Below are 56,304 nucleotides of genomic sequence, written 5' to 3'. Positions count from 1 at the left end.
GCTCCCCCATCGAAACTGTCGAAACGTGCTGCGCCACGCGCGCGTTCGCGGGCCGCCTTGGCCACCGGCGAATAGTTCAGGTAATCGATCGCCATCTGGCTGTCGGCTTCGGCGCCGGGGTGATGGCTGGGCCGCATGTACCGGGCGGGTGAGGTCACCAGCAGTTTCCAGGGTCCGGGCAGCCGGTACTGACGCGCCGCCCGCATCCAGTCGCGCCACCGCCATTTGTCGTCGATGGTCGGGTCGCTGTTCATCAGGTATCTGGCGCCGGCGATCCACCAGCCGATGAACAGCGGGGCGGTCATCAGCATGGAGAAAGCCCGGATGGCGTAGTTCCCGCACACGTGCTGGTAGACGTCGAAAACCAGCGAGCGGTGCTCGACCTCTTCGGCCCCGTGCCAACGCAACAGATCCAGCATCATGGGGTCGGCTTTCGCGTAGTCCAGACCGCGGTTGGTCAGCACCCACTCGCCCAGCATCGCGGTGAAATGTTCCAGCGCGGCCACATCCGCCAGGCGTCGATACAGCCACCAGCGTTTGAGCGCCGGCGGAAAGAACTTGGGCGGATCACCGAGGCTGACCGACAACGTCTTGCCGAGCCGGTCGGTGTACGGCTTGGTGTCGATGCCCTGTTCGGCCAGATGGTCCAGCACGATCTGATGCGCCCAGGCATGCCAGGACTCCTGCTGGATGAAAGGTTTGATCGCCGCTTCCAGTTCCGGATCGTCGACCAGCGACGACGCCTCGAGGACGGCCTTGATGAAATGCCGCTCTCCCTCCGGCAGCAGCAGGTGCAACACATTGATCATGTGTGTCGAGAACGGGTCATCCGGCACCCAGTGCAGGGGCGTGTCCGACCAATCGAAGCGCACCATCCGGCGATACTTCGGGTATCCGTCGTGATGAAGTGCGACTTCAGGCATGAATACTCCTCCGCGAATTGAGCCTCCAAGGCGCTGCGGGCCGCGCCCCGTTTTAGCTCTGCGAACAACCGTTCACTCAAACATGTACCCACCTGGCGCCATGGCCTAACGCCGCAGCGAAGGACACTTCCCTGGCAATTTGCTGCGAGCGCTCGCGCAATCCCGCCAGCTGATCTGCTTCGGCCGACCGTCAGTGTCGAGCCGCGCACTCCAAAGTTCTTGCCTCGCGGCATGATAGGCCGGTGAACACCGAAATCCGCGTGCTCGACACCGAGGAACAGCTCATCGCGGCGTCCAACGTGTTCCGCACGGCGATGGTCGGATTCCCGCCGCTCAGCCTGCAGCCCGGCCAGATCGGCACCCTGCTGGAACCGGGGCGCACTATCGGGGCGTTCGTCGACGGCCGACTGGTCGGCACCGCAGATGCCGTGACCAGCCGGCTGACGCTGCCCGGCGGAGCGATCGTCGGCCATGCCGCTGTCACGCACATCGGGGTGCTGCCGTCGTCCACCCGGCAGGGCATCGCCACCGAGTTGGTGCACCACCAACTACGCGACTTCGCCGCCCGCGGCGAAGTGGTCGCGACGTTGCGGGCGTCGGAGGCGACGATCTACGAGCGCTACGGCTACGGCGTGGCGAGTTCGGTGCAGAGCGTGGAGGTCACGACGGCGCGGGCGGCGTTACGTCCCGGCGCCGGCTCGGGGGGTCCGGTTCGGTTGTTGGATGCGGCCGAAGCGTGGGAGCTGCTGCCGCGCATCTACTCCGCGCATCGGCCGTCCCGACCCGGCAGCCTCGACCGATCCCAGGTGTGGTGGCAGAGCGTGCGGCTGCGCAACGAATCATCTCCGGGGCCTTCGTATTTCGCGGTGCACGGTGAACCGGGTGCCGAGTCGGGCTTCGTGCGCTACCGTCCCATCGACACCGAGAAGTGGTTCGTCAGCGATCAGCGCACCATTGTGGTGGAAGACCTCTTCGCACCAAGCCCCGACGCCTACCTCGGGTTGCTGCGGTTCCTCTTCGGACTGGATCTCATTGACCGCGTGGTGTTCTGGATGCTGCCCCTCGACGATCCGCTGCCGGTGCTGCTGCGCGATCGGCGGGCCGCGAAGGTCACCGCGGTGTACGACGAGACCTGGCTGCGCATCGTCGACGTCGCAAAGGCCCTGGCGGCCCGCCGTTATGCCGGTGCGGACTCGGTCACCATCGCCGTCGATGACCCGCTCTTGCAACAGAATTCGGCCACCTACGCTGTCACCGGCGACGGTGCCGAGCCGACCGGGGAGCGTCCGCAACTGCGGGTCGGAATCGCCGGGCTCGGCAGCGTACTGCTGGGCGGCGCGACCTGGGCCGGCCTCGCGGTGGCCGGACTGGTGCAGGCGGAAGATCCTGCCGTGCTGGCGGCGGCCGATCGGTTGTTCGCCGTGCCGCAGGCGCCCTACGCCGGGTTCTACTTCTGACGAGGATCGTCGTTCGGTGCGGGAAGCTGCGGCTTGGTGGTCCTCGCCTGACGGCCCGGTGATGCTTGCCACAGATTTTGCCGGTCACGTCGGTGAGTGAGTACTCTCTCACCTTATGGGAACCGCTGGACGCGACCGGCTACTCGCCGAAGCGCTGAAGCTGTTCGCGGCCAAGGGGTACGCGGCCACGTCGGTGGCCGACATCCAACGGGCGTCGGGTCTGGCACCCGGATCCGGGGCGCTCTACAAGCACTTCGGCTCCAAACGCGAGTTGCTGGAAGCCGCCGTCGCACACCGCATCGACGGGGTCGTCGCCGCCCGCGAGCAGTACGACGCCGAAGAGCCCGAGGGCGTCGAACACGCCGTGCGCACCGCAGGCCGGCTGATCTGGCACCACATGAAGGAAAGCGAGGATCTGCTGAAGGTCATGCTCCGGGAGCCCGACGAACTCGGCGACCTCGACGACAAGACCTGGCAGGTGATCACCGACAACGCCTACCAGCGATTCGCCGACGAACTCGCCGCGTCCAACCGCACCGGCCGCACCGACATTCCGGATCCCGAGGCGGCCGCGGCAGTGGCCATCGGATCGCTGTCGTACGCCGCGACGCTGCAGGCGCTGACCGGTCGGCTGCCCGGCAACATCGACGAAGACCGCTACTTCGAGGCGTGGGTGAATCAGACGCTCAGCGTCCTCGCGCAGTACCGAACACCGAAATCGACACCATCAGGAGCACAGCCGTGACTTTCAACATGCAACTCAGCGACGACGTGATCGAGGTGCGCGACTGGGTGCACAAGTTCGCCGCCGACGTGATCCGCCCGGCCGCCGCCGAATGGGACGAGCGCGAGGAAACCCCGTGGCCGGTGATCCAGGAGGCGGCGAAGGTCGGTCTGTACTCCCCGGACTTCTTCGCACAGCAGGCCGCCGAGGAGACCGGACTGGGCATGCTGACCGCGTTCGAGGAGATGTTCTGGGGTGACGCCGGCATCGCGTTGTCCATCATGGGCACCGGGCTGGCCGCAGCGGCGTTGGCGGGCAACGGAACTCCCGAGCAGCTCGGACAATGGCTGCCCGAGATGTTCGGCACCGCCGACGAGCCCAAACTGGGTGCGTTCTGCTCCTCGGAGCCCGACGCCGGTTCCGACGTCGGCGGTATCCGCACCAGGGCGCGCTACGACGAGGCGACCGGCGAGTGGGTGCTCAACGGCACCAAGACCTGGGCCACCAACGGTGGTATCGCCAACGTGCACATCGTGGTGGCCTCGGTCTATCCCGAACTCGGCACCCGGGGCCAGGCCAGCTTCGTCATCGGGCCCGACACCAAAGGCCTTGCGCAGGGCCAGAAGTTCAAAAAGCACGGCATCCGCGCGTCGCACACCGCCGAGGTGGTGCTCGACAACGTCCGGTTGCCCGAGGACGCGATCCTGGGTGGCCGGGAGAAGTTCGAGGCCCGGATCGCCCGGGTCAAGTCCGGCGCGTCCGCCGGCGGACAGGCGGCGATGAAGACGTTCGAGCGAACCCGGCCCACCGTCGGCGCGATGGCCGTCGGCGTGGCCCGCGCCGCCTACGAGTACGCACTCGACTACGCCTGCCAGCGTGAGCAATTCGGCCGCAGGATCGGCGAGTTCCAGGCGGTGGCGTTCAAGTTGGCCGACATGAAGAGCCGGATCGACTCTGCCCGGCTGCTGGTATGGCGGGCCGGCTGGATGGCGCGCAACAACCAGAACTTCGAATCCGCCGAGGGCTCGATGGCCAAGCTGGTCGCCAGCGAGACCGCCGTCTACGTCACCGACGAGGCGATCCAGATCCTGGGCGGCAACGGTTACACGCGCGACTACCCGGTGGAGCGGATGCACCGGGACGCCAAGATCTTCACGATCTTCGAGGGCACCAGCGAAATCCAGCGCCTGGTGATCTCTCGCGCGCTGACCGGGTTGGCTATCCGCTAGGCCGCGCCGAGGTTCCGTCGGGCGGCTGCCATGATGGCAGCCATGGCGATTGCGTTGGATTCGGCGGTTGCCGCCGACAGTGAATCGGTGGTGGGCTCGATCGTCGTACAGGACAGCGTCGCGGTGGCGGGTTCAGTCGCGATTGCCGGCAGCGTCGCGGTGGCCGGGTCGGCGACGACCGCAGGAAGCGTCGCGGTCGCGGGATCGGTTGCGACCGCGGGCAGCGTGGCGGTCGCGGCATCGGCGGCCACTGCCGGCAGCGTCGCGGTGGTCGCAAGCCTGCTGACGGTGGTGTGCGTCGCCGTGCGGGAATGCGTGGCGTGCCTGGCCTGCGTGGCCTGCACCCGCTGCGTTGCCTGCTTCGCGTGCGTGCGCTGCACCGATTGCGTCGGTTGCATCGGCTGCGTGAACTGCTCGGGTTTGCGAAACGTCAAGGGCGCCAGGAACATTCATCTGGTTCCCGCGGCGTGAGTAGGCACGGAAGAGGTTAGCTGGCTTGGCAGCGCGACTCGGGGCCGTCCTGTGGATCCTGGGACCAGTCGGATACCTGCTCCTGGAGGCGATCGCGGCAACCGCCCTCGGATCCGATTACAGCTACGCGCACAACTACATCAGTGACCTCGGCCTGTTCGGTCCTCGGACGCGCCTGATGCATTTCGCGTTCTGCTGGCAAGGCGTGCTGTTCCTGCTCGGAGCGGGCTTGATCATCGGTCGGCCGCCCATGGGCGGCGCCCGTGTCCTGCTCGGCCTGGCCGCCGCGAATGCCGTCGGCAACTGCATAGTCGGCACCGTGCACCGCGGCACGTTGCACGCCATCGGGGCCGTGCTGGCGATCGTGGGCGGAAACGCCGCCATCGTGGCCGGTTCGGGCCTGCTCAGTCAGCGCGCCTGGTACCGCAGGGTCTCCAAAGCGATTGCAGCGCTGGGTTTCCTATGCTTTGTGGGATTCGCCAGCGGGTTGCCGGTGTTGCAGTCGATTCCCAAGGGCACATGGGAACGCGGCAGTGTGTACTCGATCCTGTTGTGGCAGTTGCTCACCGCGCTGTGTCTGCTGAGTGATCGGGATCATTGACCGTCCGGTGGCTTCGCCGAGGTGGGACGGAATCCGGATTGCGCGATGGCGACCGCGACACCATTGCCTATCGGCCCGTTCTGGTCGACGAGGACGGCCGCGCCGGTGGCGACCCCGTCGTTGCTGTAGTGCGTCAGTGACGCAAGACCGATATGAGGTCCGTCGGGCAGTCGGCTCAGGGTGAGCGTGTAGTCGACGTTGATGAACTGCAACCCTTTGGTGCCCCAGTTGGCGATCGACGCCGTGATGTCGCCTGCCATTGCGGCACGGGTGAAGGGCGTGAACGGTTCGTCGTCGATCAGAGGCCGGGTCTCCTGTAGCCAGGTGTACTTGGGACCCTGCTGTTGCGTCCATTCCGGATCGGGATTCTGCACCTCGGTGCCCCAACCGTAGGTCCGGATGAACAGTGACTGGACGCCGTCCGGATCGGTTGGCAGCGGCGGCAGTTGCACCGGTGTCGACCACACCTGTCCGTCGGGCTGTTCACCGCGCCGCAAGAACAGCGCGCTGGCGTTCGCGACGATCGCCCCGTCCTGGATCATGGTGGCTTCGACGGTTCGCAGCCGTCGCCGGTCCTGCTGCACGCGGGTGTGCACCTCGAGCGGTTTCAGCGCGGTCGGCCGGGGCAGGTCGACAGTGAGCCGTGCCGGTTGGAACTGCGGGTCGTCGACCGCGCGTTCTGCCGCCCAGCCGAGCAGGCCGCCGACGACGTGGCCGCTCAGCGAAGGCCCCCAGCCCCCTCGGGCGATAACGGTTGGGACGTAATGGTTTTCGTCACGCACGAAGTACGGCAACGAAGCCGCGTCGGTGGCGTCGGGAAAATCGCCTGGCACATGATTTTTGTACAGCACACCCGGATCGGTTCTGCGGCGGGTCACGTCAACCCCGTCAGACGAGCCGCGCGGCCGCGGTCCGGATCTCGGTGACCCGGGCCGCCGGGATGCCCCAGGGATGTTCGACTCCGACCTGCTCGTCGAGGTCCCACAGCACGCATTGCTCACCGGGTTGAGCCACCAAGTGCCAGGCGATCACGGTGCGGCGCAGTTGCTCGTCGGCCGAATCGCTCGCCGCGCGGCTCCCCTCCGGCGCAGCACCATCGGGGTGGTGGTGCAGAAACCGGCCGTACGCCTGATCACAGAACGTCGCATATCTGGCGGTACACAGGATCAGACCGTGCCAGGCCTCGTCTACCGCGTGGGACGGCATGCCGATCACCTGTTTGTCCCGCAACGCCGGTGCGCAGCACCGAAGCCATTGGCGCAACCCGGTCTCGACGAGCGCGCGCGGCTGCCAGGGGCACGTCTTGAAGACGGCCTCCGGCAACTGGAGATCAGCGACCGCACGGCTTGCTCGTTCGTATCGATCGTGTCGTCGATACCGCACCGCATCACTGTAGAGCGGCGCATCGAGATACTGGCAGATACGCGTGATATCCGGCGTAACCTTGGCACATGTCGAGCGTCGTACTGGGCATCATCGGCGGGGCCGGTGGCCTGCTGCTCTGGGGCGTCGTCCAAGGTTTGCGCAACTCGCCAGACGCCCGACGCAACGGGGGCCGTGGGATCTGGTCGTCCGGATCGGGTTCGGACGGGTCGGGTGGTTGCGGCGGCGGCGATGCCAGCGGTTGCAGTGGCGGCGATGGCGGGGGCTGCGGCGGCGGGTGTGGCGGCGGCGACTAGGTCTCGCCTCAGCGCGGATCGACGTAGGTTGGACGAATTGGCCGCTGCCGCAGACGTTTTGTGGTCGATGGACGCGACTCAACGAATGTAGTTGCCCACTAACGCATCTCGAGCTCAGCACGCAACCTGCGCCTGGTGACCACGCAGGAGGTGGGCGCACCGGCACCTCCTATCACCTCGGTGGACAACACCAGGCGCTATTGCGGGATGTCGACCGGTCGGGCTCCGCATCCGCACTTATCCACAGTTGAATGTTTGTGCACAGCTTCGTCTTTGGCTTCGCGTGCTTGTCGGTGCCCCTTCGTAGAATCATGGCATGCCGGCCAGCACGTACGCGGAGATCGAGGAGGTCCTCGTCGCGTATGGTGATGCTTTGGATCGGTTGTGCGAGTTGAGTTTTGATGCGCAGGACAATTCGCGGCGGCTGGAGATCATGGACCGCATCGAGCGGGGGATCCGTCGGGCGCGGGTGCCTCAGCACGCGTTGATCAATCAACTCGGTGCCGAAGCCACCGCCGGCGAGCTGGGTGGTTCGTTGCGCGAGGCGTTGGCGAATCGGTTGCGGATCACCAAGGCCGAGGCCGCTCAGCGCATCGCCCACGCCGCGGATCTGGGTCCGCGCCGCGCGCTCACGGGGGAGCCGCTGGAGCCGGTGTTGCCGGCGGTGGCCGCCGCCGAGCGCGAGGGGCTGCTCGGCGGCGAGCAGGTGGGGATCGTCCAGAAGTTCTTCAAGAAGCTGCCCGAGGCGGTGGACGCACCCACCCGTGCTGATGCCGAAGCCAAGCTGGTGTTGGTGGGCACCGGGTTTCGCCCCGACGAGCTGGCCGAATACGCCCGGGTCCTCAAGGACTGCCTCAAACCCGACGGCGACTTCGTGCCCGACGAGGCCGAGCGGGCCCGCAGCAGACGCGGCATCACCATCGGGCGCCAGCAGTCTGACGGCATGTCCAAGATCAGCGGGCTGATCTCCCCGCAGTTTCGGGCCACCCTGGAGCCGGTGCTGGCCAAACTGGGCGCCCCGGGAATGTGTAACCCCGCCGATGAAAACCCGACCGTCGACGGGCGCGCCCCGCAGGAGGCGGTGCAGCGTGATGCCCGCAGTGCTGAGCAACGCAACCACGACGGGCTGCTGGCCGCGCTGCGCGCGCTGCTGATGTCGAAAAAGTTAGGCCGCCATCACGGGTTGCCGACCTGCATCGTGATCACCACCACCCTGGCCGAACTCGAAGCCGGCGCCGGACACGGGCTGACCGCCGGAGGCACCCTGTTGCCGATGGCCGATGTGATCGCCCAAGCCAGCCACGCTTACCAATATTTGGCGGTGTTCGACAAGGACAAAACCAAAGCCCTCTACCACGGCAAGCGCATCGCTTCCCCCGAGCAGCGGCTGGTGCTGCTGTCTAAAGAGCGGGGTTGCACCTGCCCGGGTTGCACGGTCAAGGGCTACTGGACCCAGGTCCACCATCTGGAGGGCTGGTTCGCCAAGCGCCGCACCCACATCGACGAACTGACCCTGGCCTGCGGACCGCACAACCGCATGGTCGAACTACGCAAATACACCACCTGCCGAAACGCCCACGGCCAAACCGAATGGATCCCGCCCAAACACCTCGACCACGGCCGCCCCTACATCAACTGCATGCACCACGCCGAAAAACCACTCAAACCCGACGACGACGAAGACGACGACGACGACGACGAACCGTAGGGTCAGAACGCGTCCGTCCGGGACACTAGTGTCCGTACCGCCTACTTCCAGGCGAACAGCGGTTGCTCGAGTTCGTCGACCGGGTCGTGCTTGCCTTCCAAACACCACCATCGAAGTTGCAACAGCACGGCGCCAGTCGGTGCGTGAATCAAGTCGTTACCCAACGGTATCTGGACTACCGGACGCGGGCTCTCCGGGATCGTGATGAAGCGCGGGGAATCCTCACGCAGTAGTTGATGCAACCCCACTCGGTATACGGCGACCACCTCCGCCGGCGCCGGCCGCAGATCGAGCCGGCCACCGCCCCAGATGACCACCGGGGTGATCACGTATCCCGACCGGGTCGGGTAGTCGTCGAGCAGGCCCAGCACGGCCGAGCCGGGCAGCGTGACGCCGACCTCCTCGTCCAGTTCACGGAGCGCGGCGTCGACGGCGGTTTCCCCCGGGTCCAGCCGGCCACCCGGCAGCGCCCACTGCGCGGCATGCGACGAGAGACGAGATGTCCTGCGGCACAGGAGGAAAGCCGCACCGCCGGCTACGTCGACCATGTGTCCGTCCAGGCCGCCCGGCATTGGCCGGTCGGCGATCCAGTCGTCCACCGGCGCGGGGTCCACCCTGTCCTCGCCGGCCTCGGAATCGACGAGAACCACCGCTACCGCGGCATGCCGCTTCGTGGGGTCGGTCACCGCACGCCGCTCGTGCTGCGCCAGCCGGCCCCGAATCTGTTCACGCAGCGCGTCGTCGTAGCCGATGGTCACAGCTCGACCATAGGCCGTGCGACGACCAGCACGCACCCCGATGTGACTCGCCCAACATAGTTAGGGCGCTAACTATTGGCGTACTATGGGATACAAAGCAATTCCGAAACTCAGGAGCGATGATGGCTTCCGCGCGCCCGAACCTCTGGCAGTACCTCACGTACTCGTACGGACGGCGTCTGCCCGACTCGATGCGCGAGTGGGTTGCCAACGACCTCGCCGGCCCGGGCGCCATCCGCCGGCACATGATCCGGGTCTCGATACCGCCCCTATTCGTCCTTGCGCCGTTGTGGCTGCTGCCGGCGTCGTTGTACGTGCACCTGGAGATGACGGCGCCGATCTACATCTGGAGCCTGCTGATCGCGTTCGCACTGAACAAGGTGTGGCGACGACACCGCCTGGCGCAGCACGGTCTGGATCCCAATCTCGTCGACGTACTCAAGCGCCAACGCGACGCGCACATCCACGAGGACTACGCACGCCGCTTCGGGCCGCGCCCGGAATCAGCAGAGTGGCAGGCGAACAGTAGCCCGTTCTAGTGCGAGGAGCCGCGACGATGCGCCGACAAACGGCCACGGCAATTGCCCCGGACATCGACCCCTTGTCGTTGGAGCGTCAGGTCTGCTTCGCGCTGGCCGTGACCAACCGCGCGGTGCTGGCGGTGTACCGTCCGTTGCTCGAGCCACTCGGACTGACCCATCCGCAATACCTGGTGATGCTGGCCCTGTGGGACAACGCCAAATCCGGCGGAGCGCCACTTTCGGTCAAAGACGTTGCCGCGCTGCTGCAAATGGATCCGGCGACCCTTTCACCGATGCTCAAACGGCTGCAGGCGCAGGGCTTGATCACCCGTACCCGCAACGCCGCCGACGAGCGGACCACCCACATCGAGTTGACCCCGCAGGGGCGCAAGCTGCGTCGCCAGGCGCTGAAGGTTCCGCCGGCGGTGGTCGAACGGCTCGGTGTCGATCTTGCCGAACTCGAGCAGCTGCGTGAGGCGCTGACCAAGGTCAACGCCGCGGCCCTGGGGGTCGGCGCGCTCGACCTGTAGGGCGCTCCGGCGGCCGACCACGGGAAATACCGTAAGCCGTACAGTACGATCTTTTGGATGGCTGGCCATGTCGTCCACAAACCCACGTTCTGCCGGATCTGCGAGCCGTTGTGCGGCATGGTGGCCACCGTCGAGGACGGCAAGCTGGTGGCGTTGCGTCCCGACAAAGACCATCCGCTGTCCGCCGGGTTCGCCTGCCAGAAGGGTATTGCGTTCGCCGAGGTCGTCAACGATCCCGACCGGGTGCAGACACCGTTGCGCCGCACCGAGACCGGGTTCGAACCGGTGTCGTGGGACGACGCGCTCGACGACATCGCCACCCGCGTCGCGGCGATCCACCGCGCGCACGGCTCCGGCGCATTCGGCTGGTATTTGGGCAATCCGGCGGCGTTCAGCTACTCGCACCTGTTCGCCGCGATGTCGTTCATCAAGGGCATCGGCCGGCACAGCCACTTCTTCACGTCGTCGTCGCAGGACACCAGCAGTCGGCTCATCGCCAGTCAACTGCTTTACGGATCGCCGATGTCGGTGCCGATCCCGGACCTGTCGCGTACCGACCTGCTGGTCATGATGGGAGCCAATCCCGTTGTCTCGCACGGTAGTTTCCTGACCGCCCCACGCATCAAAGACCGCATGCACGACATCGTCAAGCGTGGCGGCCGCGTGATCGTGGTCGACCCGCGCCGCTCGGAGACAGCCGCCCAGTTCGAGTGGCTGGGCATTGTGCCGGACACCGACGCGTATCTGCTGCTCTCGCTGTTGGAAGTGATGTTCAGCGAGTCGCTCGTCGATCGCGCTGCGGTGGCGGACTGCGCCGACGACGTGGCATGGCTGGAACAGCAGTGCGCGCCGTTCACTCCGGAGCGCACCGAACGGCACACCGGGATCGCGCCGGCGACGGTGCGCACGCTGGCCAGGACGCTGGCCTCCACGCCGCGGGCCGCGGTGTACGGGCGCCTCGGCACCTGCGTGGGCAGACAGGGCACCCTGACCACCTATCTGATCGATGCGGTGAACCTGGTCGCGGGCAACCTCGACCGTCCGGGCGGCAGCGTCTTCAGCACCCTCGGGATGCCGGGACAGAAGTGGACGCTGAAGTTGGCGGGCTGGTCGCTGCGCCGCACCTACCGCCGCAAACGCACCCGCGTCGGGGGTTTCGGCGCGGCCATCGGGGCAGAACCCGCCGCGCTGATGGCGAAGGAGATCACCACGCCCGGCAATCGGCAGATCAAGGCGCTGTTCGTCGGGGCCGGCAATCCGGTGCTGTCGGTCCCCAATGGCGACGAATTGGAGCGGGCCGTTGCCGGTCTGGACCTGATGGTCGGGCTCGACCTGTATGTCAACGAGACGACGGCGCACTGCGACTACGTGCTGCCCGTCACCACGATGTACGAGCGCGACGACTTCGCCGTGACTTTCCAGACGTTCCAGGCCACGCCATTCCGTCAGGTCACCGAGGCGGTCGTGGAGCCGGTGGGCCAGGCGCGCACCGAGTGGGACATCATCACCGATCTGATCGCCCGAATAGCCACCCGCACACCGGTGTTCGCGGCGCTGTCCGGGTTGCGGCGCGTGCTGGCCGCGACGGGCAGAAGCATGCAGCCCAGGCCGGTGGTCGACCTGATGATCCGGATGTCCGAAGGGGGCGACCGATTCGGTATCCGGCGCGGCGGGTTGACCTTCCGCCGGCTGTCCGGCCGTCATCCGCACGGGGTCGTCGTCGCACCGCACCTCCGAACCGGTCTGCTGGACGAGGTGGTTGCATACTTCGGCGGACGAATCAAGCTGCGGCACAACGCTATCGCGCAGGAGATCACTGCGCTGTCGAATCGGGTTGCCCCGGTGGAGTACCCGTTGCGGATGATCGGCATGCGCGAATCCCGGTCGGAGAACTCATGGCTGCACAATTCTCCACTGTTGATGCGCGGCAACCGTTCTCACACCGCATTAATGCATGCCGACGACGCCGCGCAGCGCGACGTCGTCGAAGGGGATACGGTCACGGTGCGCTCGCCGTATGGGCAGATCACCATCGCAGTGGCGTTGAGCACCGATCTTGTCCGCGGAACCGTCGCCATTCCCCACGGTTGGGGCCACAAGGGCACCGGCAGATGGCAATTGGCCAACCGGGCCGGCGGTGCGAACGTGAATCAGCTGACATCCAGCGCTCCCGAGGACCTGGAGGCGCTGGCCGGCATGTCCTGGCTGACCGGGGTGCCCGTCGAGGTGGACGGGGCCGGCTTCGCCAACGGATCTCGGTAGCAGCGGCTCAGCCGGCGGGCGCCGAAACCGCCTCTCCCGTCCCGGGGAAACCCGCCGCGTCGCGCAACTCGGCAAAGGCGGCGACGAACGCCTCGGTCACCTCGTGGGTGTCGTCCAGCGTCGTGTCGTCGCTGAGAACCGCGACGCTGAGTTGGTCGACATAGCTCCAGACGGTGATGTTCAGCGCGGCGCCCGCGGCCAGCGGTCCCACCGAATAGAACTCGGTCACCACGGCACCGGCGACGTGGCCCCGTTCGCGGGGCCCGGGGACATTGGAGACGATCAGGTTGAACAGTTGGTTGGGCGCCTCCCGCCGCGACATCCACCCGAACGTCGCGCGGGTGAGTGTCGGCGGCACGAACTCCAGCCACCGACCGACCAGGGTCGGGCCGAGCAGTTGGTGGTCCTCCTTCGCGATGCGCGTCGAGGTCCGGATCAGCCGCAACCGCTCCATCGGGTCCTCGACCTGCACTGGCAGCGACACCAGCATCGTCGCCAACGCGTTGCCGGTGATCCGGTCCGGCGAGGTGTCGGTGGCCGTGGGAATCGAGGCGACCAGCGGCCGCTGACCGGATTCGCCGTGGTTCAGCAGCACCCGCCGCATCGCACCTGCCGTGACGGTCAGCACCAGATCGTTGATGGTCACTTCGAGCTTCTTGCTGACCGCCTTGATGTCGGCCAACGGCAGCGCGGCGCTGGCGAAAGTCCGTCCCGGCGAGAGCTTGTGGTTGAGGAAGCTGGGTGCCGGATCGAACCGGTCGGCCAGTTCCGGCTCCCGCAGACGCTGACGCGCCCGGCGCTGCAATCGGTAGGCGCCGATCACGCCGTCGCGGACCGCCGACGGCAACGTCCGGATCCGGCTCGCGTGGTCGCGGGCCGCGAAACGCGCGACATCCCCAGTGGTCGGGTGCGGCACCCCCGGTTGCGCCCGTCGCGCCGGGTCGGCGCCGGGGTCCTCCATCGTCCGGGCCATCAGATTGGCCGAGGCGACACCATCGGCCAGCACGTGATGGACCTTGCCGATCACCGCGACGCGACGGTCGGCCAGACCTTCGGCGTAGTAGAACTGCCACAGCGGGCGGCTGCGGTCCAGCGGTGAACTGGCGATCGCGCCGATCACCGCGTCGAGTTCGCGGCGGCCGCCCGGGGCGGGCACCTGCACGTGTTGCAGGTGGTAGTCCAGGTCCAGTGGGGCGTCTTCGTGCCAGATCGGGCGATGGAACCGCAACGGCGTGGCCACCATCTGGTAGCGCATCGGCTCGAGCACCGGCAGCCGGTCCCGGAACACCTCGCGGAACGCCTCGAACGTCGCCTTGCCCTCGAACTCGGAGGTGTCGACGACCGCCACCTTCAGCGTGTGCTGGTGGACGTTCGGCGTCTCGCTGGCCAGCATGAACACGTCCCAACCACTGAGTCGCTTCACCGCCGCTCCTCTCAGCGAACGCGTCGGGCTACGGGACTGCCCGCCTGCCATCGTGGCACGCGGGCAAGCGGCGGTGTACCGATTCGACCGCTTGGCTGACCCCGGCGACGAATGCCGTCGGCGCGAAGGTGCACCCGGCGTGCCCGGCGTCGATCTCGATCGCTTCCGCGTCCGGGATCTGGTCGGCCAGCCACTGCTGCCGGCGGACGCCGAAGGCACGATCCTTCATGGTCACGACCACCGCGGTCGGCACGTCGATGTCGGCCACCCAGGACGTCGAGTCGAACCGGACCACTTCGGCGACGGCGCGCGTGATGCCGCCCGGCGACGTGGCGCGGAACTGACCCAGCACCCACTGGTGGTCCGGCAGCAGACCGCGGGTCACCGCTGCGGCGGGCTCGCAGCGCCGCGGCGCCGGGGTGAGTGACTCGATGAGGGCTGCGAACAGGCCGGTGGCCACCCGTTCGTAGGCGGCGCGACTGACGGCGGCCGCGGCGGCGCACAGCACCAGCCCGTCGACCCGCTCGCGGTGGCGCCGCCAGACCAGTTGGGCCACCAGGGATCCCATCGAGTACCCGACCGGCACGAAGGTGTCGATCCCCAGGACGTCGGCCAGCGCGGCGACGTCGTCGGCGCAGTCTTCCAGCAGCATCCGTGGCGGCGAGATTCCTTGTCCGTGGCAGCGCTGGTCGAATACCACCACGCGACCGAATTCGCGGATCACGTCCAGCGCGGGATACCACGTCATCATCCCGGTGCAGGCGAGCGAGTGCAGCAGCACGAAGGTCGGGCCGTCGGAGGGACCCGAATCGAAGACATACGTGCTGCCCCGGCCAGGGAGGTCCACGACCGCGCCGGCCGGGAGCTGACCGACGGGAGCCACCGCGGGCACCTTCGGAAACCGCATCATGGGGGACTCCACCGCAAGCTGTCGATGGGTAATTAGAACACGTTTCAGTTTCCGCCCGGCGCGGTGGCCGGTCAGCGGCGGTTGTGATCGCTACCCGATCGATACCTCGGGTGCCTCGTCCATCGGATAGGCGTCGGTCAGCTGCGCCACCACGTAGTCGGTCAGAGTGCCGCGTTCCCCGTCGGCCACTTCGAACAGCAGGTCGTCACCGAGCGGCGCCAGCATGCGTGACTTCAACCCGGCCGCCGTTATCAGCTGGTCGACGTTGATCATCGCCAGCTTGACCAAGTCGGCGACGCTGCCCTCGACGGACATCTGCACGGCGTCGCGCTCGGCGGCCAGCCGCAACCGGTGGACGCTGCTGGACAGGTCGGGCAGATACCGCCGGCGGCCCAGCAGTGTGGACGCGTACCCCGTCCGGCGCGCGTCCTCGACGAGTTCGCGGTGACCAGCCCCGGCGGTCATGTGGTCGATGATCCGCCTCTCGATGTCGCGGTAGCCCACCGTCATCAGCTGGTAGCCGTCCGCCGCGACCAGCGCGGCGCGCAGCTCGAGTCCCAGAGCCGGCCGCGACCACGCCAGCCGACCAGTCACGGCGCCGGTCGGGACCAGGATGGGATGGATGCGCCCGTCCGGGCCAATCGATTGCGGCAATTCATCACCGGCCACCCTTGCCTGATCCACCGCAATGCCCGTGGTCTCCAGCCGTGCCAGCACCCCGGCGGCCGGCAGCTCCACCCGTCCCAGCAGGGATGAGGCGTCGATTCGCGCCAATTCTTCGTCGAGCACATCGGCCAGGTCCAGGACTGCGCAGGTCCGCAGGATCAGCGCCTGCATTGCCGGCTCGCTGGCCGAAAAGTGTTGTTCTGCAACGGCTTCGGCGGGCAACGCGCAACGCATATGACGCACCAGGAGGTCGTTGAGCGACCACCGCCGCTGCTCGGGCCGCAACAAGTGCGCCGCCAGCAGCGTGTCGGAGGTGACCCCGCGCAGCGTCCAGCCGCGACCCGCCAGCGCATGCATGGTCGCCTTCACGTCGTGCACCGCCTTGGGTGGGCCCGGATCGGCCAGCCACGACGCCAATGCTGCTTCGTCGTCGGCGATCAGCGCCGCGATGTCGATAGAGCGGCCGTCGCCGTCTGCGGCAACAATCGCCAGCGCCTGGTCGCCGACGACGGCGAGGCCGAACCGATTGCCCAGACTGTGCTCGGCCAACCACGCGGCGAGCTCACCGGCGCGCAACGCCCGCCCGCGTACGTCGAAACCACCCGGCACGGTGAACAATTTTGGTGGCTGACCCGGCGCGGTCGCGACCCGGGTGTGTACGCGTGAACGCGGCGAACCTGAGCCGCTGCAGTACGGTTTGGGATCCCCAACCGTCGGCCCTAGCTACAGCAACCGCGATCGCCACCGCCCGCGTCGGCTCCCCGGTGATCGTCCGTGATGTCAGGCCCAGCGCATCGGCGTCACAGCGCTGGTCGCCCGCGCCGCCAACTGCTCGTACTGGTGCACCAGCACGCTCTTGCCCTGCACCGTGATCCAGCCGTAGTCGCCGAATTCCAGCAGCACCTTGTTCGCCGTCTCGCGGGAGGTGCCGGCCAGCTGGGCGATCTCTTCCTGCGACAGTCCGTGGTCCAGCCGCCAGGAGGTACCCACTCGCACCCCGAATCGCTTGGTGAGCAGCACCAGTTGTTGGGCGACCCGTCCGGGCACGTCGTTGAAGACGAGATCCGAAACGGTGTTGTTGGTACGGCGGATCCGGCGGGCCAACAGCCGCAGCAGCTGGTCGGCGACCTCCGGGCGCCCGTCGAGCCAGGCACGCATCGTGTCGCCCTCCATCACCGCCGCGCGGACCCGGGTCAGCGCCACAGCGGTGGAGGAACGCGGTGCGGGATCGAAGACCGAGAGTTCGCCCAGCATGTCGGACGGGCCGAGCAAGGTGATCAGCGTCTGCCGGCCGTCGCGGCCCTTGCAGCCGATCTTCACCTTGCCCTCGGCGATGATGTAGAGGCAGTCGCCGGCCTGACCTTCGACGAAGATCGTCTGCCGACGGGCGAACGTCACCATCGGTAGCGACTTCGCGAGCTCACTGAGCACACCCCGGTCCACGCCGTGGAACAACCCGGCCCGCGCCACATTGTCGTCCAGGTCGTCCACCAGACCCTGCCTCTCGTGTAGTGCGCAATGATCATACAGCACGACTAGACGACTTGTCTGACTTGTCTAGTCGCGGCCGCTTGCCAGGTCCCTGCGCGGCTCTGGTGTCGTTCCAAACCCCATCGGGGACTGCAGCCGTGCGGGCGGCAGGTGCTCCGTAGGCTGCATGAGGAGACGATGGAGGTTGCTGTGGCAGGTTCGAAGGCTGGCCAGATCCCGTTGGTGGACTATCTGGTGCTCGACGACGGCGAGCCGCACCTCGTCGCGCAGGAATGCACCACCTGCGGCGCCCGGTTCTTCGACCGACGCAACGCCTGCGCCGCGTGCTTCGCCACCGAGTTCACCACGGTTCCCGTCGCGACCGAGGGCACGGTGCGCACCTTCACGATCGTCACGTTCGCTGCGCCCGGGATCCCCACCCCGTTCGTGGCCTCGGTGGTGGACTGTGACGGCACCCAGGTCCGCGCCAATCTCATCAACGTCGAGCCCGACCCCGAGCATGTCCGCGACGGGATGAAAGTGCGGCTGGCCACGTATCCGCTGGGCACCGACTCCGAAGGCACCGAGGCGATCGGGTTCGGGTTCGAACCCGCGACCTGAGACGCCGCTCAATCCAACGCAAGGAGCAACGACATGGGCGCCAGCGACGAGATCTGGATCCTTGGCATCAAGATGACCAAGTTCGGCAAGCACCCGGACTCCGACACCGTCGACTTGGCCGCCGAGGCCGCGACCGGCGCGCTTGCCGACGCGGGTCTGACGATGGCCGACATCGGCGTGCTCGCCGCCGGGAATCTGATGGCGGCCAACGCCGGAATCGGGCAGCAACTACAGAAGCAGATCGGTCAGACCGGCATCCCGGTCTACAACGTGGCCAACGCGTGCGCGACCGGCGCCACCGCGTTGCGGACCGCGATCATGGCCGTGAAGGCGGGCGAGGTCAAGTACGGAATGGCCGTCGGCGTGGAGAAACTGTCCGGTGCCGGATTGCTGGGCGGGGGCGGCAAGAAGACGAGCGACGCCGACGTCTGGGCGCCCAAGGGCCGCTACGGCGCGGTCGCGCCGGTCGACGGGCGGATCGGCACCGAGGCCATGCCCGGCGTCTTCGCCCAGATCGGCACCGAGTACGGCCACAAGTACGGCGGGACGAGCTTCGAGTTGTTCGCCAGGATCAGCGAGAAGAACCACGCGCACTCAACGCTGAACCCGTTGGCCGCCTACCAGAAGCGGTTCACCCTCGACCAGATCATGAACGACGTGATGATCGCCTACCCGAACACGCGGGCGATGTGCTCGGCCAACTGTGACGGCGCCGCCGCCGCGATCGTGTGCAACGGCAAGACGCTGAAGTCGCTGTCGCTGGAACAGCGTCGCCGCGCGGTGAAGGTGTCGGCGTCGGTGCTGACCACCGACCCCTTCGAAGACGGCTGCCAGGTGCTGCCGAATGTCAACACGCTGACCCGCAACGCCGCGATGACCGCCTATGACCAGGCCGGCATCGGGCCGGCCGACCTCGACCTGGTCGAGCTGCACGACTGCTTCGCGACCGCCGAGCTGGTGCATTACGACAACCTCATGCTGTGTGAAGAGGGCGGCGCCGCCGACTTTTTCAACACCGGCGCCACGTGGCGCGACGGTTCGACGCCGGTGAACGTCTCCGGCGGGCTGCAGTCCAAGGGCCATCCCATCGCGGCCACCGGCATCGCCAACATCTGGGAGGTCTGCCACCATCTGCGCGGCGAGGCCGGGGACCGTCAGATCGAGAACGCCAAGGTCGGGTTGGCCCACGTGATCGGACTGGGTTCGGCGTGCGGGGTGCACGTGTTGGAGAAGTCGGCCGTTTAACCCCGGCTCGGGTGTGACCGGCGCTGCCCGGACTTCGTGCGTAATCTCGAAAAGAGCCCCGACGACGAAAGATTCACACACTATGCAGGCAACGGTGACCCCTGAAGCCGAGAACGCCATCACCGAGATCGCGCAGCGCCACGGCCTGTCCCGCGAAGCGGTGCTGGCGATGCTGTTCGCCATTCACACCGGCGGGGGCACGATGGCACAGTTCTCCATCCCCGAACTCGGCGGTTCCGGGCAGTGGATGCGGGGCGGGATGACGATGGTCGGCAACATGTTCGACAACGCACTCAAGGCACGCGTCGACGCGCTGTGCAACGAGCTGACCCAGCTGATGGCCACCACCCCCGTCTTCCGCAACGCGAGCAACGCGACCAGCGGATCCCAGCCCCACTCCCAATCGCAATTCCAAGGCGCCGGACCGTCCGCCGGCTTCACCTCCGCCAACTGGTGGCCCGCGGACCTCGGCGTGCCGAGCGCAACCGGCGGACAGAACGACGCGCGCTACGCGGTGTTCCCGAACACCCGCCGGCTGGCGATCCAGATCAACGGCGTCACAAAGGTTTTCGACACCGGCGAACACCAGATCAGCGGTGTGCAGCAACAGCAGGGCGGCGGCTACGGTTCGGTGTACTTCACCAGCCAGATCGGCACCTTCGACGTATCCAGCCTTCGTGAGCTCGGTGCGCATCAGGTGGCGGAGACCCCGGCCGCCGCGCCCGCCCCGCACTCCCAGCCGGTGTCCGCGCCGCCGGCGGGGGCGCCTGACGATTCCGCGGGCATCGTGGCGGCCATCGAGTCGCTGGCCGGGCTGCATCAGCGCGGCATCCTCTCCGACGAGGAGTTCGCCGCGAAGAAGGCGGAGTTGCTCGCCCGACTCTGAGGTGGGGCGTGGCGCGCCATCACGGCTCGTGGGAATAGCGCTACCGCGACACTGCGTTTGAAACCCGCATGAAGAAATTCTCGGATGCCGAACGTCAGCAGTTCCTCGCCGACAAGCACGTCGCCGTGCTGTCCGTCGACGCCGCCGATGGCCGGCCGCCGGCCAGCGCCCCGATCTGGTACGACTACACGCCGGGCGGGAACATCCGGATCACCACCGGCCCGGCGACCCGCAAAGCCAGGCTCATCGAGCGGGCCGGTGCGGTGACACTGGTCGTGCAGCGGGAGGAACCGCCGTACCAGTACGTGGTGGTGGAGGGCTCCGTCGTCGAGACCACCGCACCCGCCCCGGCGGACGTGCAGGAAGAGATCGCCGTCCGCTACCTCGGCGACGAAGCCGGACGCGCCTTCGCCCGGCAACTCGACGGCCAGGACACCGTGCTGCTCACCATCCGGCCCGAGCGCTGGCTCACCGCGGATTTCTCCGACGAGCTCTGAAACGCGGATTTACCTCGCGCGCAATACGGTTCGTTGACAAGCGGGGTGTGAGACGACGGCGGCCGGGTATACCTGCCGCGTGTTCGCATCCGCGCTGTTGAGCGCCGACAATGGCCGGTGACGGTGGGCGCCGGACCCATCCCCGATGACCTGCGCCGGGTGGCCGCTGCACACGGGGTGGCAACCAGCTATCGAAACGAGCGCCGTGAACCGGTCGAAGTAGACCCCGATGTCGTGATCCGGGTGCTGGGACTGCTCGACGTCGAGGCCGGCACCGAAACCGACCGGCGACGTGAGCTGACCCGGCTCGCCGAACTCGACAAGGCCGGCACACTGGCACCGACGGTCGCGGTGCGTCTGACCGGGCGACCGCATCCGATGCCCGGCGCGGCCCTGCTGGAGGCCGAAGACGGCAGCCGCAGCGAGGTGCGCGACGAGTTACCGGCCGAGCTGCAGCCCGGCTGGTACCGGCTGCACACTCTCGACGGCCAGCAGGCCACGCTGGTGGCGGCGCCCCCCGGAGTGCCTCCGACGCCGGACACGTGGGGCTGGATGCTGCAGCTCTACGCGCTGCGCTCGGCTCGTTCGTGGGGGATCGGTGACCTGGGTGACCTGCGGGATTTCGTGGAGTGGACCGCGACTGAGCACGGGGCCGGCGCGGTGCTGCTCAACCCGCTGCACGCGCCCGGCCCGACGCATCCGGTGCAGCCCTCCCCGTACACCCCGTCGAGTCGCCGGTTCGCAAACCCGTTGGCGCTGCGCATCGAAGACCTCGATGCGTACCGGCGCGCCGATCCGGACACCCGGAGCGAGGTGGATGCGCTTCGGGTATCGGCGAGCACTCCGCGCATCGACCACGATTTGGTCTGGGCGGCCAAACGGGCTGCGCTGGAGTTGTTGTGGCGCTCGGAGGGCAGGCCCGGTCCGGGAGAGGGCGCAGCGTCGGGACTGACCGACTGGGCCACCTATTGCGCGCTGGCCGAGCGGCACGGCGGCCGATGGACCCGGTGGCCAGAACCGTTGCGCGACGTCGCGAGCGCGGCGGTCGGGGCGGCGCGCCGAGAGCTGGCGCCCAGGGTCGCGTTCCACGCGTGGGTGCAACAGCGCTGCGCCGAGCAGCTGACCGCGGTGCGCCGGGCAGCCCGCGACGCCGGCATGACGCTGGGCGTGCTGCACGATCTCGCGGTTGGAGTCGACCCCGAAGGCGCCGACGCTTGGGCGCTGGCCGACGTACTCGCGACGGGGGTGAGCGTGGGGGCGCCGCCGGACAATTTCACTCCGCGCGGCCAGGACTGGGGCCTGCCGCCGTGGCGGCCCGACCGTCTCGCCGCCACCGGCTACGCGGCGATGCGGGAGATGGTGCGGGCTGTCCTCGCCCACGCCGACGGGCTGCGGATAGACCATGTTGCCGGCCTGTGGCGGCTGTGGTGGATCCCGCCGGGCGACGGCCCGGACCGTGGGACCTATGTGCACTACGACGCCGACGTGATGCTGGCCGTCCTGGCCCTGGAAGCGCACCGCGCCGGGGCCACCGTGGTGGGCGAGGACCTGGGCACCGTCGAACCGGAAGTCACCGAAGCCCTTGCGGCTAACGGGATGTTGGGCTGTGCGGTGTCCTGGTTCACCCGGGACCAGTCCGCCCCGGACGAGCCGCTGCTGCCGGCGGCGCGCTGGCCCGCGCGGGCTGCCGCCACCCTCTCCACGCACGACTTACCCACGGCGGCAGGGTTTCTCAGCGGCGAACACGTGCGGGCGCGCGCCGAACTCGGCTTGCTCGACGATGTACCGGCCGAACGGTCCGGCGCGGAGAAGGAACGGACGGAATGGCTGGCGCTGCTGCGCTCCGAAGGGCTGCTCGACGAGACGACCGAGCCCGACGACAACGCGATAATCGTTGCGATGCATCGTTTTCTGGCAGCAACTCCGAGCCGGCTGAAGTTGATTTCGCCGTACGACGTATTGGGCGAGACGCGTCAACCGAATCTGCCGGGCACGGTGGACGAGTATCCGAACTGGCGGTTGCCGCTGCCGCAGACTCTGGAACAACTGCGTGACGACGACAGGGTGGCCGAGACGATCGCCGTCTTCCGCGCGGCCGCCGGCGGTTGATGCTCACGCGTGACGCAGCGCCGACAACTCATCGGCGCGGCGGCAACACGGGAGTCACCAACTCACCGCTGGCCAGGTAACTGTCCAGGTTGCGGATTGCCAGCAGCGCCATCGCTTTGCGGGTGCGTGCCGTGGCACTGCCGATGTGCGGGAACAGCACCACGTTGTCCAGGTCGAACAGTTCGGCCGGGACGTTCGGTTCGTCGGCGAAGACGTCCAGCCCGGCGCCGCCCAGGCCGCCGGCGGTGAGCAGCGCGACCAACGCATCCTCGTCGACGACGCTGCCGCGGGCGATGTTGACCAGGTAGCCGTCGGGGCCCAGCGCTTCGAGCACGCGCCGGTCCACCAGGTTGCGGGTGTCGTGACCGCCCGTCGTGGCCACGACCAGCACGTCGACCGACTCGGCCAGTTGCACCGGCGATTCGGTGTAGCGATACGGCGAGCCGTCGACTCGACGACGATTGTGGTAGGCGATGGTGCAACCGAATCCCTGCAGCCGGGATGCGATCGCCGAGCCGATCCGGCCCAGGCCCAGGATCCCGATCCGCAGCCCGCTGACGTCCGTGGTGTAGCGGAACGGGCCTTCGTCGGTCCACCGGCCGGCCCGCACATAGCGGTCGGCGGCGCCGAATCGGCGCACCGACATCAGGATCAAGCCCAACGCCGTGTCGGCGACGGTGTCGGAAAGCACGTCCGGGGTGTTGCTCACCCCGATGCCGAGCCGCTCGGCCGCCGCCAGATCGATCGAGTCGACCCCGGCGCCGTTGTTGACGATGACCTCCAGACCGGGCAGCGCGGCCATGGTTTCGGCGTCCACACCGGGCGGTCCCGAGGTCACCACGATGCGGACCTCGGCCGCGCGCTGCACCAGGCACTGGGCACGGCCCGGTCCGTCGGGAAGCTTCGGCAACTCGTAGCGTGCGGCCAGTTCCGCTGCGAAGGTTCGCTCCAACTCACCGATTTGCAGGACATCGTTCAGCTTTCGCGCCGTCACGCGTCCATCATCACTCAACGCGGCGCGCTGCCCACCGTCTCCTCGACCGGACGGACGAATTCGGTGCCCAGCGTGATGGTCTTCTCGGCCTTCGGGTACCACCCTTGCGGGGCGTACTGGCTGGTGTGCAGGTAACACTGGACGCGCACCTCGCGGCTTCCCGGGATGAACGTCAACAACCTGCTGATCGGTAGCGTGGTGATCGGCATGTGGTAGCGGCTGAGCGATGCGGCGTTGAGAAACCAAGTGCCCCACCGTTGTTCGATGTGGGTTTTGCCGCCGAAATTGTCGTCGGGGTGGGTGTGGGTGTGGCCGGCTATCCACAACGCCACCCGGCCCGGGTGTTGGGCCAGAAACTGTTCGAACGCACCGGAGTCCGGTTGGCTGTCGACCCAGTAGAGGTAGGACGCGCCCTGCGGAGTGCCCTGCTCGAATGGTCGATGGTAGTGCTCGCACCATCGGCCGTCCGCGTCCTTGCGCACGCCCTCCCACTCGCCGGAAGCCACCGTGGTGTCCTTCAGCACATAGTGGTGCACGGTGACGATGATCGCGTCCGGGTTGCTCAGCACCATGCGTTTCCACCAGCGGAAGGTCTCACCGGTGACGACCCCGCCGGGATTGCCGCCCAGGGTGCCGCGCCCGACCACCTGGGTGGGTTCGTTGCGGTCGCTGAGCATCAAGAACAGCAGGTTGCCGACGCGGAAGGAGTAGTGGTGCCATGTCCCGCGCACCGGGTAGCGCCGGGCCGACGGGTCGACACCGGAATAGGCCGTGTGCTGTCCCAGCGGGTCGACCCATTTCTGCCACCACCAGGCTTCGGGTTCGTCGAGCCCACTACGGTCGTGGTTGCCGCACACACTGAAGACGTCTTCGCGGCGGTGTCGACGCAGAAACCCGAACTGCCGCCGCAGTTCTCGGCCTTCGGCGTCGTCGGGCAGGTGGTGATGCGCCCCGGACATGTCACCGGCGTCGATTGCGATGTCCCAGTCGAACGGTGGCCCACCTTCGTTGCCGCCGTGCTCCGACTGCGAGATCGCCTCGGCCAGGCTGTCTCTACCGTGCTCCTTGTCGGTTCCGACATGCGCGTCGCCGAACGCCCAAATCCTGAACGGCTCAGCCATACTCGGCCTCCAGCAGTCCCCAGCGGCGGCGGATGCGCCGGTCGGCGGCGGCGAACGCGGCATCCATCACGATGCCGATCAGCAGAATGACGATCATGATGGCGATCGCCGACGGCATGTCGGTCATGTTCTGCGCATTCTCCAGGAGCACCCCGATCGAGGCGGTGTTGTTCACCAAGACCACCAGTTCGCCGGCCATCAGGCTGCGCCAGGCGAAGGCCCAGCCCTGGCGCAAACCGCTGACGAACATGGGCAGCGATGCGGGCATGATCACGTGCCGGTACAGCGCGAACCGTTGCAGATTCATGGTTTTCGCGGCCCTCAACAACAGCGGGGGGATATGGTCTGCGCCGGTGATCACGCCGATGGCTACCGACGGCGCCGCCCCGATGACGATCACGAACAGGATCGCCGAGGTGTGCAGACCGAAGAAGATGATGGCGAACGGAAACCAGGAGATGGCCGGCATGGTCTGCAGACTGGTGACGACCGGGCCGAAGGCGCTGCGCGCCAGCCTGTTCCGCGAAATCGCGGCACCGGCAACCGCCCCGATGACCACCGCCAGAGCGAATCCGATCAGCGCGCGGTTCATCGTCGTCCAGATAGCCTCCCAGAGCAGCGGCTCCTGCAGCTGTTGCCAGAGGTTCGCCAGCACCGTCCCCGGGCTGGGCAGCACGACCGACGGCTTCCAGCCGCTGAGGTAGAGGACCTGCCACGCCACCAAGATGACGGCAACGGCAAGCAGTTTCGCCCGTATCGACGCCAGCCCGGCCTTCAGCGTCGAGCCGCGCAAGCGGGTTGCGCCGGTGACCAGAGGGTGCCGGCGGGGAGCAATGTTGTTGGGAGCGGACATCATCCGGCCCCTTCTCGGTGCAGGCGGGCCGTGATGCGCGAGGCCAGTTCGGCGACGTCGGCGGTGTTGATGTCCCGCGGTCGCGGCGCAGGAACGTCGAACTCCTCCACGATGCGTCCCGGTCGAGCGCTGAGCACGATCACCCGGTCGGCAAGACGCGCCGCCTCCCGTACGTTGTGCGTGACGAAGACCACGGTCAGGCCGCGCTGCTCGACGATGCGTTCGAGTTCCCCGTGCAGGCGGTCGCGGGTCAATGCGTCGAGCGCGCCGAACGGCTCGTCCATCAACAGCACATCGGCATCTTGGGCAAGCGCGCGAGCCAACGCCACGCGCTGCCGCATCCCGCCGGACAGTTGGTGTGGCCGTTTGCCGGAGAAGTCACTCAGTCCCACCGTCGCCAGCAGGTGCGCCACACGCCGGCGCCGTTCGGCGCGCGGCACACCACGGGCCCGCAGTGCGAGCTCGACGTTGCCGGCAGCGGTCAGCCACGGAAACAGCGCCGATTCCTGAAACATCAGCGCCACCCGCCGGCCACCGGTGTCGATCACACCGCTGGTCGGCTCGTCCAGACCGGCGATCAGCGAGAGCAGGGTGCTCTTGCCGCATCCGGAAGCTCCTACGACGCACAGGAATTCACCGCTGTGCACAGTCAGCGAGATCTCGTCGACGGCGGCGGTCGTCGACCCGCGCTGTCCGTAGCGCTTGGTGACGCCGTGTAACTGCACCGCCGCGGCGGGCGGTCCTTGGTTCACCGCGCGATCCCGGGGATAGGCGACGCGCGTCATGTGGCGACCGGGGGCCGGCCGGACGCGGCCAGTACCCCGTTGAGTGGGGCCTGGTCGAACAAGCCGTTGATGTCGAGCGGCTTGAGCAATCCGATCGCGACCGCCTTGTCGACCTGGTCTTTCAGCGAGGCCATACCGGGGTCGTTGGTGAAGGTCGTCTCCTGAAACGACGCGGTCAGCACATCGGGCTCCAGGCCCTTGCCGAGCGCCCGGGCCAACGCGGCGTTGGCCGATTGCGCCGCGCCCGCCGGGTCATGGGCGATCTTGTCGTTCGCCGCGACCTGTCCGCGCAGCAGGCCCGCCACCACATCGGGATGCGCGGCCAAGAACTCCTGCCGCACCACCAGCACCGTGATGGTGTTGGGGTCAGACCACAGCCGCACCCCGCCGGCCTTGACCAACTGCACATCGAACGGCGCCGAGTCGATGGCGCCCTGGATCTGGTCGGAGATGAACTGCTGCACGATAGCCGACTCCGGGCTGGTCGGCTTGATCGAAACATCCCCTCCGCCTTGAGTATTCGTGTGTAAGCCGCTCTTGGCCAACCAGTGCCGCAGGCTGACGTCCTGGGTCCCGCCCAGTGCGGGGTCGGCCACCGTCTTGCCGCGCAGATCCTGCGCTGCATTGATCCCGGGCTTGACCACCAGCGACGTGCCGCCGCTGGCTGCGCCGGAGACGATCCTGACGGCTTTGCCACCCGATCGCTGCCAGGCGTTGAACACCGGGTTGGGTCCGATGTAGGCCGCGTCGAGCTGACCCGACAGCAGCGCGGTCACCTCCTCGGTGCCCTGGCTGAACGGTTGGGTCGTCAGGTTGACCCCTGCTCCGAGTTCTCTGCTGAACAATCCGTCGGTGATGCCGACGAGCGCGGACGCATGGGTGACGCGGGTCAGATAACCCAACCGCAGTGGGACGGCGCCCGAGGACGTCGGGGACGTGGTGGAGTGCGAGCACCCCGTCAAACCCGTTGCCAGGGCGGCAAAGGCGACTGTGGCGGCGATGGCGTTGGCGAACAGACGATGGCGCGACATGAGGGGATCCTTCGGGACTCGGCGCATCTAAGCGCCAGGGATTGCTAGACCAGGAGGCTTGCAGCCCGACAGGCCGCACGCGTGACGCGCTGCAAGTCGATGTGCAGCCGGCGGATCAGACGGCGGTGGGTCATCGGGACCGCCGGGCGCCGGAGCGGTCGACGAACAACGGGCTGGTCCAGACCTGGTGGCCGTCGAACTGCCGTGCGCGCAGGTACACCGCGCTGCTCGCGGCCGGCAGCCGCAATTTCAGGGCGCCGCTGACGGTGGCGGGTAATGCCGCGGGTTCGGCGATGCGTTCCAATCGAATCCTCAAGTTCAGACCGCCGACGACGACGTCGCGATGGCGCTCGGCGGCGAGCTCGGCGCCGGTCAGTGTGACCCCGGCGGTCAGGTCGTCCTCCTGCACCGTCGTCTCGAGTTCGAAGCGCGCTCGGGTGAGGTCGGCGACCCTGACCACGATGCCGACGTCGGAACCATAGGTGACGGTCCGCCAGCTGGCCCCGTCCTGGCTCATGCTGATGGCCTGTTCGGGATGCGTTGTGGCCCAAGGTGTTATATCGTGCACCGCGGTTCCGGCGATCGTTATCTTGCCCTGCCAGGTCGCCCAGCGGTAGCGGTCGCGGTGCCGCGCGCCGCCCCAGCGGATCCGGACCAGATTCCCGGAGAGCCCCGTCTCGCCGTGCAAGTCGCGCCGCCAGGCGGCTCCGGCGCTGTCGTACACGGCGAGGTCGTCCCAGCCCGTCGTGCCGTAGAGCGCATAGCTGGCGGTCAATTGGTCACTGTCGCTGATGATTTCGTCGCCCATCCAGTTGTCTGCGCTGCGCAGCAGGGCGACGGCGCGGGCGCCCGTCGTGGCCCAGGTGCGCCGGGCGCGTAGTCCCCGTCCGACGTCGGCGGCGGTGAGCGACGGGGCCAGGACGCCCGTCAGCCCACCGAAACCACCGAAGATGTTCGCCCCTGGCGCACCTCCGCCGGGCCTGCCGCGATGCTCGTCGCTGGCGGCGCTCGCCCCCAGCCGCAGACCCCGGGACAGCGCGTCTTCCAGGAACCATGGGCTGCTACCCCAACTCGAATGCACCTCGATCAGCCGTTCCAAATCAGGATGATGCCAATCGAGGATCGCGCGGCGGCCGCCGACATGTGGGACGAGGAGATAGGACTCCGGGTCCTTCTCGTACGCGGCGTACAACTGCGTCACCGGCCAGGTCTGCGGGGTGGGTGAGGTGCTGGACATGCCCTGGCGCCATTCCATCGAGCGGGCCAGTGTGGTGTCCTCGCCGAGGAAGACGACGTTATGGTCGCCACCGACGCCGGCGGTTCCGCACCACTCGACGCCGGGAAAGCAGACGAACGCACCGTCCTTCGATGCCGCACGGCATGCGGCCACCACGTCGACCCACGCCTCGTCGGTGATTTGAAAGTCGTTGGCGGTGTAGCCCAAGACGTCCAGCGCGCCGATGTCGCGTCCGTACCGCAGGTTCCACCCGGTGTCCTGGGTGCCGACGGTGTCGTTGGAATGCACGTGCAGGTCGCAGAAGAAGGCCCGCGGCGCCGGGAAGTCGTCGACGACATCGACCATGGTCGAACCGCGGCCGAGCACCTGTCCGCCGGATTCGGCGACCACGTCGATGCGGCCCGGGTTTGCCGGCACCACGAGCCGGGTGGCGGCCCAGCCGGTCGCCGGGGTGCGGCCCTGGGCGACCTGAACGTCGTCGGCGTAGGCGCGCAGGACGCCCGGCAGATCGGTGCAGGTGTTGCCCCAACGGTCCTGCACGTGAGTCCGTAGTTCGATCGAGGATGTGTCGGCGCGTACCAGCCGCGGACCGTGCACGACGACTCGATCGGGCGCACCCGGCACGACGGCGACCTTGCTGATTCCCGCGCGAGCCATTCGTGAAGTGCCCAGCGGGTCGACGAACAAGTGGAACTCGAACTCGTCCTCGACGAATGTCTGCACGCGAGTGCCGGGGCCTCCGAAGCGGCGGTCTCCCAGCCGGATTTCAATGACGTCGCCAGGGCGCAGATACCCGTCGACCACGTGGACGAGCAACGATTTCTGAAACGGCCGCTCCCCGCCCTTCACGTCGTAGCGGATCAGCAACTGGCGCACCGTCGCGACGCCGTCCTGCGATGCACCGCCGACCAGAGACCGGCTGACCAGACGGGCCGAGACGTAGTCGCGGCGACCGGGATCGGAGGTCTGCAAGTCCCAGTCGGAGTAGTACCGGAAGCACAGCTTCAGCCAGCCACTGTCGGCGATTCCGGAGCGGCCCACGGTGTAGGTGAACACCACCTCGGCGAGCGAGCCGGCGACCAGCCTCCGGTGGGAACACACCAGCTCGCCGAGGAAAGGCAGTGCGTCGAATTGCGCGGTGATCCGATCGCGCACCGCAGCCACCGAGCAGTCGTTGCCGGACGGCGGGCCCTGCGGGCGCAACGCCACGACTGGCGGGTGGCCGGGCACTGACATGGGCTCATCCTGCTGTCCGGCGACCTAGGAGTCCAACGAATAGATTTGATGCGATTTATCATCGATACTGATCAATCGTGAACCTGCAGCAGCTGCGCTACGCCGTGGCCCTTGCCGAAACGAAGAGTTTCACCCGGGCGGCCGAAGGCATGTTCGTGGTTCAGTCCGCGCTGAGCCAGCAGGTGCGTCGTCTCGAATCGGAACTCGGCGTGCAGTTGTTCGAGCGGACGACGCGCACGGTGACCCTCACCCCGGCCGGCGAATCACTGATGCCGCTGCTGAATCAGGTGGTGGCCGGTATCGAGCAGATCAAGTTCGACGCGCAAGCGCTCAGCGGCACCGTCGCCGGCCGCCTCACGATCGGCATGATGGAAGTCCCGTCGGAGAGCCTGGACGTGGCGGCCCTGATGGCGAATTTCCACGCCCGCTATCCCGACGTCAGCGTGACCCTGCGCAGCGGCGGCAGCGACGTCCTGATCAAGGCCGCCGGCGAACGACGACTCGATGCGGCCGTCGTGGGCTCCAACGTGTCCCGGGCCGGCGACCAACTCGTCTTCACCCGGTTGTTCAGCGAATCGTTGGTGGCCGTCATGCCAGCCGATCACAACCTGACCCGCCACACCTCGGTGTCGGTCACCGAGCTGGCCGAGCTCCCCTTCATCGACTTTCCGCCCGGATACGGCCTGCGTCACGAGACAGACCGCGGCTTCGCCGGTGTGCCCCGGCGGGTTGCTTTCGAAGTCACCCGGGTGGACGAGGTCATTCACTTCGTGCGCAGGAACCTCGGGGTGGCGCTGTTGCCCGAGTCGGTCGCCAGAAGCCGCGCTGACTCCGACTCGACCCTCGCCCTGCGCTCGGTAGCCGGCGCCGACATGCACCGCCAGGTCCACCTCGTGACCACCCGCCCACAACTACGGTCGGTGGCGTGTCAGGCCTTCATCGACTGCGTAGCGGATCACCTGCGGCATACCGGGGACGGCCGCCGCTAGCGAACGGCGCACTCAATTGCGATGTGCGCGTAGTTGATACAGCCCATGGGTGGTGGCGACCACGGTTCCGGCCGCATCGGTGACCACCGCATCCAGCGTGTAATCCGCCTTGCCCTGCGCGGCCGCCTCCGCCTCGACGCGGGCGATCGTCTCGTCGTCCATCGCCGTCTCGGCGCGCAATTCCGTTGTGGCTCGGCCGACGAAAGCGATGTCGACGCTCTTCACCAGCGGAAAATACTTGCCGGAGTCGAACGTCGCCAACGCGATGATGCCGCCCAGGATCTCGGCGACGGTGAACTGCACGCCGGCATAGACGACACCGAAATGGTTGCCGTTGCCCTCCACCGGAACGCTGGCGGCAGCAAATCCCCGTCGCGCTTCCAGCACCCGCACCCCCATGCGGGCAGCGGCCGGGATGGTCGATGCCATACCGGCATTCATCATTTCGACGAACTCGTCAGCCACGTCGTCGATCGTCGCACACGGGCGCGACGGCGACGGCTGCCGGTCCGGCCGGTCCAGTCAGCAGAGTCGATGGTGGTGACACCCGTTACCACCGAGACGTTTGGCCTGGTACATCGCCGCGTCGGAGGCGGTGATCAACTGGTCCAGCAACTCTTGATGCTCGCTGGGCGGAGCGTCGTCGAGCAAAATACATGCGGTGCCGATGCTGGCCGTGACCCCCGCGGTCGACGTCCCGATGGCCTTACACATCTGGCTGGCCAACGACTCGGCGTTGCAGTGCCCCGCGGTGCCGGCCACCAGGAACTCCTCGCCGCCACTTCGCGCCACCACCGTCTGGTCGTCGGCCGCGGCCAGCAACACTTGCGCGACCTGAACCAGCGCGTTGTCGCCGGCCGCGTGCCCGCGCCGGTCGTTGAGGCTCTTGAAGTTGTCCAGGTCGATGACCAACACCACCAGGTGCTCGTCGATGCCGCGCCGCGCGAGCATCATGCCCAGGGCATGGTGCTGGAACGCTCGTCTGTTGAGCAGACCCGTCAGCGGGTCACGGTCCGCGCGCAGCAAATCCCCCGCCAGGGCGCGGACCAGTATCCGGATGGCCAGTGGCAACGCGATGTTGACTTCCAGCACCAGCCACAGGTCCACCCCCGCGAGGTAGGGATGCCCGGACGCGGCCAGGCGGGCGGCCTGGAACGACGCCACGCCCGCCGCGATCGCGAAGTTGTACAGCACGAAAGCCGTCGTGTGGAAGAACGCGATGTATGCGCCGAAGGTGGCGAAGGCGATGCACCCGATCAATGCGGCGAGCGGATTGGGGTGGGCCAGACAGGCCAGGGCAACCGCGGTGTTGCACATCACCGCAAAGGCGATCGACAGGCCGCGGGTGGGCCAGCGCCAGACCCACAGCAAAGCACCCGCGACTCCGCCGGCGACAGCGATCCCGGTCATCGCGACGGGACCCGCCCCCCGAGGTCCGTCCGAGCCGGCCAGCAGCGCGATCAAGCACAACACCATCGACGACGCGATGAACGCCATCAGGGCACGGGTGGCGCCGCTCAGGCCCCGGGCCGCCAGGTAGCCGGACAGCCAGTCGAACTGGTCGCCCCGACGCCACCGGCTGAATGCCGCAGTTCCTGTTGCCTTAATTGCTTCCACCGAGATCGAAGTCGGGCCTGCGGCCCCGATGTACGGCTGCGCCGACATCGTCGAAAAAGATTATGGCTGATGCGGGGGTTTAGCTCGGCCGGGTGGTACGGCAACGCCGGCTGATCACAGGAGATTTCATCTGCCGCGGTGGGGCGGTGCGATGTAATGCATGCAAACAGTGGTCCCTTCGGGACGGACTTTGATGGTGCACTGCTCCGACAGTGCCTGCATCAAGGTGATCCCGCGCGAGGCTCGGGGGTCGACTCGCGACCGTGACGCGGGCCGGCGCCAGGTGCCGCGGTCGCTGACGCATATGTGCAGACTCCGCGCGGTCCGGTCGTAGCTGACCTGCAGTTCCATCGGTCCGACCCCATCTTGCGCGCGGTAGGCGTGTTCGACGCAGTTCGCCAGGGCCTCGTTGACGCTCAGCACGATGTCACCGACCTCTGGGGAGTCGTCCACCACCTCCTGCAGCCACCTCTGCAAATCGCGGCGGAACTTGCCCGCCGTCGAGGCGTCAGCAGCACCGGCCGAACTCATCTCGCAGACCTGGCCGACGGCCGTCCGTGACAACGAATTCATAAGTGGGGCATACCCCGTCGGCCGTGGACCTGAAACCCACGACGGGTCTCGCGGCCGCTACGAATGGATGTCGTTACAGCGGCGCGACCCGGTCGGTCCACGGGGCCGCCTGCTCGAGTTGGGCGGCCAGCTGGATCAGGAGCGATTCGCCACCCAGGGGCGCCACGAACTGCACACCGAGCGGCAGGCCGTCGGCGGTCCAGTGCAGCGGGAGTGAGATCGCCGGTCGGCCGGTGAGATTCGCCAGCTGCGTGTACGGCACCCAGCCGAGGTTCTTGTCCACCATGTCGTCGACGATGTTGGTGTAGCGCAGCAACCGGGCGCTGCGCGTCTTGATCAGGGCGTCGGCGCCGCGCTGCAGGACGACCGGTAAGTCGAACTCGCCGATCTGTGGCGGCGGCGTCGCCAACGTAGGCGTGAGCAGCAGGTCGTAGGAGTCGAAGAACTCGGTCAACCGGCGGACGTGGTCGTGGCGCCGTTGCACCGCGTCCACGTAGTCGACGCTGCGGGTCGCTCGACCGAGCGCAGCCATGATCAGGGTGTCGCGCTCGAACGACTCGTCCCCGGCGCCGGTCAAGCGCTTGGCGTCGTCGACTTCCCACGCGATGTTGACGAACCAGGTGAGCAGGAACTCGCGCGCCAGCGCGGCGTCGTCGTAGGGCGCCCGCGGCAGTTCGTCGACGAAGTGGCCGAGGTCGGTCAGCGTCCGCACCGCGCCTTCGACCGCCGCGAACGCTTCGGGATGCGGCTGGGGCTTGATCGCCGACGGCACGCGGACTCCGATGCGAAGCTTGCCGGGATCCGATCCCACGCACTCGGCAAAAGGCGCCGCGGGTATCGCGGGCAGGTACGGCCCCACCGGCTCGCCGCCGCTGATGACGTCCAGCATGGCGGCGGTGTCACGCACCGTGCGCGACACCACCCCCTGGACCGCCGCGCCGTGCATGAATTCGCTCGCCGCAGGTCCCACCGGGGTGAGCCCGCGACCCGGCTTCAGCCCGACCAGTCCACAGCATGCCGCTGGGATGCGGGTGGAACCGCCACCGTCATTGGCGCCTGCGCACGGCACGATGCCCGCGGCCACCGCCGCCGCCGATCCGCCCGAGGAACCGCCCGGCGTACGGTCCAGGTCCCAGGGGTTGCGTGCCGGCCCCCAGGCGACGGACTCGGTGATCGCCTTCGCACCGAACTCGGGCAGGTTGGTCTTGCCGAAGATCACCAACCCGGCGTCGATCCAGCGCTGCACCACCGTCGCGTGCTCGGCGGCCGGGGTGGACATCAACGAGCGGGACCCTTGCGAGGTGGGCAACCCCGCATAGTCCTGCGAGATGTCCTTGATCAGGAACGGGACACCGGCGAACGGGCCGCTGCGCCGGTCAGTGGGCGAGGCGGGGATGTCGCGCACGATGGCGTTGATCCGCGGGTTCACCACCGCCGCGCGGTCTCTGGCCAGCGTGAGCAACTCGGCGGCGGTGACCTGCCCATCGGCGACGAGCTTCGCCAGGCCGGTGGCGTCGTAGGTGCGGTACTCGTCGAAGTCCATGACCTGACCGTAGGTGTCGCCGGCGTCGCTATCCAGGTTCACCCGTTTCGGAATCCGCGGTTCTGGCGATCCTGGCGGGAGCATGGTGAGGATTCTCGAGGAGGTTTCGCGTGGACCAGCACACCGACGGCGACCCGGCGCCGGTGCCCAAGGACGCCAGAGAGACGACCGAAGCGCAGCGTGCAGAAGAGGCGCAGCTGGAGCATTCCGGCGGCGAGGACCCGGACGCGCCCGGACTGCAGCAGTCTGCCGACCGGATCGCCGACGAGAGCCGACGGTAGCGGCCGGCCGGTGCTGCGGACGGGGCTACCCGCCTTGACGTCGACTGCGTATGCCCATCGAGTCCGACACCAGCCCGCCGGGCATCACCCATTGCTGCGGCTCGCGCCGGATGAACTGGGCCATCGCGTCGGCGATGCGCTGCGAGGTCGCCGGCACCAGCTCCCGCAGCCGGGGGTCGTCGCGGGCGTACGGGCCGCCGGCGAAGATCGGCTGACCCAGCACCGGCTCGCGCAGATGTCCCTTCTGCAGGACCGTGCCGGGCACGATCGCCGCGCCGGTCCGCAAGGCCAGCAACGCCGGTCCGGCGCCGATCGTGCGCCGGGTCCCGGCCAGTTCGACTTCGACCCCTTTGCTCGTCTCGTCGCGGGAGCGGAAATAATCCCCGGCGATCACCACGACCCGGCCGCGCCGGATCGCGGCTTCCAGTTCGGCGGTGAGACTTTCGCCCTTCTCGCGGTCGACGACCACCAATTCCAGGCCCGCCTTGTGCGCGCCGCGGGTGATCACCCACTGCATCAACCCCACCTGCCGGTTGGCCACGACGGTCACCGGCACACCGTTGATCGCCAGCACGACCGGCAACGCCGCGTAGGAACCCAGATGCGGGAAAGCAACGATCACCCCGACATTTGTCTGCCGCCCCACCTCGAGCGCGACGGCGATGGGTCCCGGGTCCGCCAAATGGAAGCGCCGCAGCACAGCCGCGTGGGATGCGGTGACGAACCAGATTCCGTCGCTGGCGTTGCGGACCACCGCGCGGTACATCGCCTGGACGGGCCGCCACTTCCGTGACGAGAACTGCGCTGTCGGGTCGACGTTGTCGCGAAAGTCCTGCAGCACCTGCTGGTGCAGGCCGTGGCCCTTCCAATAGATGAGGCGGGCCGCCACGGTGGACACCGCATCCGACAGCCAGCCCGGCAGCAGTCGGTAGCAGGTCGAGACCAGCAGCGTCAGTTGCCTGCCGACCAACGAGACCCGTTGCCGGCGGCTAGGTTCTGACATTCGGCCGGTCCAGTCCTAGGTCCTCGTCAGTTCCGCGTACCGCGCGACGTGCTGGTCGGTGGTTCCGAACTCGTACTGAATCGCGGTGAGCCGCTTGAAGTAATGGCCGATCGCCAGCTCTTCGGTCATCCCCATCCCGCCGTGCAGCTGCACGGCCTGCTGACCGATGAACCGCGCGGCGCGGCCGACGGTGGCTTTGGCGGCCGACACCGCGCGGGCGCGCGTCGGCTCGTCTTCGTCGAGTTTGAGGATCGCCAGATACACCGCGGCGACCGACTGTTCGAGTTCCATGTACATGTCCACCATGCGGTGCTGCAGCACTTGGAAGCTGCCGATCGGCTGACCGAACTGCTGGCGCTGCTTGCAGTATTCGACGGTGTCCGCCAACACTTTCCGCATGAGGCCGACGGCCTCGGAGCAGATCGCCGCGGCGCCTTCGTCGCGCGCGCGACGCAGCGACGGCCCCGCCCCACCCGGCTCGCCGAGTAACGCCTCCGGGCCGAGCCGCACGTTGTCGAACGTGATGTCGGCGGCCCGCCGGTCGTCGATGGTGCGATAGGGGTGCATCTCGAGGCCCGCTGCGTCGATCTCGGTGAGCAACAACGAGATTCCGTCTTCGGTGTCCGCGGTGACCAACAGGTGGGTGGCCAGCGGCGCGCCCACCGCCATCATCTTCTGACCGTTCAGCACCCAGCCGTCGCCGTCGCGTTCGGCTCGCGTCGAGACGTCCTGCCGGTGATCGGCGGACACCGGTTCGGCATCGGCCAAGGCCACCAGCGCCGAACCGTCGATGATCTTCTCCAACAACGCGGTCGCGGCCGGACCACCGGCACGGTGCAACAGTCCGCCCGCCACCACCACGGTGTCGACGTACGGTTCGATCACCAGCGCATGCCCCAGCTGCTCGGTGATGACCATGAGTTCGGTTGGGCCGCCGCCGATTCCACCGACTTCTTCCGGGAATGTGGCACCGAGGATGCCCAGCTCGGTCGCGAACCCGCGCCAGATGTCCGGCTGCCAGCCGGCACCGGTCTTGGCGGCCGCACGGCTCTTGTCCAGGTCGTAGCGGACGGACAGGAACTTGCCCAGCCCGTCCCGTAGCAGTTCTTGCTCTTCGGTGAGATTGAAGTCCATCTACAGCCCCAGTGCCGCCTTGGCGAGGATATTGCGTTGAATCTCGTTGCTGCCGGCGTAGATTGAGCCGGCCCGGTCGTTGAAGTAGCGCAGTGGCGCCACCGCCTGCCACGGCTCACCGGCGGCGTATCCGTCCGCGGGCGGCACGAATTCGGCGATCCGGCCTCCGGGTGCGGTCACGTGCGGCTGGTAGGCGCGGCCCCACGGTCCGGCCGCCTCCAGTGCCAGTTCGGTGAGGGCCTGGCTGAGTTCGGTGCCCAGGATCTTCAGCATCGACGACGCCGCACCGGGATTGCGGCCCTGCGCCACCGCGGCCAGCACTCGATACTCCAGGATCTCCAACACCTCGGCCCGGATTCGCGCGTCGGCCAACTTATTTGCGAAGGCCGGATCGTCGGCCAGCGCTCCGCCGGCCGGCCCGGGCTGGCGTTGGGCTGCCGTGCCGATCTCCTCCGCCATCACCTGCAGGCCCGGCGCCACCGCGCCGCCACCGCGCTCGAACTCCAACAGGTACTTGGCGACCGTCCAGCCCTGGTCGATCTCGCCGAGCACGTTGGACTTGGGCACCCGCACCTCGTCGAAGAACACCTGGTTCTGTACCTCTTCTCCCGACGTCATCACCAGGGGCCGAATCTCGATCCCTGGCGAGGTCATGTCGATGAGGACGAAGGTGATGCCCTGTTGCTTCTTCTGGGAGCGGGTCGTGCGCACCAGGGCGAACATCCAATTCGCTTCTGTGGCATGGGTTGTCCAGATCTTGCTGCCGGTGCACACCAGGTCGTCGCCGTCGGAGGTGGCGGCCATCGTCAGTGCGGCGAGGTCGGATCCGGCCTCCGGCTCGGAGTAGCCCTGGCAGAAGAACACCTCGCCGGTCAGGATCCGCGGCAGGAAATAGTCCTTCTGCGCGTCGGTGCCGTAGCGGATGATCGCGTGGGCGACCATCCGAATCCCCATCGGCGACAAGGACGGGGCGCCCGCCAGCATCGATTCCCGGGTGAAGATGTAGTGCTGGGTCAGGCTCCAGTCGCAACCGCCGTGTTCGACCGGCCAGGCCGGTGCCGCCCAGCCGCGCTCGTGCAGAATCGCCTGCCACGCCATGCTCGCCTCGTGGTCGGCGTACACACTGGTCATCAGCCGCCCGGCGCGCCGCAGCTCGGGAGTGAGCTTCTGGGTCAGGAAATCCCGGACCTCATCACGGAAGTCCAGCTCGTCCTTCGACCACTGCAAATCCATGGGTTACCGGCCTAGCGTCGTCGCAAGCGAATTGTCGGCGCGAGTCTAGCCCAGCTCGCGGATCAGCCGGCACCCTTGCCGTTGTCGACTCGATAGACCGCGCCGTGGACGGCCGCGGCGTCGTCGCTGGCGAGGAAGGCGATCACGCGGGCGACGTCATCGGGCTGCATCATCCCGCGGGGCGCGGCCGAACGCATGATCAGGTCGTAGTTCGGGTCCTCGGGCGCACTGAATCGCTCGATCTGCGGGGTCATCATGCCGCCGGGGCATACGGCCTTGACGCGCAACCGATCCGCGGTGTACTCGACGGCCAGCGCCCGGGTCAGACCGATCAATCCGTGTTTGGCCGAGCAGTAACCGGCGGAATAGGCCTGGCCTTCGACGCCGGCTATGGAGGCCACGTTGACGATATTGCCGCCGCGGGCCAGCAGGTGTGGCAGCGCGGCCCGGCACAGGTAGAACGGGCCGTTCAGGTTGACCGCGAGGTCTTGGGCCCAGTCGTCGTCGCTCATCGACTCGGTGCGGCGCATCTGGTGCCGGCCGGCGACGTTGACCAGCACGTCGAGTCCGCCGAATTCCGCGACGCATTGTTCGACGGCCCCGCGGCAGGCCTGCGGTTCGGTCACGTCGACGACGGCGTACGCGCCTGCGTCGGCGAACACCTCGCTGAGCCGGTCTTCGTCACGCGCAATGCCGAAAACCTTTGCGCCGCGCCGGGAGAAGAGCCGCGCCGTTTCCGCACCCAACCCGGACGACGCGCCGGTCACCAACACGATCTTGTTTTCGAACGATGTCATGAATTGCCTTTCGACGTAGCTTGCGGTGAGACGAACGGAACCAGCACATCGTCGACGAGGCGGACGATCAACTCGTCGTCGATCGGGTCCCCGGTCACCAGCAGACGGTGCCACAGCACGCTCTGACCGAGCTCGCGGGCAATCTCGACGGGCACGTCGGCGCGCACGTCGCCGCGGGCGATCCCGCGGGCCAACAGCTCGCTCATCTCCTTCTTGCGCCAGCCGATCACGTCGGTGCGGAAGGCCTCGGCGAGTTCGGCATCGTGTGTCGTCGCACCGATCGCGGCCCGGATGACGCCGGCACGCGGACCGGTGAACAGCTGTGCCCACCCGCGCAGGATCGCCAGCATGTCCTGCCGGTAACTGCCGGTGTCCTCGTGCGGGATCGCGGTGACGGCGATGCGCAGCAGGGTGTCGCGCACCAGCGCCCGACCGTCCGGCCAGCGGCGGTAGAGCACCGGCTTGCTGGTGCCGGCGGCCGCGGCGACAGCTTCCATCGTGACGCCCGCCGCACCGTGCTCGGCGACGAGTGAGGCGTGATTCACGCAGTCGGCGAGAAGACGACCGGCATCGATTCCAGGCCGCTGACGAAGTTGGCCGGGCGCAGCGGCAGCTCGGCGCCGTCGGCCAGGGTCAAGTCCGGCATCCGCCGCAACACCGTGCCCACCATGGTGGACAGTTCCAGCCGGGCGAGCTGGTTACCCAGACAGAAGTGGGTCCCGAAGCCGAATGCCAAGTGGTTGTTGGGGTTTCGGCGGATGTCGAACTCCTCGGAATCGGTGAACACCGCCTCGTCGAAGTTGGCCGACTCGAACAGCAGCATGATCTTCTCCCCGGCATGAAGATCGGTGCCGTGAAAGACGTTGTCGGCGGTCAAGGTTCGGCACATGTTCTTCACCGGTGACGTCCAGCGCAGCATCTCCTCGATCGCCGAGCCGAGCAGATCCGGCTCGGCACGCAGCGCCGCCCACTGCTCGGGCCGCTGGATCAGGGCGGCGACCCCACCGGACAGGGTGTGCCGGGTGGTCTCGTCACCCCCGATGAGAATGAGCAGGGTCTCAGCGGTGATCTCGTCGTCGGACAGCCGGCGCCCATCGATCTCGGCTGCCACCAGAACACTGACCAAATCGTCGCCGGGATTTCTGCGGCGCTGCCCGATCAGGTCCTGCATGTGCTGGTTGTAGGCGCCCAGGGACGCCATCGATCGTGTCAGCAGTTCGGGGGAAGCCGTGGAGCTCAGCGCGACGACCATGTCGTCGGACCACGCCAGGAACATGTCGCGCTCCTCGGGCAGTACACCGAGCATGTCGCCGATCACCGCCATCGGCAGCGGCGCGGCGATGTCGGCCACGAAATCGCACTCACCTCGTTCGCAGACCGCGTCGACCAGCGCCTCACACAGCGAACGAATCGAATCTGCATGTGCAGCAACACGTTTGCGGGTGAAGCCGGTGTTGACGAGTTTGCGTCGCAGCAAATGGGCGGGGTCGTCCATGTCGATCATGTGCAGCAGCGGCGGAGTGGCGGGCCGGATGCCGCCGGCATTGGAGAACAGGCCCGGATCTCGTTCCGCATCGATCACAGCCCGGTAGCTGGCGGCGGCGGCGAGCCCGTTGCGATCCCGGAAGACCGGCCGGTGGGTGCGCATCCAGCGGTAGGCCGCGTGCGCCTCGCCGCTCGAATAGAACCGCCCGTCGGTGAGGTCGACGTCGGGCGGTGTCAACACTGTCTGCTTACTGGCCGGCGTTTTGACCCAGCTCGATGGCGTAGGAACTCACGAAACGTCCGGCCGACGGCCCGCCGTTGCAGGATCCGTCGGACTCTCCCGGCCGCTTGATCCAGAGATAAGCATCGGCGTGCCCGCCGGCGGTGGCCGTGGTGGGCGGGGTGCCCAGCGCCCGGCCACTGGGGTTGCACCAGCTCAGCGCGGAGTCGGGTGCGGGTCCGGCACCGTTGCGTCCGGTGTCGATCACGTAGTGCGCGCCGCCCGTCATCCCGGAAATGGCTTCGCCGTAGCCGGTTTCTTCATCGGTGGTGAAGAAGTTGGACACGTTCAGGCTGAAGCCGCGCGCGTGGCCGACGCCCGCGGCGTTGAGCCGGTTGGCCATTTCCTCCGCGCTCACCCAGCGCGAGTGCCCGCCGTCGACGTACACGGCGGCGTTCGGATCACGGGTCAGCGTGTCGACGGCGTAACGGACCAGGTTGTAGCGCTCTTGGCGCTGGTCACCGGACAGGCAGTCCGCCATGGCGAGCGCGTCGGGTTCGACGATGATCGCCACCGGCGAGGCGCCGAGGCCAGAGGAGATCGAGTCGATCCACGCGCTGTAGTCCGCTCCCGAGGAGAAGCCGCCGGAGGCGTAGCTGCCGCAGTCGCGGTGCGGGATTCCGTACAGGGTGATGATCGGCATGCTCCCGGCGGCCTGCGCCGCACCGACGTAACTGGCGACCCGGCCGCCGACGGAGCCGGCCGGAAACGCCTGGTCGAGCCAGTACGACTGGGGGGTGTTGGCGATGGCGGTCAGCTGGGCGCTGGGTGGATTGGCCCCGCGCGCGGCGTTCATCGCCGCCGAACCCGGGTCGACATAGAAGGGCTGCCCGGCCAACGGGTTGCCCGCGTCGACCAGACGCATCGCTGGGGCGGAACCGCTCGGGGTAGCCGTGAAAGCTCCCGCGGCAACGGCCGCCACGGCCAGGCAAGGGACGATCGATCGCGCGACTGCACCAGCAGCTGAGAACATCACGAAAGCAAAATAGTGCCGAACCGTGATAATCGCCAGCGAATCGAGGTTCTAGCAGCCGTGCCCCTCACATCGCCGAGGTCGGGTACGACCATCGCGGCGCGGGTCGGCGTAGGTTGGGTGGCACGGAGCCCGCGCGAACCGCCTGGCGATGTTCTGAGTTTCAGCACGACAGCCAGGGGTAAGCCGTGCCGAGCCGCGAACAACCAGGAGTAGCGCATGACCGACGTTGCCGCTTTGCCGCCCGATCCCGACGACACCCGGGACATCCTCACCGACCGGCAAGGCCACCCGATCTACGACAATCAGAACCAGCGCACCATCGGTGCCCGCGGGCCGGCCACCCTGGAGAATTACCACTACCTGGAGAAGATCAGCCACTTCGACCGCGAACGCATACCGGAGCGGGTGGTGCACGCTCGAGGCTTCGTCGCCTACGGCTACTTCGAAGCGACCGGAAAGTGGGGCGACGAGCCGATCGCGAACTACACCAGGGCCAAGCTATTCGCCGAACCGGGCAAGCGCACCGACCTGGCCATCCGGTTCTCCACCGTCATCGGGGGCCGCGACTCGTCGGAGGCGGCGCGCGACCCCCGCGGGTTCGCGGTCAAGTTCTACACCGAAGACGGCAACTGGGATCTGGTGGGCAACAACCTCGGCGTCTTCTTCATCCGCGACGCGGTGAAGTTCCCCGACGTCATCCATGCGCTCAAGCCGGATCCGGTCACCTTCCGACAGGAGCCCGCCCGCATCTTCGACTTCATGTCCCAGACCCCGGAGTCGATGCACATGCTGGTCAACCTGTTCTCTCCCCGCGGCATCCCGGCCAACTACCGCACCATGCAGGGCTTCGGCGTCAACACCTACCGGTGGGTCAACGCTGACGGGGAGTCGCGCCTGGTGAAGTACCACTGGATGCCCAAGATCGGCGTGCAGAGTCTGACCGAGGCGGACGCCGCGGCCATCCAGGGCCAGGACCTCGGCCACGCCAGCCGAGATCTCTACGAGGCCATCGAGAACGGCGACTTCCCGGAATGGCAGCTGCTCGTGCAGATCATGAGCGATGACGACCACCCCGAGTTGGACTTCGACCCGCTCGACGACACCAAAGTGTGGCCCGAGAACGAATTCCCACCGAAGCTGGTCGGCACGATGGTGCTCAACCGCAATGTCTCCAACTTCTTCAACGAAAACGAACAGTCCGCTTTCGGCACCGGGGTGCTGGTCGACGGGCTGGAGTTTTCCGACGACAAGATGCTGGTCGGGCGGACGTTCTCCTATTCCGACACCCAGCGTTACCGGGTGGGTGCGAACTATCTGCAACTGCCGGTGAACCAGCCCAAGCACGCCAAGGTGGCGACCAATCAGCAGGGCGGACAGATGCAGTACGGCGTCGACAACAACGGCGCCAATCCGCACGTCAACTACGAGCCGTCCATCACCGGCGGCCTGCGGGAGGCCACCAGCCCCCTACCGGACGAGGTCGGTCCCGAGATCCGCGGGCGGTTGACCAAGAAGCGGATTCCGCGGACCGACGACTACACCCAGGCCGGACAGCGTTATCAGCTGATGGAGCAGTGGGAGAAGGACGACCTGGTGCTCAACCTGGTCGACGGCATCTCCGAGGCGGTGCGCGAGGTCCAGGAGCGCATGGTCTGGCACTTCCTGATGTGCGACGACGAGCTCGGCACCCGGGTCGGCGAGGGGCTGGGCATCACCCCGGACGACGTGCGGCATCTGGAGCCGTTGAGGTCCCAGACGCTGTCGGAGGACGAAGAGCAGCGTCGGGCCAACCTCGGCAAGAACGGACCGCGCGACGTCGCAGGGCTGACGATGACGCACTGCGTGCCCAACAAGCACGTCGCCGCGGCACAGTCCTAGGTCAGGCGGCGAGCAGGTCGTCGATCTGGTTGATCGCCGCCGACGCGCCCTCGACCACGCCCATGTCCAGCACCTGCTGAAGCGCCTCGGCGGATGCGTACGTGCTGACGAATACCGCGCGGGTGCCGCCGTTGTGCTCGGTGAAGGTGTAGACGTTGCGGGAGACCGGCAGCTCGGGGTTGGGGTTGAGGTCCGAGTCGGCGAAGCCGTCGACGAAGGAGAAGCTGGTCGGCTCGTCGACCGCCGTGACCTCCCAGTACCCGGCGTGCTTGTCGCCCTCCGGCCCGGTCATGTAATACGTGACGCGACCACCGGGCGTGAGGTCGTGATCGACCACAGTCGCCGGATAGGTCGGCGGCCCCCACACTTTCTCCAGTTGACGCGGGTCGGCGTAGATCTGCCAGATCCGCTGCACCGGGGCCGCGAAGTCGGCGGTGATGGTCAGGGTCAAGTTGTCGAGGTCTTGTTGGACGTCGGTCACGGGCATGGTTCAGTCCTCCTTCGGGTCCGATGAGATGAGTTCGTCGATACTCGCGACGCGATGCCGCCAGATCTGTTCCAGCTCGGTGAGCATCGAGGCCACCGACCGCACCGCTGTCACGTCACCGCTGGCCAGCTGCTCGCGACCGGTGCGTCGCTTGGTGAGCAGGCCGGCCCTCTCCAGCACGGCGACGTGTTTTTGGACCGCGGCGAAGCTCATCTCGTAATTCACCGCGAGCGCAGAAACCGAGTGCTCCCCGGTCAGTACCCGGCGCATGATGTCGCGCCGGGTCCGGTCGGCGAGCGCGTGGAACAAGGCGTCAGCCCTGTCCTCGATGTCCACGGTCACGAGTCCAAACATACAACCAATCGGTTGTATGTTGTCAACCCCTCGCCCTTCTGTAGTCCGGCATAGACCCGCCGGTTGTGGGTATGCGGGACGGATGAGCGAATCTCCTTCTGTCGCAGGCAGCACCGTGGTGATCACCGGGGCGTCCAGTGGTTTCGGTCGCGGCACGGCTTTGGAGCTGGCCCGGCGGGGCGCGAAAGTCGTTGTGGCAGCACGCCGTCAGCATGTCCTCGACGAGCTCGCCGCCGAGATCGAGGCGGCCGGTGGGACGGCCGTCGCGGTTCCGACCGACGTCAGCGAAGCCGGTGACATAGCCAAACTCGCCGCTGTGACGCTGGAACGGTTCGGTGGCTTCGACGTCTGGATCAACAACGTCGGCGTCGGGGCGCTCGGATTGTTCTGGGACATCCCCATCGAAGACCACGCCCGCCTCGTCGACGTGAACCTCAAGGGTCTGATCTATGGGACCCACGCCGCGTTGCTTCAGTTTCGCGCACAGGGCAAGGGCACCTTGATCAACATCGGTTCGGTGGACAGCGAAGTTCCGTTGGCCTACCAAAACACGTACGCCGCCACCAAGGCGGCGGTGCTGAGCCTCGGACGTTCGTTGACCGAGGAATTGCGACTCAACGGTGACACCGACATCAAGGTCGCCACCATCATGCCGTGGGCGGTGGACACACCGTGGTGGACGCACGCGGCGAACTACACCGGCCACGCACCGCGGATGGCGGCGATGGACGACCCGAAGATCGTCGTCGAAGCCATCGTGAAAGCCTGCACCGATCCGAAGGAACAACAACCCGTCGGGGTGAAAGCGCACGCCGCCAACATCTCTCACGAACTCTTCCCGGGCCTCACCGAGCGGATGTCCGGCAAGACCGCCAAGTCGGAGATCGAGAAGGCCGACCCGGTGCCGCGCAACTCCGGTTCCATCCACGAACCGATGGCCGAAGGCACCACGGTCGGCGGCGGGATTCGCGACCGGATGAAGCGCGAGGACAGCAGCGACTGACGAGCCGCTAGTGCCCGGAGAATTCGTCCATCGAGTTGTAGACGCCGACGCGGCGTAGGTAGAGGTCCCGCAGCCGGATCGGCAGCACCGCGGTCAGGACCTTGTTCATCTTCGACGTCCACGGCATCACGACGAACGGGTCACCGGCGAGCATCGCGGCCCAGGTGCGGTCGACGACGTCTTCCTGCTCGAGCATCGGCGTGAACAGGATGCCCTTCGCGCCGTCGAACATGCCGGTGTTGATGTAGGTCGGGCAGACAGTGGTGACCTTCACCTGGTCGTGGCCGGCCTGTTCCAGCTCGAGCCGTACCGAGTCGGAGAAGCCGATCGCCGCCCACTTGGAGGCCGAGTACGCGGCCATCCGGGGGATGGCGTTCAGACCCGCCGACGATGCGATGTTGACGACACGACATTGGATGTTGGACTCGATCATCGCCGGCAGGAACTCCCGCAGCACCCGCATGGGGCCGATGGAGTTGACTTCCATGGTCAGCGTGAAGTCGCGTGGTTCGTTCTCCCAGAAGTAGCCGTTGCCGCGCACGATGCCCGCGTTGTTGAACAGCACATGGATCGCGCCGACGTCGGTACGGACCCGTTCGGCAGCCTCGGCCACCCGATCCTGCGAGGTGACGTCGACGGTGTCGTAGTGGACCTTGCCCCCGGCCGCTTCCAATTCGGTCGCGGTCTCTTTGAGCGCCGCCTCGTTGGCGTCCCAGAGGACCACCGAAGCGGCGCTTTCCTTGACGGCATTGGTGGCAAAGAGTTTGCCGAGGCCCATCGCGGCCCCGGTGACCAGAACGTTGGTTCCCTTTACGGACTCCATCTGCTGAGCTCCTCTACGGCGTCGTGCGCGAAGCGATCGGATAGCTCTATATACCCCGTTCGCGCACCGCCGAAGAAGAATTTCGTCAGACGGTATTCGCGACGGCTCGGTCGGCCCAACCTGAGTCCGCCACCACATCGGTAAAGTCGATCCGCGGTCCGTTGTTGATCGACTCGTGCAGGTGCGCGGGGAACGAGAACGGGGGCGCTTTCCCCGGATTGGCCCGAACGTCCTCGGCGATGGCCCGGGCGATCGCATAACCCAGATCGAGGCGGGGCCATCCGGCCAGCACCCGATCGGTGAAACCGGTTGAGAGACGGTGCCTTTCCCTGCCGTCGATATCCAGCGAGATTCCGCGGTGCGCGGAGGACTGGACGGGGCCGAAGCGATGCGCCAGACCGACACTGGTGTGCAGCGCGATCGCTTGCCACACGGTGTCCAATCGGTCGTCGGGCAGCGCGTGCTCGCGGAGGAAACGCACGGCGGCATCGGCTCCCTCGACCTCGAAACGCTGATCACCCGCGCCGTAGGCGGTCACACCGAGGTCGTGCAGGATGCAGGCGAGGAAGAGCAGTTCCTCGTCGTAACCTGCGCCGCCGTCAGCGGCGGCCAATTCTCGCGCGAACAGGTAGCTGCGCACGCAATGATTGGCTAGATACGGCGGTGAGACGTCGTGCAGTAAGGCCATTGCGGCCGAACAGATTTCCGTGTCCGGGAATGCCCACTGGACGAGCTGGCCAGTGTTGAAGTCGCTCATCAGATCACCGTGCCGAACCTGCACGGATCTGTACCAGTGGGTTCATTGCCAGAATCCGCCGGGATCTGGACAGACTTACCGGGTCGGCGGGCGGCAAAGGGTGTCACCGTGCACTGCCTGGTAGGTGCCCGCGTTAGTGTGCTGGGGTCTGCCTCAGAGAAAAGTTGAATTTGATGACCACAGCAGAAGCGTCGGCGATCGAATCACGGGTCGGCCACTTCTACCAGATGGACAACACCTACCTGGTCGGCCGGGAGAAGGTACGCGAGTACGCCCGTGCCGTGCAGGACTATCACCCTGCACACTGGGACGTCGCTGCCGCCGCCGAGTTGGGATATCCGGACCTGGTGGCCCCGCTGACGTTCACGTCGGTGCCGGGCATGGCCTGTAACCGGCGCATGTTCGAATCCGTCGTCGTCGGCTACGACACCTATGTGCAGACCGAAGAGGTCTTCGAGCAGCACCGCCCCATCGTGGCCGGCGACGAACTCGTCGTCGATGTCGAACTGACGGCCGTGCGCAAAGTCGCCGGCCGAGAACTGATCACGGTGACCAACACCTTCACCGACCTCTCCGGCGAGCGGGTCCACACCCTGCACACCACCGTCGTCGGTGTCACGACCGAGGAGGTCGATCCCGCCGTCAAGGCCGCCGTGCAGAACGCGATGATGCACGACGTCAAGGTGATGGTGAACGAGGCTGACGACGCGTCCTACCGGAAGACCGTGCGTCCCGACGGCGAGATCCGGATTGCCGACGGAGGCGACCGCACCCCCGGGACGCCGTCCTTCGATGATCTGCAGGTGGGCGACGAGCTGCCCTTACAGACCGCCCATCTGTCCCGCGGGGACGTGGTGAACTATTCCGGCGTCGCCGGTGACGCCAACCCGATCCACTGGGACGAGAACCTCGCCAGGCTGGCCGGGCTGCCCGACGTGATCGCGCACGGGATGCTGACCATGGGTCTGGGTGCCGGATTCGCCTCAGCGTGGTCGGGTGACCCGGGAGCGGTCACCCGGTACGCGGTGCGGCTGTCGGCGCCCGCGATCGTGTCGGCCATCGAGGGCGCCGACATCGAATTCAGCGGCCGGGTCAAGTCGTTGAACCCGGAAACCCGCACCGGTGTCGTCATCGTCGGCGCGAAATCGGGCGGGCGGAAGATCTTCGGGTTGGCGACGCTGGACGTGCGCTTCCGCTGACCCGGCGGTAGCGCGTCTGCTGACGCAAATGTTCTTAGGCACAACAATATCGGGTTCGCGCGCGGACTGAATGCGACAATCCGGGTTTCCGATGCAGCTGTCGGCAAGTTTCGCGCGGGCCAAACCGGGTTACGCACTGCATTGATGGCGGCACGGACAGGGTGCCCAGCATCGCAGAGAAAGTCCAACGATGACGGCCAACGTGACCGAGAAATTGATCGATTCGCATCTGGTCTCAGGTGAGCTGAAACCGGGTGAGGAGATCGCCATCCGGATCGACCAGACGCTGACCGAGGACGCGACGGGCACGCTGGTGATGCAGGAACTGGAAGCGCTCGACCTGGACCGCGCCCAAACCGAGGTCAGCGTGCAATACGTCGACCACAACTTGCTGCAGACCGACGAGAAGAACGCCGAGGACCACGAGTACTTGCGTACCGCCGCGCAGCATTTCGGCTTGTGGTTCTCCAAGGCGGGCAACGGGGTGTCGCACCCGACGCACATGCAGCGCTTCGGCATTCCCGGCAAGACGATGGTCGGCTCGGATTCGCACACGCCGGCGGCGGGCTCGCTCGGCATGCTGGCGATCGGGGTCGGCGGTTTGGAGGTGGCCGTCGCCATCGCGGGCAAGCCGCTGCATCTACGCATGCCCGAAGTGTGGGGCGTGCGGCTGGAAGGCGAACTGCCGCAATGGTGTTCGGCCAAAGACGTGATCCTGGAGATGTTGCGCCGCCATGACGTCAAGGGTGGGGTGAACCGCATCATCGAGTACTACGGGCCGGGATTGGCCAGTGTTACCGCGATGGACCGACACGTCATCGCCAATATGGGTGCCGAACTCGGCGCCACCACGTCGGTGTTTCCCAGCGACGACGCCATCCGGGACTTCCTGCGCGCCGAGGGCCGCGAGGATGACTGGGTCGAGCTACTGGCGGACGACGGCGCGGACTACGACGTCGACGAGACCATCGATCTTTCCGAACTCGAACCCTTGATCGCCAAACCATCGTCGCCCGGCAACGTGGTACCGGTACGGGAAGTAGCGGGCGAGCCGATCGGCCAGGTGGTGATCGGGTCGAGTGCCAACCCCGGCCTTCGTGACTTCGCGATCGCCGCGGCGATGGTCGACGGTCGTCAGACCTCACCCGAGGTCAGCTTCGACATCAACCCGACCTCGCGCCAGATTCTGGCCGACCTGATGTCCATGGGTGCGACGACCTCCCTGGTGATGGCCGGTGCCCGCATTCACCAGGCGGGGTGCATGGGCTGCATCGGAATGGGTCAGGCGCCGGCGACCGGACACAACTCGCTGCGCACCATGCCACGCAATTTCCCGGGCCGGTCGGGCACCAAGGAAGACAAAGTGTGGCTGTGCTCGCCCGAGACAGCCGCCGCTTCGGCGCTGACCGGAGTGATCACCGACCCGCGGGACTGGGCTCGCGACGAAGACGTGGAGTACCCGACGTTGAATCTCCCGGAGAACAGCAGCGTCAACACCGCGATGCTGGTGCCGCCGTTGGACCCTGACGAGGCGGCGGAGGTCGATCCGGTCAAGGGGCCCAACATTTCTGGGCTGCCCGACCTGGAGCCAATTCCCGACGAATTCGAGGCCCCGGTGCTGTTGAAGGTCGGTGACAACATTTCCACCGACGAAATTTCTCCCGCTGGCGCCCGCGCACTGCCGTTTCGGTCGAACATCCCGAAGCTCGCGACGTTCGCCTTCACCCAGGTCGACGAGTCCTACCCCGACCGCGCCCAGGAGACCGAGGAAACCGGCCACGTCATCGTCGGCGGCGACAACTACGGTCAGGGTTCCTCGCGCGAGCACGCGGCCATCGCGCTGCGCCACCTCGGGTTGCGGGTCGTCATCGCGAAGTCGTACGCCCGCATCCACTGGCAGAACCTCGCCAACTTCGGGGTATTGGCGTTGGAGTTCGCCCATCCTGACGACTACGACAGCATCGAGCAGGACGACACCTTGGCGTTCAGTGACCTTCGCGAGGCGCTGGACAGATCCGATCGCATTACCGTCAAGAACGTCACGCAGGACACGACAATTGAAGTGTGTCACCGGCTTTCGCCGCGACAAGTCGAATACATCCTGGCCGGCGGACTTATCCCGCAGTTGACGAAGGAAGACGACTGACCCCGCTGGAGCATTCGGACGAACCCTTGGCTTTGGGTGTGAACACTGGGCTTTGCCGGGGCAGCCTTGGCGGGATTTCGCGTCGTGGCCTCACGCCGAAAGCCGCTGCGTCACAATCAAATCCGACACCGAAATCGTGACGCAGCCAAACGTCTTACGCTGCCGCAGGAAACGGTGCTCTGCCGGTGAAGTCAAGGTTAGACCCAGAACACCGTTCCCCGGCGCGACCTCGTTCCGCGAAGGTGCGCTCGAGCCTCGCCTGGCCAGTGGCCAGGAAACCCCAGCGACACCGACGCCGTTGTCGGACATGCCTTAGTTTGGCTAGCCCGCTATCGATTCGCGCACGTCGAGCAAATGCCATATCCGCCGCCGCGCGCCCGGCGCCCCAGCCGGCGCCGTTGGACGCTGCCACCGGATGCGGCCTCGTCGATGGGAACAGACGGGCGGTGAACTCCTCGACCTTTTGGCTGGTGGCCGCCAGAACGGGGAGCAGCCGACGATCTTGTTTGATCTCTTCGGTGACCGATGCGCTGGTGCTGTCGAGCCGTTCGCCGATGCGCTGGGCGTAGGCGACGAGGAACGAATGCCGAAACGACCGGGTTCGGGTCTGACCGTCGGCGCCGCTGCGTCGTCCAGCAGCGAGCATGGCTCGGTTGGCTTGCACCAACAGCGATGTGGTGAGTAGCTCGACCAGGTTGAGGTCGGTGTCGGAACCGACGACGGTGGCCAGTCCGAGATTCTCCACCCACACTGCGCGACAGCGGTTGGCTTGGCATACTGCGTGCACCAGCACCGCCTTGGCAGCGGCGTAGGGATTCTCGATCCAGATCCGTCGAGCACCCGCCACCGGCGCCCGGCCACGGTCGTGATCGGCGATCGCTTCATGTAGCGAGTGCCTGCTCATCAGTTCTTGCGCCTTGGCTGAGAGGGCTTCCGCTTCGTCGGGGAATCCCGTGGCCTCGGCCTTGGCCAGCAAAGCGCGCACCTTGGCGAGCGTCTTCTCGTCGACGTTGCTCACTGTCGATGGGATGTGTCTGTAGGCACCGGGTGGCGGCAACAGAACCGCGAGGGCAGGAAGTCTCCCGAGCAGAGTCAACACTGCCAGGACGGCGGTCAAAGCTGCATGGCGGTCGACGCCGTTCGCCGTTGCCCAGCGCCCCATCTGCGGTACCTGCGCTACGGGACCGACGACGGTTGCAATATCGGCGAGGTCCGACCGCCATTTCGGGTGCAGTGTCGCGACCGCGTACCGCTGGGACTCAACGACGATGGCCTCGTCGAGGTAGCGGGCGTCGGCTGACTGCAACTTGCGTCGGGCGATCTCGTGCAGGTCCGAGGGCAACCAGCCGTGCTCCCAGGCCGCTCTGATCGCCTCTTGCACGGCGAGCTCGGCCGCAATGTCGAGGTCACTTTCGGACGTCCCGTACTCGGCGAGAATGTCAGCGGCGTGCCGTGCCGCGTGGTCATCAGGACACGAAGCGGCCTGGCTCAAGGCCAAGACGAGGCGTTGAAGGAGTAGCACCCGGTCCGGACCCGGGGAAAAGCCAGCGCGTTCTCGTCCGGCTGCGCCCCGACGCCGGTTCTTCTGCTTGGCTGCCCGCTTCTCACGGTTGCGTCGACTCATGCTTGGAGTCTGCCCACGGGGTGTGACAACTTTCGGTTGCAGCGCCGTCGGCTAGAGCGGATGGCGGGTCACCCGCGAACTTCACCTTCAGCGGTGGTGAGCCAGTGAGCCGATCGGCTCACTCCTCGACGGCGTTTTGGTCCAGATTTCGATTCGAGGGCACCGTCGACCGCGGCGACCGTCGCCGCGGAATCCGGTCTGCGATGCCACTGAGTGAGTTGATCATCCTGTTGAGGGTGTCGACAGCAGACTCCAGGGTGTCAGCCGTGGGTGTCAACCTCTCCACCGCGGGCGCCAGCCGGCTCAGGATTTCAGCGGCTTCGGTGAATTGTTCGAGCGGTCCATCCTTTGCCAGCAGCTTGTCGATGACACCGTCCTGTGCGAACATCCGCTCGATAACGCCGTCCTCTGCGAATATCCGCTCGACCGGCCCGTCCTTGGCGAGCAGCCGATCTGCGAGCCCACCGGGCTCCAGGATCCGCTCCAGGGCGCTACCTTCGACGGATACCCGATCGAGAAGTCCGCCGGGTGCGGTCAACAGGTCGACAACTCCGCCCGCACGCATCAGCTTGTCCGCCGGCCCGCCGCGGGCCAGAGCGCGCCCCATCGCCCTGTCGCTTTCGGTGAATTCGGCAACTCGATTGGCGCCCACGATCGCGCCCCGCAGCGGAAATACGTCGGTAATCGAGTCTGCTGTCTTCGGGGCTTCCCCGCCCAAGGATTGCTTCACAGCCCCGAGCGCGATGGTCGCAGTGGCGAGTCCGGCGTCGGCCACCGCGACACCGGCCCGCGCCGGGGCCATCGCTACGCCGGCGATGAGTTTGCTGAGGTTCACCCGACAAGTGTATGGCGCGGGTGTCGTCTTCGGGGGCGACGGGACCAGCACGGCTGACAGTGGTCCGTCGACGCCTCCGCCATTCATCCACGCCGGAGCGCCAAATCGACTGCAAAATGTCATTTTTGGCTGCATCTACAGATACTGCTGGACGGGTTGTTGCGCACTGCCTCGCGCCCGTTGAATCGCGGGAGATCGCTACATGTTGCTCGTATCGCACTTCCAACGGCAACGGCACGAGACGTCCTGCGTCACATGACAAGTGCCCCACAGTGGTCCGAATGTGCGCGCTGCGTCGATTGGTTTGCTGGTCGGAGAAGGCGAACGAGAACTGTTCGCGCAGATTGGATTTCACGACCAGGCCGGTCGGATTTCGACACGCCACCACGGCACAGTGTCGTCGAGCAGACTCATTGCGCGGCCGACCTGAAGGGGGCCGACCCCGACCCTATTGCCGATGTCTCCGTAGGCCGTGCGGAGCCAAAAGGAAGGGTTTGGACGTCTTCCGGACATCATCGACGATGCTCACCTAGTCCTCAGCCAGCGGGCGGGTAGGTGAGGTGGCCGTCATCGACATGGGCGAAGTCGCTCAACGTCGCTCGGGTTGTGGTCGTTGCGGACATAATGTGGCGGACCTCGGCTCCAGCGACGATCAGCGCATCGGTGATCAGCCTGCGGTGACAGCGCCAAGGAACCGCCTCGCTGCACATGATCGCCGGACGTTGCTGGTCGCTGAGCTCGAGCAGCTCGCCCAGTCCATCGGCGAACTCGGTGGTTTGCATGTAATCGGCGTAGTCACGGAACGCCTTGACTCGCCACGCACCGTTCGGGCTTTCGACACCAGCCGGGGTATGACGCCGGCCACCCAGTTTCTGAATCCATCGGTAGCCAATGTCGGCCGGCATCTCCTCGATTATCGCCGCTTTGTTCCACTGCGGAAACTTCCGTGACGCCGGGTAGGAGCGCACATCGACCAGAACGGTGATCGCGGTGCCGCGCAACATGGCGATTACGTCCTCGAACGCGCGTGTTGAATGACCGATCGTCCAGACACGAGGGGCCATCTTGAAACCTTCCCTGCGGTCGTAGGCGATCCGAACGCATCGAGCATTTCCCCCGGGGCGACGGCGATCGCCGTGCCGTAGCAGCCCGCCAACGGATTATCGACGGTGTTGGGAGCTGATGCCGAAGGTGTCGGAGTCGGCGAGCACGGTGTAGATCTCCCACTTCTCCGCGCCAGGCCCGGTGACCCAGACCTTGTCCTGGGTGGCGAAGCAGCAGGTGGTGCCGAACTCTTCCTCGGTGAACATGCCGACGTCGGTTAGCCGGGCGATCTCGGTGTGCACGACGTCACTGGACTCGACCTCGACCCCGAGGTGATTCAGGGCGCCGCCCTGGCCGGGGTTCTCCAACAGGACCAGCTTCAGTGGCGGGTCGGCGATCGCGAAGTTGGCGTACCCCGGTTTGATCTTGGCGGGCTCGGCGTTGAACAGCTTGGAGTAGAACGTGATTGCCGCGTCGAGGTCATCGACGTTGAGTGCGAGCTGAACACGAGACATCGGAGCCACCCTCTAAGTTGTGAGACATATATCGAACTTGCTGATCCGTTCGACTGTGTCTACCTTTTTGATATATGTCAAGACAGAGTGACAGGATGGTGTGATGCCGAAAGCGTTGCCGGTGATCGATATGACCTCACCGGTGTGTTGTGCGCCGGTCGCGTCGGGCCCGATTAGTGATGCCGATGCGTTGCAGGTGGCGTTGCGGCTCAAGGCGCTGGCCGATCCGGTGCGAGTGAAGATCGTGTCGTATCTGTTCAGTTCCCCGGTGGGAGAAAAGATTTCCGGCGAATTAGCAGCCAGCCTGGATTTGAGTGAATCGACGGTCAGTCACCATCTGACCCAGCTGCGCAAAGCCGGGTTGGTGACCTCGGATCGTCGTGGCATGAACATGTTTCATCGGGTGCGTCCCGAAGCGCTGCAAGCTCTATGCACCGCCCTGGATCCGAACTGCTGCCGGTAGAGAGCCTCTCGAAAGGTTCTCGGCTGGGAGTTGGGCGGTGTGGTCTGCTGCGGAATGTTTGTGATGGCAAAACACGTCGTGACCTGCCGGGCAGGGATAGCATCGCGCCCGTTGGGCGGGTGAGTGGGGCAGTTCCTGGGGGTCTCCTGACGACCAGGCTGGTGATAATCCCTAGGGCGAAGAGTGGTGCACGGTGTCGGTGGCGCCGCCGAATTTACCAATGCTGACGACGGAGGCGAAGAACGCGAAGACTGGTCGGCGCGTCACTGGGCCTTTGGGTTCTTGCCCGAAACAGATCGTCGGATTTGTGCATTGGCCTCGTCGTTACGGAAGCTGACCGGGGTCTCCCCCCTCGCCTCCGTCGCCTCCTGCACCAGGACCGTGGTCCGGGGGTTCCCCAGGTCCGCCCGCAGTCCCGGGGTTGCCGGGGACGGTGACTGCACCGTTGGAGCTGGAGCCGCCGGCGCCACCGTTGCCCCCGTTGGCGCCGCTGCCGCTTGCGTCTAAGAACGGAAAGTCCGAGTCATAGCCATCGCCGCCTCCGCCCCCAACACCGCCATCACCGCCGAATCCACCCCTGCCGGAAGTGCCATTACCGCCGTTGCCGCCGAAGCCACCGTGACCGCCGTCGCCGGCCGAACCACCCGCGTCCAAAACGCCGCCGCCGGGGCGGCCGTCACCGCCACGGCCGCCGTCACCGCCCGATGCCCCGGTGCCCCCATTGCCGCCGGAGCCGCCGATCCCACCCGCGCCGCCGTCGGTGAAGGGAAAGCCACTACTGTCCCCGCCGCTCCCGGCTTCGCCGCCGTCGCCGCCCGCGCCGCCGTTCCCGTTGCGCACCGTTCCTGCGCCTCCGTCGCCGCCGTCGGCGCCTTGACCTCCCCAGCCGCCGCCGCCGCCGTTGCCAAACGAAGTCGTAGCCCCATTGGCGCCGGCTCCACCGGCGCCTCCCTTGCCGCCGTCTCCGCCAGTGCTACCCGCGCCGCCGAGCCCAGCCCGTCCGCCATTGCCACCGTCTCCACCCCGGTCGCCGTCGCTTGCTACGCCGCCGTTACCGCCGTTACCGCCGTTACCGCCGTTGCCGCCGGCGCCGTCGGTGCCGGCCGGGGCGAAGGGCCCGCCACCGGCGTGGCCGCCGGCCCCGCCGTCACCGCCTCGGCCGGCGTTGCCGCCGTTACCGCCGAGGCCGGTACCACCGCCGGCGGTGCCCAGAGCACCGTTGCCGCCGATGCCACCGGCCCCACCATCACCGCCGTTACCGTTGGCTCCGCCGCCGCCCAGGAACGCCTCACCGCCGGCGCCGCCCTCACCGCCGTGG

General features: G+C 67.0%; 54 protein-coding genes and 2 pseudogenes (1 of these 56 only partly in view). 22 read left to right on the top strand and 34 right to left on the bottom strand.

Going from position 1 to position 56,304, the window contains the following annotated elements; translation table 11 throughout:
* Window positions 1-923, bottom strand: the 5' portion of a protein-coding gene (locus AC5Y47_RS09735; protein ID WP_499943744.1) for a metal-dependent hydrolase. It extends 22 nt beyond the left edge of the window; only the first 923 of its 945 coding nucleotides appear in the window; it begins with the start codon at window positions 921-923; its stop codon lies beyond the left edge, outside the window.
* A gap of 242 nt (window positions 924-1,165) precedes the next feature.
* Here AC5Y47_RS09735 and AC5Y47_RS09730 point away from each other — a divergent pair, with 242 nt between their 5' ends.
* From AC5Y47_RS09730 to AC5Y47_RS09710, 5 genes are all read left to right on the top strand, one after another.
* Window positions 1,166-2,380, top strand: a complete 1,215-nt coding sequence (locus AC5Y47_RS09730; protein ID WP_499943743.1) for a GNAT family N-acetyltransferase — start codon at window positions 1,166-1,168, stop codon at window positions 2,378-2,380.
* A 115-nt stretch (window positions 2,381-2,495) separates the two neighbouring features.
* Complete coding sequence (locus tag AC5Y47_RS09725; protein ID WP_499943742.1) at window positions 2,496-3,125, top strand: TetR/AcrR family transcriptional regulator; 630 nt, start codon at window positions 2,496-2,498, stop codon at window positions 3,123-3,125.
* A complete protein-coding gene (locus tag AC5Y47_RS09720; RefSeq protein ID WP_499943741.1) occupies window positions 3,122-4,333 on the top strand; it encodes an acyl-CoA dehydrogenase family protein in 1,212 nt (403 codons plus the stop codon). The genes AC5Y47_RS09725 and AC5Y47_RS09720 overlap by 4 nt, the downstream gene beginning before the upstream one ends.
* A gap of 42 nt (window positions 4,334-4,375) precedes the next feature.
* Complete coding sequence (locus AC5Y47_RS09715) at window positions 4,376-4,804, top strand: hypothetical protein (protein ID WP_499943740.1); 429 nt, start codon at window positions 4,376-4,378, stop codon at window positions 4,802-4,804.
* Window positions 4,805-4,829: 25 nt separating this feature from the next.
* Window positions 4,830-5,405 carry a DUF998 domain-containing protein gene (locus AC5Y47_RS09710; protein ID WP_499943739.1) on the top strand — a complete coding sequence of 192 codons (576 nt, stop codon included), beginning with the start codon at window positions 4,830-4,832 and terminating at the stop codon, window positions 5,403-5,405.
* Here AC5Y47_RS09710 and AC5Y47_RS09705 read toward each other — a convergent pair.
* Entirely contained in the window at window positions 5,399-6,187 is a 789-nt protein-coding gene (locus AC5Y47_RS09705; protein WP_499943911.1) for a thioesterase family protein, read from the bottom strand. The genes AC5Y47_RS09710 and AC5Y47_RS09705 overlap by 7 nt on opposite strands.
* A gap of 106 nt (window positions 6,188-6,293) precedes the next feature.
* Window positions 6,294-6,788 (bottom strand): UCP032817 domain-containing protein, encoded by a 495-nt coding sequence (locus tag AC5Y47_RS09700; RefSeq protein WP_499943737.1) that lies wholly within the window; start codon window positions 6,786-6,788, stop codon window positions 6,294-6,296.
* Window positions 6,789-6,856: 68 nt separating this feature from the next.
* Here AC5Y47_RS09700 and AC5Y47_RS09695 point away from each other — a divergent pair, with 68 nt between their 5' ends.
* Together AC5Y47_RS09695 and AC5Y47_RS09690 are read left to right on the top strand one after the other, a co-directional pair.
* Window positions 6,857-7,084, top strand: a complete 228-nt coding sequence (locus tag AC5Y47_RS09695) for a hypothetical protein (RefSeq protein WP_499943736.1) — start codon at window positions 6,857-6,859, stop codon at window positions 7,082-7,084.
* Window positions 7,085-7,400: 316 nt separating this feature from the next.
* A complete protein-coding gene (locus AC5Y47_RS09690) occupies window positions 7,401-8,792 on the top strand; it encodes an HNH endonuclease signature motif containing protein (protein ID WP_499943735.1) in 1,392 nt (463 codons plus the stop codon).
* Window positions 8,793-8,833: 41 nt separating this feature from the next.
* On the opposite strand, the gene AC5Y47_RS09685 is transcribed toward AC5Y47_RS09690, so the two are convergent.
* On the bottom strand, window positions 8,834-9,550 hold the full coding sequence (locus tag AC5Y47_RS09685; protein ID WP_499943734.1) for an NUDIX hydrolase: 717 nt from the start codon (window positions 9,548-9,550) through the stop codon (window positions 8,834-8,836).
* 122 nt (window positions 9,551-9,672) lie between these two features.
* Here AC5Y47_RS09685 and AC5Y47_RS09680 point away from each other — a divergent pair, with 122 nt between their 5' ends.
* The 3 genes from AC5Y47_RS09680 to AC5Y47_RS09670 are packed head-to-tail and all read left to right on the top strand — an operon-like array spanning window position 9,673 to window position 12,863.
* Window positions 9,673-10,089, top strand: coding sequence for a DUF5313 domain-containing protein (locus AC5Y47_RS09680; RefSeq protein ID WP_499943733.1), 417 nt, complete (start codon window positions 9,673-9,675; stop codon window positions 10,087-10,089).
* A gap of 17 nt (window positions 10,090-10,106) precedes the next feature.
* A complete protein-coding gene (locus AC5Y47_RS09675) occupies window positions 10,107-10,601 on the top strand; it encodes a MarR family winged helix-turn-helix transcriptional regulator (RefSeq protein WP_499943732.1) in 495 nt (164 codons plus the stop codon).
* A gap of 57 nt (window positions 10,602-10,658) precedes the next feature.
* Window positions 10,659-12,863: a molybdopterin-containing oxidoreductase family protein gene (locus tag AC5Y47_RS09670; protein ID WP_499943731.1), complete on the top strand. Its 2,205-nt coding sequence runs from the start codon at window positions 10,659-10,661 to the stop codon at window positions 12,861-12,863.
* 7 nt (window positions 12,864-12,870) lie between these two features.
* Here the strand turns inward: AC5Y47_RS09670 and AC5Y47_RS09665 are convergent, their stop codons facing one another.
* From AC5Y47_RS09665 to AC5Y47_RS09650, 4 genes and pseudogenes are all read right to left on the bottom strand, one after another.
* Window positions 12,871-14,286 (bottom strand): WS/DGAT/MGAT family O-acyltransferase, encoded by a 1,416-nt coding sequence (locus tag AC5Y47_RS09665; RefSeq protein ID WP_499943728.1) that lies wholly within the window; start codon window positions 14,284-14,286, stop codon window positions 12,871-12,873.
* A gap of 28 nt (window positions 14,287-14,314) precedes the next feature.
* Window positions 14,315-15,196 (bottom strand): alpha/beta fold hydrolase, encoded by an 882-nt coding sequence (locus AC5Y47_RS09660; RefSeq protein WP_499943727.1) that lies wholly within the window; start codon window positions 15,194-15,196, stop codon window positions 14,315-14,317.
* 90 nt (window positions 15,197-15,286) lie between these two features.
* Window positions 15,287-16,471: pseudogene (locus AC5Y47_RS09655) on the bottom strand (DNA polymerase); the annotation flags it as partial.
* Between the two features lie 171 nt (window positions 16,472-16,642).
* The gene (locus tag AC5Y47_RS09650) at window positions 16,643-17,344 is read right to left on the bottom strand and encodes a Crp/Fnr family transcriptional regulator (protein WP_499943910.1); all 702 of its coding nucleotides are present in this window, start codon (window positions 17,342-17,344) and stop codon (window positions 16,643-16,645) included.
* 186 nt (window positions 17,345-17,530) lie between these two features.
* On the opposite strand from AC5Y47_RS09650, the gene AC5Y47_RS09645 reads away from it, so the two are divergent.
* The 5 genes from AC5Y47_RS09645 (at window position 17,531) to AC5Y47_RS09625 (ending at window position 22,690) form a co-directional block, all read left to right on the top strand.
* Window positions 17,531-17,953 carry a Zn-ribbon domain-containing OB-fold protein gene (locus AC5Y47_RS09645; protein WP_499943726.1) on the top strand — a complete coding sequence of 141 codons (423 nt, stop codon included), beginning with the start codon at window positions 17,531-17,533 and terminating at the stop codon, window positions 17,951-17,953.
* A 33-nt stretch (window positions 17,954-17,986) separates the two neighbouring features.
* Entirely contained in the window at window positions 17,987-19,198 is a 1,212-nt protein-coding gene (locus AC5Y47_RS09640) for a thiolase family protein (protein ID WP_499943725.1), read from the top strand.
* A gap of 82 nt (window positions 19,199-19,280) precedes the next feature.
* On the top strand, window positions 19,281-20,084 hold the full coding sequence (locus AC5Y47_RS09635; protein ID WP_499943724.1) for an SHOCT domain-containing protein: 804 nt from the start codon (window positions 19,281-19,283) through the stop codon (window positions 20,082-20,084).
* Window positions 20,085-20,152: 68 nt separating this feature from the next.
* Window positions 20,153-20,581 carry a pyridoxamine 5'-phosphate oxidase family protein gene (locus AC5Y47_RS09630; protein WP_499943723.1) on the top strand — a complete coding sequence of 143 codons (429 nt, stop codon included), beginning with the start codon at window positions 20,153-20,155 and terminating at the stop codon, window positions 20,579-20,581.
* A gap of 117 nt (window positions 20,582-20,698) precedes the next feature.
* Entirely contained in the window at window positions 20,699-22,690 is a 1,992-nt protein-coding gene (locus AC5Y47_RS09625) for a 4-alpha-glucanotransferase (RefSeq protein ID WP_499943722.1), read from the top strand.
* A gap of 28 nt (window positions 22,691-22,718) precedes the next feature.
* Here AC5Y47_RS09625 and AC5Y47_RS09620 read toward each other — a convergent pair whose 3' ends face one another.
* From AC5Y47_RS09620 to AC5Y47_RS09595, 6 genes are all read right to left on the bottom strand, one after another.
* On the bottom strand, window positions 22,719-23,684 hold the full coding sequence (locus tag AC5Y47_RS09620; RefSeq protein ID WP_499943721.1) for a 2-hydroxyacid dehydrogenase: 966 nt from the start codon (window positions 23,682-23,684) through the stop codon (window positions 22,719-22,721).
* A 14-nt stretch (window positions 23,685-23,698) separates the two neighbouring features.
* Window positions 23,699-24,805 (bottom strand): hypothetical protein, encoded by a 1,107-nt coding sequence (locus AC5Y47_RS09615; RefSeq protein ID WP_499943720.1) that lies wholly within the window; start codon window positions 24,803-24,805, stop codon window positions 23,699-23,701.
* The gene (locus AC5Y47_RS09610) at window positions 24,798-25,658 is read right to left on the bottom strand and encodes an ABC transporter permease (RefSeq protein ID WP_499943719.1); all 861 of its coding nucleotides are present in this window, start codon (window positions 25,656-25,658) and stop codon (window positions 24,798-24,800) included. The genes AC5Y47_RS09615 and AC5Y47_RS09610 overlap by 8 nt, the downstream gene beginning before the upstream one ends.
* Complete coding sequence (locus AC5Y47_RS09605) at window positions 25,658-26,383, bottom strand: ABC transporter ATP-binding protein (protein WP_499943909.1); 726 nt, start codon at window positions 26,381-26,383, stop codon at window positions 25,658-25,660. The genes AC5Y47_RS09610 and AC5Y47_RS09605 overlap by 1 nt, the downstream gene beginning before the upstream one ends.
* Before the next feature lie 56 nt (window positions 26,384-26,439).
* A complete protein-coding gene (locus AC5Y47_RS09600; RefSeq protein ID WP_499943718.1) occupies window positions 26,440-27,474 on the bottom strand; it encodes an ABC transporter substrate-binding protein in 1,035 nt (344 codons plus the stop codon).
* A gap of 130 nt (window positions 27,475-27,604) precedes the next feature.
* The gene (locus AC5Y47_RS09595) at window positions 27,605-29,947 is read right to left on the bottom strand and encodes a CehA/McbA family metallohydrolase domain-containing protein (protein ID WP_499943717.1); all 2,343 of its coding nucleotides are present in this window, start codon (window positions 29,945-29,947) and stop codon (window positions 27,605-27,607) included.
* A gap of 77 nt (window positions 29,948-30,024) precedes the next feature.
* On the opposite strand from AC5Y47_RS09595, the gene AC5Y47_RS09590 reads away from it, so the two are divergent.
* Window positions 30,025-30,936, top strand: coding sequence for a LysR family transcriptional regulator (locus AC5Y47_RS09590; RefSeq protein WP_499943716.1), 912 nt, complete (start codon window positions 30,025-30,027; stop codon window positions 30,934-30,936).
* Between the two features lie 12 nt (window positions 30,937-30,948).
* On the opposite strand, the gene AC5Y47_RS09585 is transcribed toward AC5Y47_RS09590, so the two are convergent.
* From AC5Y47_RS09585 to AC5Y47_RS09570, 4 genes are all read right to left on the bottom strand, one after another.
* Complete coding sequence (locus AC5Y47_RS09585; RefSeq protein WP_499943715.1) at window positions 30,949-31,401, bottom strand: YiiD C-terminal domain-containing protein; 453 nt, start codon at window positions 31,399-31,401, stop codon at window positions 30,949-30,951.
* Window positions 31,402-31,458: 57 nt separating this feature from the next.
* Window positions 31,459-32,601: a GGDEF domain-containing protein gene (locus AC5Y47_RS09580; protein ID WP_499943713.1), complete on the bottom strand. Its 1,143-nt coding sequence runs from the start codon at window positions 32,599-32,601 to the stop codon at window positions 31,459-31,461.
* A 78-nt stretch (window positions 32,602-32,679) separates the two neighbouring features.
* A complete protein-coding gene (locus AC5Y47_RS09575) occupies window positions 32,680-33,126 on the bottom strand; it encodes an ATP-binding protein (RefSeq protein ID WP_499943712.1) in 447 nt (148 codons plus the stop codon).
* A gap of 73 nt (window positions 33,127-33,199) precedes the next feature.
* Window positions 33,200-34,669 (bottom strand): amidase, encoded by a 1,470-nt coding sequence (locus AC5Y47_RS09570; RefSeq protein ID WP_499943908.1) that lies wholly within the window; start codon window positions 34,667-34,669, stop codon window positions 33,200-33,202.
* Window positions 34,670-34,779: 110 nt separating this feature from the next.
* Here AC5Y47_RS09570 and AC5Y47_RS09565 point away from each other — a divergent pair, with 110 nt between their 5' ends.
* The gene (locus AC5Y47_RS09565; protein WP_499943711.1) at window positions 34,780-34,950 is read left to right on the top strand and encodes a hypothetical protein; all 171 of its coding nucleotides are present in this window, start codon (window positions 34,780-34,782) and stop codon (window positions 34,948-34,950) included.
* Window positions 34,951-34,975: 25 nt separating this feature from the next.
* Here AC5Y47_RS09565 and AC5Y47_RS09560 read toward each other — a convergent pair whose 3' ends face one another.
* The 7 genes from AC5Y47_RS09560 to AC5Y47_RS09530 all read right to left on the bottom strand — a co-directional run bounded on the left by AC5Y47_RS09560 (window position 34,976) and on the right by AC5Y47_RS09530 (window position 41,855).
* Window positions 34,976-35,953, bottom strand: a complete 978-nt coding sequence (locus tag AC5Y47_RS09560; protein ID WP_499943710.1) for a lysophospholipid acyltransferase family protein — start codon at window positions 35,951-35,953, stop codon at window positions 34,976-34,978.
* Between the two features lie 15 nt (window positions 35,954-35,968).
* Complete coding sequence (locus tag AC5Y47_RS09555) at window positions 35,969-37,087, bottom strand: acyl-CoA dehydrogenase family protein (RefSeq protein WP_499943709.1); 1,119 nt, start codon at window positions 37,085-37,087, stop codon at window positions 35,969-35,971.
* Window positions 37,088-38,320, bottom strand: a complete 1,233-nt coding sequence (locus tag AC5Y47_RS09550; protein WP_499943708.1) for an acyl-CoA dehydrogenase family protein — start codon at window positions 38,318-38,320, stop codon at window positions 37,088-37,090.
* 62 nt (window positions 38,321-38,382) lie between these two features.
* Window positions 38,383-39,117: an SDR family NAD(P)-dependent oxidoreductase gene (locus AC5Y47_RS09545; RefSeq protein ID WP_499943707.1), complete on the bottom strand. Its 735-nt coding sequence runs from the start codon at window positions 39,115-39,117 to the stop codon at window positions 38,383-38,385.
* A complete protein-coding gene (locus tag AC5Y47_RS09540) occupies window positions 39,114-39,662 on the bottom strand; it encodes a TetR/AcrR family transcriptional regulator (protein ID WP_499943706.1) in 549 nt (182 codons plus the stop codon). The genes AC5Y47_RS09545 and AC5Y47_RS09540 overlap by 4 nt, the downstream gene beginning before the upstream one ends.
* The gene (locus tag AC5Y47_RS09535) at window positions 39,659-40,843 is read right to left on the bottom strand and encodes a cytochrome P450 (RefSeq protein ID WP_499943705.1); all 1,185 of its coding nucleotides are present in this window, start codon (window positions 40,841-40,843) and stop codon (window positions 39,659-39,661) included. The genes AC5Y47_RS09540 and AC5Y47_RS09535 overlap by 4 nt, the downstream gene beginning before the upstream one ends.
* A 7-nt stretch (window positions 40,844-40,850) precedes the next feature.
* Entirely contained in the window at window positions 40,851-41,855 is a 1,005-nt protein-coding gene (locus AC5Y47_RS09530) for a glycoside hydrolase family 6 protein (protein ID WP_499943704.1), read from the bottom strand.
* A 219-nt stretch (window positions 41,856-42,074) separates the two neighbouring features.
* On the opposite strand from AC5Y47_RS09530, the gene AC5Y47_RS09525 reads away from it, so the two are divergent.
* Window positions 42,075-43,736 (top strand): catalase, encoded by a 1,662-nt coding sequence (locus AC5Y47_RS09525; protein ID WP_499943703.1) that lies wholly within the window; start codon window positions 42,075-42,077, stop codon window positions 43,734-43,736.
* Between the two features lies 1 nt (window position 43,737).
* Here the strand turns inward: AC5Y47_RS09525 and AC5Y47_RS09520 are convergent, their stop codons facing one another.
* On the bottom strand, window positions 43,738-44,223 hold the full coding sequence (locus tag AC5Y47_RS09520; RefSeq protein WP_499943702.1) for an SRPBCC family protein: 486 nt from the start codon (window positions 44,221-44,223) through the stop codon (window positions 43,738-43,740).
* Window positions 44,224-44,226: 3 nt separating this feature from the next.
* The gene (locus tag AC5Y47_RS09515) at window positions 44,227-44,565 is read right to left on the bottom strand and encodes an ArsR/SmtB family transcription factor (protein ID WP_499943701.1); all 339 of its coding nucleotides are present in this window, start codon (window positions 44,563-44,565) and stop codon (window positions 44,227-44,229) included.
* Window positions 44,566-44,659: 94 nt separating this feature from the next.
* Between AC5Y47_RS09515 and AC5Y47_RS09510 the strand changes: the two genes are divergently transcribed.
* Window positions 44,660-45,580, top strand: coding sequence for an SDR family NAD(P)-dependent oxidoreductase (locus AC5Y47_RS09510; RefSeq protein ID WP_499943700.1), 921 nt, complete (start codon window positions 44,660-44,662; stop codon window positions 45,578-45,580).
* Between the two features lie 7 nt (window positions 45,581-45,587).
* On the opposite strand, the gene AC5Y47_RS09505 is transcribed toward AC5Y47_RS09510, so the two are convergent.
* Window positions 45,588-46,403 carry an SDR family oxidoreductase gene (locus AC5Y47_RS09505; protein WP_499943699.1) on the bottom strand — a complete coding sequence of 272 codons (816 nt, stop codon included), beginning with the start codon at window positions 46,401-46,403 and terminating at the stop codon, window positions 45,588-45,590.
* A gap of 85 nt (window positions 46,404-46,488) precedes the next feature.
* Window positions 46,489-47,160, bottom strand: coding sequence for an HD domain-containing protein (locus tag AC5Y47_RS09500; protein ID WP_499943698.1), 672 nt, complete (start codon window positions 47,158-47,160; stop codon window positions 46,489-46,491).
* 173 nt (window positions 47,161-47,333) lie between these two features.
* Between AC5Y47_RS09500 and AC5Y47_RS09495 the strand changes: the two genes are divergently transcribed.
* Complete coding sequence (locus AC5Y47_RS09495; protein ID WP_499943697.1) at window positions 47,334-48,359, top strand: fused (3R)-hydroxyacyl-ACP dehydratase subunits HadA/HadB; 1,026 nt, start codon at window positions 47,334-47,336, stop codon at window positions 48,357-48,359.
* A gap of 190 nt (window positions 48,360-48,549) precedes the next feature.
* Entirely contained in the window at window positions 48,550-50,505 is a 1,956-nt protein-coding gene (locus AC5Y47_RS09490) for an aconitate hydratase (protein ID WP_499943696.1), read from the top strand.
* A gap of 154 nt (window positions 50,506-50,659) precedes the next feature.
* Here the strand turns inward: AC5Y47_RS09490 and AC5Y47_RS09485 are convergent, their stop codons facing one another.
* The 4 genes from AC5Y47_RS09485 to AC5Y47_RS09470 all read right to left on the bottom strand — a co-directional run bounded on the left by AC5Y47_RS09485 (window position 50,660) and on the right by AC5Y47_RS09470 (window position 54,523).
* A complete protein-coding gene (locus tag AC5Y47_RS09485) occupies window positions 50,660-52,129 on the bottom strand; it encodes a DUF2786 domain-containing protein (protein ID WP_499943695.1) in 1,470 nt (489 codons plus the stop codon).
* A 118-nt stretch (window positions 52,130-52,247) separates the two neighbouring features.
* A complete protein-coding gene (locus AC5Y47_RS09480; RefSeq protein WP_499943693.1) occupies window positions 52,248-52,964 on the bottom strand; it encodes a hypothetical protein in 717 nt (238 codons plus the stop codon).
* A gap of 536 nt (window positions 52,965-53,500) precedes the next feature.
* A complete protein-coding gene (locus tag AC5Y47_RS09475; RefSeq protein ID WP_499943691.1) occupies window positions 53,501-54,028 on the bottom strand; it encodes a DUF488 domain-containing protein in 528 nt (175 codons plus the stop codon).
* 96 nt (window positions 54,029-54,124) lie between these two features.
* Window positions 54,125-54,523, bottom strand: coding sequence for an ArsI/CadI family heavy metal resistance metalloenzyme (locus AC5Y47_RS09470; RefSeq protein ID WP_499943690.1), 399 nt, complete (start codon window positions 54,521-54,523; stop codon window positions 54,125-54,127).
* 103 nt (window positions 54,524-54,626) lie between these two features.
* Here AC5Y47_RS09470 and AC5Y47_RS09465 point away from each other — a divergent pair, with 103 nt between their 5' ends.
* A complete protein-coding gene (locus AC5Y47_RS09465; protein ID WP_499943689.1) occupies window positions 54,627-54,986 on the top strand; it encodes an Rv2640c family ArsR-like transcriptional regulator in 360 nt (119 codons plus the stop codon).
* Between the two features lie 324 nt (window positions 54,987-55,310).
* On the opposite strand, the pseudogene AC5Y47_RS09460 reads toward AC5Y47_RS09465, so the two are convergent.
* Window positions 55,311-56,304, bottom strand: a pseudogene (locus AC5Y47_RS09460) (hypothetical protein); the annotation flags it as partial.

It is taken from the genome of Mycobacterium sp. NGS22 (assembly GCF_059813095.1).
Note: the sequence above shows the minus strand (reverse complement) of the source record. Positions and strands in the feature narration are given on the sequence as shown.

Coding starts and splice junctions, on each gene's coding strand:
- AC5Y47_RS09725 (WP_499943742.1), top strand. CDS start 2,496: ATGGGAACCGCTGGACGCGACCGGCTACTCGCCGAAGCGCTGAAGCTG.
- AC5Y47_RS09715 (WP_499943740.1), top strand. CDS start 4,376: ATGGCGATTGCGTTGGATTCGGCGGTTGCCGCCGACAGTGAATCGGTG.
- AC5Y47_RS09695 (WP_499943736.1), top strand. CDS start 6,857: ATGTCGAGCGTCGTACTGGGCATCATCGGCGGGGCCGGTGGCCTGCTG.
- AC5Y47_RS09690 (WP_499943735.1), top strand. CDS start 7,401: ATGCCGGCCAGCACGTACGCGGAGATCGAGGAGGTCCTCGTCGCGTAT.
- AC5Y47_RS09680 (WP_499943733.1), top strand. CDS start 9,673: ATGGCTTCCGCGCGCCCGAACCTCTGGCAGTACCTCACGTACTCGTAC.
- AC5Y47_RS09675 (WP_499943732.1), top strand. CDS start 10,107: ATGCGCCGACAAACGGCCACGGCAATTGCCCCGGACATCGACCCCTTG.
- AC5Y47_RS09670 (WP_499943731.1), top strand. CDS start 10,659: ATGGCTGGCCATGTCGTCCACAAACCCACGTTCTGCCGGATCTGCGAG.
- AC5Y47_RS09660 (WP_499943727.1), bottom strand. CDS start 15,196: ATGATGCGGTTTCCGAAGGTGCCCGCGGTGGCTCCCGTCGGTCAGCTC.
- AC5Y47_RS09645 (WP_499943726.1), top strand. CDS start 17,531: ATGGAGGTTGCTGTGGCAGGTTCGAAGGCTGGCCAGATCCCGTTGGTG.
- AC5Y47_RS09640 (WP_499943725.1), top strand. CDS start 17,987: ATGGGCGCCAGCGACGAGATCTGGATCCTTGGCATCAAGATGACCAAG.
- AC5Y47_RS09635 (WP_499943724.1), top strand. CDS start 19,281: ATGCAGGCAACGGTGACCCCTGAAGCCGAGAACGCCATCACCGAGATC.
- AC5Y47_RS09630 (WP_499943723.1), top strand. CDS start 20,153: ATGAAGAAATTCTCGGATGCCGAACGTCAGCAGTTCCTCGCCGACAAG.
- AC5Y47_RS09615 (WP_499943720.1), bottom strand. CDS start 24,805: ATGGCTGAGCCGTTCAGGATTTGGGCGTTCGGCGACGCGCATGTCGGA.
- AC5Y47_RS09610 (WP_499943719.1), bottom strand. CDS start 25,658: ATGTCCGCTCCCAACAACATTGCTCCCCGCCGGCACCCTCTGGTCACC.
- AC5Y47_RS09600 (WP_499943718.1), bottom strand. CDS start 27,474: ATGTCGCGCCATCGTCTGTTCGCCAACGCCATCGCCGCCACAGTCGCC.
- AC5Y47_RS09595 (WP_499943717.1), bottom strand. CDS start 29,947: ATGTCAGTGCCCGGCCACCCGCCAGTCGTGGCGTTGCGCCCGCAGGGC.
- AC5Y47_RS09580 (WP_499943713.1), bottom strand. CDS start 32,601: ATGTCGGCGCAGCCGTACATCGGGGCCGCAGGCCCGACTTCGATCTCG.
- AC5Y47_RS09575 (WP_499943712.1), bottom strand. CDS start 33,126: ATGAATTCGTTGTCACGGACGGCCGTCGGCCAGGTCTGCGAGATGAGT.
- AC5Y47_RS09570 (WP_499943908.1), bottom strand. CDS start 34,669: ATGGACTTCGACGAGTACCGCACCTACGACGCCACCGGCCTGGCGAAG.
- AC5Y47_RS09560 (WP_499943710.1), bottom strand. CDS start 35,953: ATGTCAGAACCTAGCCGCCGGCAACGGGTCTCGTTGGTCGGCAGGCAA.
- AC5Y47_RS09555 (WP_499943709.1), bottom strand. CDS start 37,087: ATGGACTTCAATCTCACCGAAGAGCAAGAACTGCTACGGGACGGGCTG.
- AC5Y47_RS09550 (WP_499943708.1), bottom strand. CDS start 38,320: ATGGATTTGCAGTGGTCGAAGGACGAGCTGGACTTCCGTGATGAGGTC.
- AC5Y47_RS09545 (WP_499943707.1), bottom strand. CDS start 39,117: ATGACATCGTTCGAAAACAAGATCGTGTTGGTGACCGGCGCGTCGTCC.
- AC5Y47_RS09530 (WP_499943704.1), bottom strand. CDS start 41,855: ATGTTCTCAGCTGCTGGTGCAGTCGCGCGATCGATCGTCCCTTGCCTG.
- AC5Y47_RS09525 (WP_499943703.1), top strand. CDS start 42,075: ATGACCGACGTTGCCGCTTTGCCGCCCGATCCCGACGACACCCGGGAC.
- AC5Y47_RS09520 (WP_499943702.1), bottom strand. CDS start 44,223: ATGCCCGTGACCGACGTCCAACAAGACCTCGACAACTTGACCCTGACC.
- AC5Y47_RS09510 (WP_499943700.1), top strand. CDS start 44,660: ATGAGCGAATCTCCTTCTGTCGCAGGCAGCACCGTGGTGATCACCGGG.
- AC5Y47_RS09505 (WP_499943699.1), bottom strand. CDS start 46,403: ATGGAGTCCGTAAAGGGAACCAACGTTCTGGTCACCGGGGCCGCGATG.
- AC5Y47_RS09500 (WP_499943698.1), bottom strand. CDS start 47,160: ATGAGCGACTTCAACACTGGCCAGCTCGTCCAGTGGGCATTCCCGGAC.
- AC5Y47_RS09495 (WP_499943697.1), top strand. CDS start 47,334: ATGACCACAGCAGAAGCGTCGGCGATCGAATCACGGGTCGGCCACTTC.
- AC5Y47_RS09490 (WP_499943696.1), top strand. CDS start 48,550: ATGACGGCCAACGTGACCGAGAAATTGATCGATTCGCATCTGGTCTCA.
- AC5Y47_RS09485 (WP_499943695.1), bottom strand. CDS start 52,129: ATGAGTCGACGCAACCGTGAGAAGCGGGCAGCCAAGCAGAAGAACCGG.
- AC5Y47_RS09475 (WP_499943691.1), bottom strand. CDS start 54,028: ATGGCCCCTCGTGTCTGGACGATCGGTCATTCAACACGCGCGTTCGAG.
- AC5Y47_RS09470 (WP_499943690.1), bottom strand. CDS start 54,523: ATGTCTCGTGTTCAGCTCGCACTCAACGTCGATGACCTCGACGCGGCA.
- AC5Y47_RS09465 (WP_499943689.1), top strand. CDS start 54,627: ATGCCGAAAGCGTTGCCGGTGATCGATATGACCTCACCGGTGTGTTGT.